This window comes from Pseudomonas sp. P4_B3, from assembly GCF_056402295.1.
The window spans coordinates 57672-115084 of the sequence record NZ_JBFUHR010000010.1; the positions used below are offsets into that span (position 1 = coordinate 57672).

General features: G+C 60.2%; 51 protein-coding genes, 1 tRNA gene and 1 pseudogene (2 of these 53 cut by a window edge). 20 read left to right on the top strand and 33 right to left on the bottom strand.

Annotated elements, in window-relative coordinates; translation table 11 throughout:
* The 12 genes from hutG to hutC all read right to left on the bottom strand — a co-directional run.
* On the bottom strand, positions 1-24 hold the 5' portion of the coding sequence (hutG, locus tag AC1DWG_RS13275; protein WP_477787877.1) for an N-formylglutamate deformylase. The gene continues 780 nt to the left of window position 1, outside the view; 24 of the gene's 804 nt are visible here — the first part of the coding sequence; it begins with the start codon at positions 22-24; its stop codon lies off the left edge, out of view.
* Between the two features lie 10 nt (positions 25-34).
* On the bottom strand, positions 35-1240 hold the full coding sequence (gene hutI, locus AC1DWG_RS13280) for an imidazolonepropionase (RefSeq protein ID WP_477752200.1): 1206 nt from the start codon (positions 1238-1240) through the stop codon (positions 35-37).
* A gap of 17 nt (positions 1241-1257) precedes the next feature.
* Positions 1258-2667, bottom strand: a complete 1410-nt coding sequence (locus AC1DWG_RS13285) for an amino acid permease (protein WP_477752201.1) — start codon at positions 2665-2667, stop codon at positions 1258-1260.
* Between the two features lie 109 nt (positions 2668-2776).
* Positions 2777-4309, bottom strand: coding sequence for a histidine ammonia-lyase (gene hutH / locus AC1DWG_RS13290; protein WP_477752202.1), 1533 nt, complete (start codon positions 4307-4309; stop codon positions 2777-2779).
* A 118-nt stretch (positions 4310-4427) separates the two neighbouring features.
* Entirely contained in the window at positions 4428-5951 is a 1524-nt protein-coding gene (gene hutH / locus AC1DWG_RS13295) for a histidine ammonia-lyase (protein ID WP_477763809.1), read from the bottom strand.
* A 141-nt stretch (positions 5952-6092) separates the two neighbouring features.
* Positions 6093-6923, bottom strand: coding sequence for a quaternary amine ABC transporter ATP-binding protein (locus AC1DWG_RS13300; RefSeq protein ID WP_477787878.1), 831 nt, complete (start codon positions 6921-6923; stop codon positions 6093-6095).
* Positions 6920-7771 (bottom strand): ABC transporter permease, encoded by an 852-nt coding sequence (locus AC1DWG_RS13305; protein ID WP_046039591.1) that lies wholly within the window; start codon positions 7769-7771, stop codon positions 6920-6922. Before AC1DWG_RS13305 ends, AC1DWG_RS13300 begins: the two co-directional genes overlap by 4 nt.
* A 70-nt stretch (positions 7772-7841) precedes the next feature.
* Positions 7842-8810: an ABC transporter substrate-binding protein gene (locus AC1DWG_RS13310; protein ID WP_477752623.1), complete on the bottom strand. Its 969-nt coding sequence runs from the start codon at positions 8808-8810 to the stop codon at positions 7842-7844.
* A 69-nt stretch (positions 8811-8879) separates the two neighbouring features.
* Positions 8880-10352, bottom strand: a complete 1473-nt coding sequence (locus AC1DWG_RS13315; protein ID WP_477752624.1) for a purine-cytosine permease family protein — start codon at positions 10350-10352, stop codon at positions 8880-8882.
* 176 nt (positions 10353-10528) lie between these two features.
* A complete protein-coding gene (gene hutU, locus AC1DWG_RS13320; RefSeq protein WP_223457541.1) occupies positions 10529-12211 on the bottom strand; it encodes a urocanate hydratase in 1683 nt (560 codons plus the stop codon).
* 444 nt (positions 12212-12655) lie between these two features.
* The gene (locus AC1DWG_RS13325) at positions 12656-13225 is read right to left on the bottom strand and encodes a HutD/Ves family protein (RefSeq protein ID WP_477763808.1); all 570 of its coding nucleotides are present in this window, start codon (positions 13223-13225) and stop codon (positions 12656-12658) included.
* 10 nt (positions 13226-13235) lie between these two features.
* Entirely contained in the window at positions 13236-13946 is a 711-nt protein-coding gene (gene hutC, locus AC1DWG_RS13330) for a histidine utilization repressor (protein WP_173677901.1), read from the bottom strand.
* A gap of 146 nt (positions 13947-14092) precedes the next feature.
* Between hutC and AC1DWG_RS13335 the strand changes: the two genes are divergently transcribed.
* On the top strand, positions 14093-15457 hold the full coding sequence (locus AC1DWG_RS13335) for a formimidoylglutamate deiminase (protein ID WP_477787879.1): 1365 nt from the start codon (positions 14093-14095) through the stop codon (positions 15455-15457).
* A 106-nt stretch (positions 15458-15563) separates the two neighbouring features.
* On the opposite strand, the gene AC1DWG_RS13340 is transcribed toward AC1DWG_RS13335, so the two are convergent.
* Complete coding sequence (locus tag AC1DWG_RS13340; RefSeq protein ID WP_477752627.1) at positions 15564-16133, bottom strand: lipocalin family protein; 570 nt, start codon at positions 16131-16133, stop codon at positions 15564-15566.
* A gap of 30 nt (positions 16134-16163) precedes the next feature.
* On the bottom strand, positions 16164-16418 hold the full coding sequence (locus tag AC1DWG_RS13345) for a hypothetical protein (RefSeq protein WP_007975531.1): 255 nt from the start codon (positions 16416-16418) through the stop codon (positions 16164-16166).
* Between the two features lie 294 nt (positions 16419-16712).
* Here AC1DWG_RS13345 and AC1DWG_RS13350 point away from each other — a divergent pair.
* Positions 16713-17735, top strand: a pseudogene (locus tag AC1DWG_RS13350) (HAMP domain-containing protein); the annotation flags it as partial.
* A gap of 93 nt (positions 17736-17828) precedes the next feature.
* Complete coding sequence (locus tag AC1DWG_RS13355; protein ID WP_477763834.1) at positions 17829-18593, top strand: methyl-accepting chemotaxis protein; 765 nt, start codon at positions 17829-17831, stop codon at positions 18591-18593.
* Between the two features lie 116 nt (positions 18594-18709).
* Here the strand turns inward: AC1DWG_RS13355 and AC1DWG_RS13360 are convergent, their stop codons facing one another.
* The 5 genes from AC1DWG_RS13360 to AC1DWG_RS13380 all read right to left on the bottom strand — a co-directional run bounded on the left by AC1DWG_RS13360 (position 18710) and on the right by AC1DWG_RS13380 (position 27784).
* Positions 18710-19312, bottom strand: a complete 603-nt coding sequence (locus AC1DWG_RS13360; protein ID WP_477787880.1) for a DUF924 family protein — start codon at positions 19310-19312, stop codon at positions 18710-18712.
* 3 nt (positions 19313-19315) lie between these two features.
* On the bottom strand, positions 19316-20326 hold the full coding sequence (locus AC1DWG_RS13365; protein ID WP_015093094.1) for a class 1 fructose-bisphosphatase: 1011 nt from the start codon (positions 20324-20326) through the stop codon (positions 19316-19318).
* Between the two features lie 274 nt (positions 20327-20600).
* A complete protein-coding gene (locus tag AC1DWG_RS13370) occupies positions 20601-21974 on the bottom strand; it encodes a DUF3999 domain-containing protein (protein ID WP_477787881.1) in 1374 nt (457 codons plus the stop codon).
* Positions 21971-25162 carry a DUF2339 domain-containing protein gene (locus AC1DWG_RS13375; protein ID WP_477787882.1) on the bottom strand — a complete coding sequence of 1064 codons (3192 nt, stop codon included), beginning with the start codon at positions 25160-25162 and terminating at the stop codon, positions 21971-21973. The genes AC1DWG_RS13370 and AC1DWG_RS13375 overlap by 4 nt, the downstream gene beginning before the upstream one ends.
* Positions 25163-25333: 171 nt before the next feature.
* Entirely contained in the window at positions 25334-27784 is a 2451-nt protein-coding gene (locus AC1DWG_RS13380; RefSeq protein WP_477787883.1) for a glycogen/starch/alpha-glucan phosphorylase, read from the bottom strand.
* A gap of 254 nt (positions 27785-28038) precedes the next feature.
* Between AC1DWG_RS13380 and AC1DWG_RS13385 the strand changes: the two genes are divergently transcribed.
* A complete protein-coding gene (locus AC1DWG_RS13385; protein ID WP_477763802.1) occupies positions 28039-28479 on the top strand; it encodes a YkgJ family cysteine cluster protein in 441 nt (146 codons plus the stop codon).
* 159 nt (positions 28480-28638) lie between these two features.
* On the opposite strand, the gene typA is transcribed toward AC1DWG_RS13385, so the two are convergent.
* Together typA and thiI are read right to left on the bottom strand one after the other, a co-directional pair.
* A complete protein-coding gene (typA, locus tag AC1DWG_RS13390; RefSeq protein ID WP_477752633.1) occupies positions 28639-30459 on the bottom strand; it encodes a translational GTPase TypA in 1821 nt (606 codons plus the stop codon).
* A 139-nt stretch (positions 30460-30598) separates the two neighbouring features.
* A complete protein-coding gene (gene thiI / locus AC1DWG_RS13395) occupies positions 30599-32053 on the bottom strand; it encodes a tRNA uracil 4-sulfurtransferase ThiI (RefSeq protein WP_477752634.1) in 1455 nt (484 codons plus the stop codon).
* Between the two features lie 328 nt (positions 32054-32381).
* Here thiI and glnA point away from each other — a divergent pair, with 328 nt between their 5' ends.
* The 3 genes from glnA to AC1DWG_RS13410 all read left to right on the top strand — a co-directional run bounded on the left by glnA (position 32382) and on the right by AC1DWG_RS13410 (position 35219).
* Positions 32382-33788, top strand: coding sequence for a type I glutamate--ammonia ligase (gene glnA, locus AC1DWG_RS13400; protein ID WP_008002929.1), 1407 nt, complete (start codon positions 32382-32384; stop codon positions 33786-33788).
* A 298-nt stretch (positions 33789-34086) separates the two neighbouring features.
* Entirely contained in the window at positions 34087-34602 is a 516-nt protein-coding gene (locus AC1DWG_RS13405; protein WP_477787932.1) for a DUF4124 domain-containing protein, read from the top strand.
* Positions 34599-35219, top strand: coding sequence for a DUF4124 domain-containing protein (locus AC1DWG_RS13410; protein ID WP_477763800.1), 621 nt, complete (start codon positions 34599-34601; stop codon positions 35217-35219). The genes AC1DWG_RS13405 and AC1DWG_RS13410 overlap by 4 nt, the downstream gene beginning before the upstream one ends.
* A 48-nt stretch (positions 35220-35267) precedes the next feature.
* Here the strand turns inward: AC1DWG_RS13410 and AC1DWG_RS13415 are convergent, their stop codons facing one another.
* The gene (locus AC1DWG_RS13415) at positions 35268-35426 is read right to left on the bottom strand and encodes a hypothetical protein (RefSeq protein WP_477752636.1); all 159 of its coding nucleotides are present in this window, start codon (positions 35424-35426) and stop codon (positions 35268-35270) included.
* 23 nt (positions 35427-35449) lie between these two features.
* Between AC1DWG_RS13415 and glnL the strand changes: the two genes are divergently transcribed.
* Positions 35450-36535 (top strand): nitrogen regulation protein NR(II), encoded by a 1086-nt coding sequence (glnL, locus tag AC1DWG_RS13420; protein WP_057712404.1) that lies wholly within the window; start codon positions 35450-35452, stop codon positions 36533-36535.
* On the top strand, positions 36532-37968 hold the full coding sequence (ntrC, locus tag AC1DWG_RS13425; protein WP_056852210.1) for a nitrogen regulation protein NR(I): 1437 nt from the start codon (positions 36532-36534) through the stop codon (positions 37966-37968). Before glnL ends, ntrC begins: the two co-directional genes overlap by 4 nt.
* Positions 37969-38520: 552 nt before the next feature.
* On the opposite strand, the gene AC1DWG_RS13430 is transcribed toward ntrC, so the two are convergent.
* On the bottom strand, positions 38521-38961 hold the full coding sequence (locus tag AC1DWG_RS13430) for a hypothetical protein (protein WP_477752637.1): 441 nt from the start codon (positions 38959-38961) through the stop codon (positions 38521-38523).
* Between AC1DWG_RS13430 and trmL the strand changes: the two genes are divergently transcribed.
* Entirely contained in the window at positions 38960-39415 is a 456-nt protein-coding gene (gene trmL, locus AC1DWG_RS13435; protein ID WP_090452600.1) for a tRNA (uridine(34)/cytosine(34)/5-carboxymethylaminomethyluridine(34)-2'-O)-methyltransferase TrmL, read from the top strand. The two genes, AC1DWG_RS13430 and trmL, sit on opposite strands and share 2 nt — an antisense overlap.
* A gap of 135 nt (positions 39416-39550) precedes the next feature.
* Here trmL and secB read toward each other — a convergent pair whose 3' ends face one another.
* From secB to AC1DWG_RS13450, 3 genes are read right to left on the bottom strand one after another with little or no spacing between them, the layout of a single operon-like run.
* The gene (gene secB / locus AC1DWG_RS13440; protein WP_477763799.1) at positions 39551-40036 is read right to left on the bottom strand and encodes a protein-export chaperone SecB; all 486 of its coding nucleotides are present in this window, start codon (positions 40034-40036) and stop codon (positions 39551-39553) included.
* A 56-nt stretch (positions 40037-40092) separates the two neighbouring features.
* Entirely contained in the window at positions 40093-40347 is a 255-nt protein-coding gene (grxC, locus tag AC1DWG_RS13445; protein ID WP_477787884.1) for a glutaredoxin 3, read from the bottom strand.
* A 1-nt stretch (position 40348) separates the two neighbouring features.
* Positions 40349-40762, bottom strand: a complete 414-nt coding sequence (locus AC1DWG_RS13450; protein WP_007989216.1) for a rhodanese-like domain-containing protein — start codon at positions 40760-40762, stop codon at positions 40349-40351.
* A gap of 152 nt (positions 40763-40914) precedes the next feature.
* On the opposite strand from AC1DWG_RS13450, the gene gpmI reads away from it, so the two are divergent.
* The 4 genes from gpmI (at position 40915) to AC1DWG_RS13470 (ending at position 46377) form a co-directional block, all read left to right on the top strand.
* Positions 40915-42444 carry a 2,3-bisphosphoglycerate-independent phosphoglycerate mutase gene (gpmI, locus tag AC1DWG_RS13455; protein WP_477787885.1) on the top strand — a complete coding sequence of 510 codons (1530 nt, stop codon included), beginning with the start codon at positions 40915-40917 and terminating at the stop codon, positions 42442-42444.
* Positions 42445-42685: 241 nt separating this feature from the next.
* The gene (locus AC1DWG_RS13460) at positions 42686-43981 is read left to right on the top strand and encodes a murein hydrolase activator EnvC family protein (protein ID WP_477752641.1); all 1296 of its coding nucleotides are present in this window, start codon (positions 42686-42688) and stop codon (positions 43979-43981) included.
* A gap of 298 nt (positions 43982-44279) precedes the next feature.
* On the top strand, positions 44280-45599 hold the full coding sequence (locus tag AC1DWG_RS13465; RefSeq protein WP_477752642.1) for a S41 family peptidase: 1320 nt from the start codon (positions 44280-44282) through the stop codon (positions 45597-45599).
* Between the two features lies 1 nt (position 45600).
* Entirely contained in the window at positions 45601-46377 is a 777-nt protein-coding gene (locus AC1DWG_RS13470) for a divergent polysaccharide deacetylase family protein (RefSeq protein ID WP_477763797.1), read from the top strand.
* Between the two features lie 118 nt (positions 46378-46495).
* Here the strand turns inward: AC1DWG_RS13470 and AC1DWG_RS13475 are convergent, their stop codons facing one another.
* From AC1DWG_RS13475 to AC1DWG_RS13505, 7 genes are all read right to left on the bottom strand, one after another.
* On the bottom strand, positions 46496-47251 hold the full coding sequence (locus AC1DWG_RS13475) for a substrate-binding periplasmic protein (protein WP_477763796.1): 756 nt from the start codon (positions 47249-47251) through the stop codon (positions 46496-46498).
* A 72-nt stretch (positions 47252-47323) separates the two neighbouring features.
* Entirely contained in the window at positions 47324-48094 is a 771-nt protein-coding gene (hisF, locus tag AC1DWG_RS13480) for an imidazole glycerol phosphate synthase subunit HisF (protein ID WP_110659523.1), read from the bottom strand.
* 10 nt (positions 48095-48104) lie between these two features.
* Positions 48105-48842: a 1-(5-phosphoribosyl)-5-[(5-phosphoribosylamino)methylideneamino]imidazole-4-carboxamide isomerase gene (hisA, locus tag AC1DWG_RS13485; protein ID WP_020795736.1), complete on the bottom strand. Its 738-nt coding sequence runs from the start codon at positions 48840-48842 to the stop codon at positions 48105-48107.
* A gap of 42 nt (positions 48843-48884) precedes the next feature.
* Positions 48885-49142 carry a DUF2164 domain-containing protein gene (locus AC1DWG_RS13490; protein WP_093227621.1) on the bottom strand — a complete coding sequence of 86 codons (258 nt, stop codon included), beginning with the start codon at positions 49140-49142 and terminating at the stop codon, positions 48885-48887.
* Complete coding sequence (hisH, locus tag AC1DWG_RS13495) at positions 49143-49781, bottom strand: imidazole glycerol phosphate synthase subunit HisH (protein ID WP_057712412.1); 639 nt, start codon at positions 49779-49781, stop codon at positions 49143-49145.
* Positions 49781-50374: an imidazoleglycerol-phosphate dehydratase HisB gene (gene hisB / locus AC1DWG_RS13500; RefSeq protein WP_003218037.1), complete on the bottom strand. Its 594-nt coding sequence runs from the start codon at positions 50372-50374 to the stop codon at positions 49781-49783. The genes hisH and hisB overlap by 1 nt, the downstream gene beginning before the upstream one ends.
* Before the next feature lie 248 nt (positions 50375-50622).
* The gene (locus AC1DWG_RS13505) at positions 50623-52287 is read right to left on the bottom strand and encodes an OFA family MFS transporter (RefSeq protein ID WP_477787886.1); all 1665 of its coding nucleotides are present in this window, start codon (positions 52285-52287) and stop codon (positions 50623-50625) included.
* 231 nt (positions 52288-52518) lie between these two features.
* Here AC1DWG_RS13505 and panM point away from each other — a divergent pair, with 231 nt between their 5' ends.
* The 6 genes from panM to AC1DWG_RS13535 form a co-directional block, all read left to right on the top strand.
* Positions 52519-52923 (top strand): aspartate 1-decarboxylase autocleavage activator PanM, encoded by a 405-nt coding sequence (gene panM, locus AC1DWG_RS13510; protein WP_008002903.1) that lies wholly within the window; start codon positions 52519-52521, stop codon positions 52921-52923.
* Between the two features lie 78 nt (positions 52924-53001).
* Positions 53002-55233 carry an AsmA family protein gene (locus AC1DWG_RS13515; protein ID WP_477763795.1) on the top strand — a complete coding sequence of 744 codons (2232 nt, stop codon included), beginning with the start codon at positions 53002-53004 and terminating at the stop codon, positions 55231-55233.
* The gene (mutY, locus tag AC1DWG_RS13520) at positions 55230-56297 is read left to right on the top strand and encodes an A/G-specific adenine glycosylase (RefSeq protein WP_477787887.1); all 1068 of its coding nucleotides are present in this window, start codon (positions 55230-55232) and stop codon (positions 56295-56297) included. The genes AC1DWG_RS13515 and mutY overlap by 4 nt, the downstream gene beginning before the upstream one ends.
* Positions 56294-56566, top strand: a complete 273-nt coding sequence (locus AC1DWG_RS13525) for an oxidative damage protection protein (protein ID WP_007989188.1) — start codon at positions 56294-56296, stop codon at positions 56564-56566. The genes mutY and AC1DWG_RS13525 overlap by 4 nt, the downstream gene beginning before the upstream one ends.
* A gap of 103 nt (positions 56567-56669) precedes the next feature.
* Positions 56670-56745, top strand: a tRNA-Phe gene (locus tag AC1DWG_RS13530).
* A 414-nt stretch (positions 56746-57159) separates the two neighbouring features.
* On the top strand, positions 57160-57413 hold the 5' portion of the coding sequence (locus tag AC1DWG_RS13535) for a TSUP family transporter (RefSeq protein ID WP_477752651.1). Its footprint extends 553 nt past the window's final position; the window shows 254 of its 807 coding nt (coding positions 1-254); its start codon is at positions 57160-57162; its stop codon lies beyond the right edge, outside the window.

Here is a 57413-nt window from a genome sequence, read left to right on the forward strand (position 1 = left end):
TTTGAAGTTCAGAACCWTATCCACAACAGATCTCCTACAGACTTGATTCGACGCCGTGGCGCACGACGCGTTTTTCCAGATCGCCGCCCAGCCAGTAACAGAGGTCGGCCGGACGATCAATTTGCCAGGCGACGAAATCCGCGACCTTGCCGGCTTCCAGCGAACCATGGGTTTCAGCCATGCCCAGCGCGGTGGCGGCGTGAATCGTCGCGCCCGCCAAGGCTTCTTCCGGGGTCATGCGGAAACAGGTGCAAGCCATGTTCAGCATCAGGCGCAACGACAGTGCCGGCGAGGTGCCCGGATTGAGGTCGCTGGCGATGGCGATTTTCACGCCGTGCTTGCGCAAGGCATCCATCGGCGGCAATTGGGTTTCGCGCAGGAAGTAATAGGCGCCGGGCAACAGCACCGCAACCGTGCCGGACTTGGCCATGGCAATGGCGTCATCCTCGGTCATGAACTCCAGGTGATCGGCGGACAACGCGTGATAACGCGCCGCCAGGCTCGAGCCGTGCAGCGACGACAATTGCTCGGCATGCAGCTTCACTGGCAAGCCCAGTTCCTGGGCGGTGATGAATACACGCTCCACCTGCGCAGGCGAGAACGCCAGGTATTCACAGAAGGCATCCACCGCGTCGACCAGCCCTTCGGCGGCCAAGGCCGGGAGCATATCGGCGCAGATGTGATCGATGTAGTCGTCGGCGCGATCGGCGTATTCCGGCGGCAAGGCGTGAGCCGCCAGACAGGTGCTGCGCACGCTGACCGGCAGTTCGGCACCGAGGCGACGGGCCACACGCAGCATCTTGCGCTCGTTGGCCAGGTCCAGGCCGTAGCCGGACTTGATTTCGATGCTGGTGACGCCATCGCGCATCAGGCTTTTCAGGCGTTTGGCGGCGCTGGCGAACAGTTCATCTTCGCTGGCGGCGCGGGTAGCGCGCACGGTGCTGGCGATGCCGCCACCGCTGGCGGCGATTTCCGCGTAGCTGACGCCTTGCAGACGCTGCTCGAATTCGCCGCTGCGGTTACCGCCGAACACCGTATGGGTATGGCAGTCAATCAGGCCCGGTGTGACCCAGGCCCCTTGCAAATCGTTGACCACCGAGTACTCGCCCGCCGGCAGGTCAGCGCGCTGGCCGACCCACTCAATGAGCGCACCTGACGTCACGATGGCCGCGTCCTCGATGATCGAGTAGACGCCTTGCGCCATGGTTGCGACGTGGCAGTGTTGCCAGAGAGTTTTCATCCGTGGCCTCCGTTAGGTTATCGATGAGAAAAAGAAGGTTCCTGCTCTACCAGTGCCGCCTGCCCCGCCGCAGGCTTCACCCAGGTCAGGTAGGCAAGCACCAGCAATACAATCCATACCACGCCGACGATCAGAGCCGCCTGGGTGTCCGGGAAATAGCCCAGCACGCCGAAGATAAACAGCATGAAGGCAATCGCCGCCATCGGCGCATAGGGCCAGAACGGTACCGGGAACTTCAACTGTGCGACCTGTTCACTGCTCATGGAACGACGCATGGCCACTTGGGTGAACAAAATCATCAACCAGACCCACACCGTGGCAAAGGTCGCGATGGAGGCTATCAGCAGAAACACGTTTTCCGGAATCAGGTAGTTCAGCAACACGCCCAGCAGCAGCGCGGCGCTCATCACCACTACGGTCATCCATGGCACACCGTTGCGTGACAAACGCGCGAAGCCCTTGGGTGCGTGGCCCTGCTGAGCCAGGCCGTACATCATCCGGCCTGCGCCGAAGATATCGCTGTTGATGGCCGAGATCGCCGCCGAGATCACCACGATATTGAGGATGGTCGCCGCCGAGCTGATGCCCAGATTGTCGAAAATCTGCACGAAAGGACTGCCCTGGCTGCCGATCTGCTGCCATGGAAAGATCGACATCAGCACGAACATGGTCAGCACGTAGAACAGCAGGATGCGCAACGGCACGGCATTGATCGCCCGAGGCAGCACATGCTGCGGGTCTTTGGCTTCACCAGCCGTCACACCGATGATTTCAATCCCGCCGAACGCGAACATCACCACCGCGAACGAGGCGATCAGGCCACCCACGCCATTGGGCATGAAACCGCCATGGCTCCAGAGGTTGCTGATATCTGTCGCTTGGGCGCCGGGGGCCGTGCTGATGCCGAACAGCATGATGCCGAAGCCACCCAGGATCATCGCGACAATGGCCGCGACCTTGAGCAGCGACAGCCAGAACTCCATTTCACCGAAGACTTTGACGTTGCACAGGTTCAAGCCGCCGACCACCGAGACGATGCCCAGCACCCAGATCCAGCGCGCGACTTCCGGAAACCAGAAGCCCATGTAAATACCGAACGCGGTGACATCGGCCATGCCGACGATGACCATTTCGAATGCGTAGGTCCAACCGAGGATGAAGCCCGCCATCGGCCCAAGATAGGTACTGGCGTATTGGCCAAAGGAACCGGCCACCGGGTTGTGCACCGCCATCTCACCGAGGGCGCGCATGACCATGAACACCGCCGCGCCACCGATCAGGTACGCGAGCAATACCGCAGGCCCGGCCATTTGAATGGCCGAGGCAGAACCGTAAAACAGCCCGGTGCCGATCGCCGACCCCAGTGCCATGAAGCGAATATGTCGGGCAGAGAGCCCGCGTTTCAAACCTTTTTCTGGCTGTTGCATTTCTCGTCCCTAATTATTGTTATTCGACGCAAAATCGAATCGCCGGCAAGCCGGCTCCTACAGGTTCATGCGACCCCCCTGTAGGAGCTGGCTTGCCAGCGAGGGGTCCTTAAAGGCTCGGCAAAAGCTTCGTCGTCACCAGTTCGTTCAGGCAACGCGAGGCCAACAGCTCGGTTGCGGCGTTGATATCCGGCGCAAAGAAACGGTCCTTCTCATAGAACGGCACTTCGTTACGCAGAATGGCACGGGCCTTTTCCAGTTTTGGCGAGGTCTTCAGACCATTGCGCAGGTCCAGACCCTGAGCCGCCGCCAGCCATTCTACGGCGAGAATCCCGCGGGTGTTCTCGGCCATTTCCCACAGACGCTTGCCAGCCGCCGGAGCCATCGATACGTGGTCTTCCTGGTTGGCGGAAGTCGGCAGGCTGTCCACCGAATGCGGATGGGACAACGCCTTGTTCTCGCTGGCCAGTGCCGCTGCGGTCACCTGGGCGATCATGAAGCCGGAGTTCACGCCACCGTTGGCCACCAGGAACGGCGGCAATTGCGACATGTGCTTGTCCATCATCAGCGAGATACGGCGTTCGCTCAGGGAGCCGATTTCAGCGATGGCCAATGCCATGTTGTCAGCGGCCATGGCCACCGGCTCGGCGTGGAAGTTACCACCGGATATCACGTCACCTTCAGCGGCGAACACCAACGGGTTGTCCGATACGGCGTTGGCTTCGATGGCCAGCACTTCGGCGGCCTGACGGAACTGGGTCAGGCAGGCGCCCATGACTTGTGGCTGGCAACGCAGGGAGTATGGATCCTGGACCTTTTCGCAGTTTTCGTGGGAGTCGGAGACTTCGCTACGCTCGCCCAGCAGATCACGGTAAGCGGACGCGGCGTCGATCTGGCCTTTCTGGCCACGGGCAGCGTGGATGCGTGCGTCGAACGGCGAGCGCGAACCCAGCACCGCTTCAACGGTCAGGCCGCCCAGCGCCAAGGCACCGGCGAACAGGTCTTCACCTTCGAACAGGCCACGCAGGGCAAAAGCGGTGGAGACTTGAGTGCCGTTGAGCAGCGCCAAACCTTCTTTGGCGGCCAGGGTCAGCGGAGTCAGACCGGCGACTTTCAGCGCTTCGGTGGCTTCCATCCACTCGCCTTTGTAGCGCGCCTTGCCTTCACCCAGCAGCACCAGCGACATGTGCGCCAAAGGCGCCAGGTCACCGGAGGCACCGACCGAACCTTTCAATGGAATATGCGGGTAAACCTCAGCGTTGATCAGGGCGATCAGCGCATCGATCACCACACGACGGATGCCGGAGAAGCCACGGCTCAGGCTGTTGACCTTGAGCACCATGATCAAACGCACCAGGGCGTCGCTGATCGGCTGACCGACACCGGCGGCGTGGGACAGCACCAGCGAGCGCTGCAGGTTTTCCAGGTCTTCGCTGGCGATACGGGTCGACGCCAGCAGGCCGAAACCGGTGTTGATGCCGTAGGCGGTGCGATTCTCGGCGAGGATCTGCTCCACGCAGGCAACACTGGCTTCGATCTGGGCCGAGGCGCTGTTGTCGAGGGTGATTTTTACCGGCTGCTGATAAACATCACGCAGTTGGGCCAGGCTCAGTTGACCGGGAATCAGGTTTAGAGAAGTCATTTTGTGCTCCTTTTGAGAGTTAGCTATTAACTAACCAGACGCTCCGGAGATGTCCGTTGTCCGTCGCTTCCCCCTTTTTGAGGGGGTGGCGCCTTGGCACGCTGGTTTTGTAGGGAAATCAGTTCAAATTCGGTAAGACTTTTTGCAGCAAAACAGGGTCTTTCAAAACGCTGGCAGCGGCGGCAATGTCCGGTGCCAACCAACGATCCTGATCGTAGGCCGGAACACGTTCACGCAGCAGGCGCCAGGCCGCATCGGTGCCTGCGCCGAAGCGTTGTTCCTTGAGGAATTCGAACGCCTGGGCGGCCAGCAAATACTCGATGGCAAGGATTTGCGTGCAGTTTTCCAGCGCACGATGCAGCTTCAGCGCGGCGTTGGTGCCCAGGCTCAGGTGATCTTCCTGCAGGCCCGACGTCACGTAGTTATCCAACACTGCCGGTTGCGCCAGTTGACGGTTTTCCGCGCACAGCGAAGCGGCGACGTATTGCACGATCATCATCCCGGAGTTCACACCCGGGTTGGCCACCAGAAAGGCCGGCAGGCCGCTGACGTGCGGGTTGATCAAACGGTCCAGGCGACGCTCGGCGATGGAGCCGATTTCCGCCATGGCAATCGCCAGCAGGTCCGCCGCCATTGCCACGGACTGGCCATGGGGGTTGGCCTGAGACACCACGCGGTATTTGTCTGCGGTGCCCAGCACCAGCGGGTTGTCGGTGGCGCCGTTGAGTTCGGTTTCGATCTGTTTGGTCGCATGCACCAGTTGATCGCGTGCGGCGCCGTGCACCTGCGGAATCGAGCGGATGCTCAGGGCATCTTGCGTACGAATGCCTTTGCTCTGGGCAATCACTTCGCTGCCGTCGAGCAGTGCGCGCAGGTTGATTCCGACCTGTTGCATACCCGGGTGCGGCTTGAGCGCGATGATCTCGGCGTCGAAAGCGTCGATTTGCCCGCGTTGGGCTTCGAAGCTCATGGCGCCGATCACGTCGGCCCATTCCAGCAGGCGCGTAGCATCGGCAATGGCCAGGCAGCTCAGGCCAGTCATGCACGGTGTGCCGTTGACCAGGCACAAACCGTCCTTGGCACCGAGCTTGACCGGTTGCAGGCCTTCTTCGGCCAGTGCTTGCTGCGCGGAAACGATCTGACCGCGATAGCTGACATTGCCGACGCCCAGCAGCGCGATGCCGATGTGGGCCATGTGGGTCAGGTAGCCCACGGAACCCTGGGACGGCACTTGCGGGGTGATGCCACGGTTGAGCAGTGCCAGCAGCGCTTCGACGACCTGACGGTGCAGGCCGGATTTGCCGTGGCTGTAGTTGACGACGGCGGCGCACATGATCGAGCGGGTCTGCTCGTTGCTCAGCGCTGCACCCACGCCGCAAGCGTGGCTGAGCAAGGTGTTACGCGACAACTGGCTGAGTTGTTCGTCCTGCAGCGAGACATTGCACAGCGCGCCCAGGCCGGTGTTGATGCCATAAGCACGTTCGCCGCTGGTGACGATGCGCTGGACGATGGCCTGCGCGTTTTCGATGCGCGCCCAGATCGGCGCCGACAGCTCAAGCTGTGCGCCATCGCGGGCCACGGCGACCACGTCCTGCCAAGTTACCTGCGCTTGGGTGATAACGATTTTTTCAGCCTGGGACATCTTCAACCTCGTGCTTACAACCTGAATATTGATGCAGCTTTACCGGCCCCTTCGCTGGCAAGCCAGCTCCTACAGGGGTTACGCGCACCTTGTAGGAGCGGGCTTGCCCGCGAAGGGGCCGGCCCAGCCACCACAATTCTTTTAAACCACCGCCGCCCGACGCTGCACAAAGCGGTCGACATACTCATCCGCCGGCGAATGCAGGATCTCCCGTGGCGTGCCGACCTGGATCAGGCGGCCATCCTTGAGGATCGCGATTCGGTTGCCGATGCGCACGGCCTCGTCGAGGTCGTGGGTGATAAAGACGATGGTCTTGTGCAGGGTCTTTTGCAGTTCCAGCAACTGGTCCTGCATCTCCGCGCGGATCAGCGGGTCGAGGGCGCTGAAGGCTTCGTCCATCAGAATGATGTCGGTGTCCGCCGCCAGGGCGCGGGCCAGGCCCACACGCTGACGCATACCGCCGGAGAGCTGGTGCGGATATTTGTTTTCGTAGCCCTTGAGGCCCACGGTGTTGATCCAGTGCAGCGCACGCTCGGCGCACATGGCTTTGCTTTCGCTGCGGATTTTCAGGCCGTAGGCGACGTTGTCCAGCACGCTCTTGTGCGGCAACAGACCGAAGCTCTGGAACACCATGCTGATCTTGCGCCGACGAAATTCGCGCAGGGCTTCCATGTCGTATTGCAGGATGTCCACGCCGTCCACCAGGATCGCGCCGCTGGTCGGGTCGATCAGGCGATTGAAGTGGCGGACCAGGGTCGACTTGCCGGAACCCGACAGGCCCATGATCACGAAGATCTCGCCGCTGCCGATGCTCAGCGACAGGTCGTTCACACCCACCACGCAGCCGGTTTCGGCCAGCACCTGATCCTTGGTCTTGCCCTGGCCGACCATGGCCAGCGCGTCCTTGGCACGGTTGCCGAAAATCTTGAAGACGTTTTTGACTTCGATCTTGCTCACGGTTGCGTTGTTCATTTGCTCACCTCATGCCGTGCGCGACCGTACGCCTGTGTAATGCGGTCGATCACCACAGCCAGAATCACGATCGCCAGACCGGCTTCAAGGCCACGTCCGACGTTGAGGGTCTGAATCCCCACCAGCACATCTTCACCCAGACCACGGGCACCGATCATCGAGGCGATCACCACCATCGACAGGGCCATCATGGTGGTCTGGTTGATCCCGGCCATGATGCTCGGCAGGGCCAGCGGCAGTTGCACGCCGAACAGTTGCTGCCAGCGGTTGGCACCGAAGGCGTTGATCGCTTCCATCACTTCGCCGTCGACCTGGCGAATGCCCAGATCGGTCAGGCGGATCAGCGGCGGCGCGGCGTAGATCACGGTAGCGAAAATCGCCGGGACCTTGCCCAGGCCGAACAGCATCAGCACCGGAATCAGGTACACGAAGCTCGGCATGGTCTGCATGATGTCCAGCAATGGCATCAGTATCGAACGCAGGCGGTTGCTGCGCGCCGAGAGAATGCCCAGCGGAATGCCGATCAACACCGAAATGATCGTCGCCACCATCATCAGTGCCAGGGTCTGCATCAGCTTGTCCCAGAGGCCAACCGCCCCCACCAGGAACAGCAAACCAACGATGACGGCAGTGGTCACGACCTTGCGGGTCGCGTGCCAGGCCACACCAGCCACGATCGCCAGCATCAGCCACCAGGGTGCAGCGCGCAGCAGGCCTTCGAGATTGACGATGGCCCACAACAGGGTGTCGGAGATGTGCCGGAACACGTCACCGTAGTTGGTGACCAGCGAATCGACCCAACCGTTGACCCAGTCGGCGATGGAAAAGGTAAAGCTTTCGGGAAACATAAGAGACTCTCAATCAAGGGGTTGCGATCAAGCATCCGACTGCCGTCGCCGACAGTCGGAGAAGCCCAACCTACAAGGCCGCGTCGATTTTCTTGGCTGCGTCTTCGCTCACCCATGCGTGCCAGACTTCAGGATGTTCCTTCAGGAAGATCTTGGCCAGTTTTGGTGATTCGATCCGCTCTTTGGTCATGCGCCCCAGGTTCTGGTTCAGCAGGTCGATTGGCACGTTGACCTTTTCCAGCACGGCCACCAATTCAGGCGCTTCGTCGTGGAAAGTCTTGGACAGGCCGACCTTGATATCCACGGTCTTGTTCACGCCTGGTTTCTCTTCGAGTTTCACCGCGTCGATCTGGCCCATCAGCGGGGTTGGCGACCAGTAGTAGAACAGGATCGGCTCGCCACGCTTGTAGCTCGACAGCACAGCGGCATCCAGCGCCGGGCCGGTGCCTGGGCGGAAGTTGGTGTAGGTGCTTTCCAGGCCGTAGCTCTTCAGCATTTCGCTGTTGTCCAGCTCACAGGTCCAACCGGCCGGGCAGTTATAGAAACGACCCTTGGATGGCTCTTCGGCATCCTTGAAAATCGCCGAGTACTTGCCCAGGTCGGCAATGTTTTTCAGGTCCGGCGCCTTGGCTTCCAGCTTGCGCTTGGCGTCGCCTTCGATCACGTAGCGCGGCACGTACCAGCCTTCGACGGCACCCACCACTGGCGCGCCGACACCGACGACTTTGCCGGCCTTCTCGGCCTTGTTCCAGACTTCGCTGCGGCCGACCCACTCTTCGGCGAACACTTGAATGTCGTTGCTGCTCAGGGCGTTTTCCATGGTGATGGAGTTGCCTGGCAGGCTGTCGGTCTTGCAGTCGTAGCCTTTCTCCAGCACGACTTGCAACACGTCGGTCAGCAGCATGGCGCTTTCCCAGTTCAGGCCGGCGAACTTCACCGGTTTGCCCGACTCGCACCAACCCGCCGCCTGAGTGGCGCCGGCGCTGGCCAGCAGGCCCATGGAAAGCAATGTGGTCAGCAGGGTCTTGTTCGATTTCATTGTTGTGACGCTCCTAATCATGAGTTGGCTTACGGCAGTCAAGAGGCATCCAGCCCTGTCCACGTCCAATCAGGCCTGCGCCGCAGCGCGACCGGCCCCGCTTTTTTTAGGTTGTACAACGCTGTCCTGCTCGACCGGCAGGATCAATTGATCGGGCACTGTGCCGTGCCATTTTTTTGCGCACAGGTAATACAGGGCTGCGGGAAGCACCAGACCGATGATCCAGGAAATATCCACATCACCCAGGGCCGCCACCAGCGGACCGGTATAGAACTTGGTGGAAATGAACGGCAGTTGCACCAGCACACCGAAGACATAGACGCTGATCCCGAGTGGGTTCCAGCGGCCGTAGCGACCGTTCGGGTCGGCCAGCGCCGGCACGTCATAGCGCTCGCGGGTGATGCAGTAGTAGTCCACCAGGTTGATCGCGCTCCAGGGCGTGAAGAACGCCAGCAAGAACAGGATGAAGGACTTGAACGCACCGAGGAACGAGTGCTGACCGAGCAACGCCATCAGGGTCGCAGCACCGACGATGACCAGCACGAAGACCAGACGTTGCAAGCGCGTTACCTTCAGGTCACCCCGGAAACCGCTGATGATGGTCGCAATGCACATGAAACTGCCGTAGGAGTTCAGCGTGGAGATGGTGACCTTGCCAAAGGCGATGCTGAAGTACAGCAGCGCAGCGGTGGCACCGGTACCGCCAAGACCAACGATGTAGGCCACTTCGTGGCCGGCGTATTGCCCGTTGGCCGAAGCGGCAGCGAACACGCCGAGGACCATCGCCACCTGTGCACCAATAACCGAACCTGCGCCTGCGGCAAAAAAAGTTTTCACCGAGGAAATCTTGCTCGGCAGGTAGCGAGAATAGTCAGCCACATAAGGGCCGAAGGCGATCTGCCAGGACGCCGCGAGCGACACCGCGAGCAAAAAACTGCTCCAGCTGAAGTGGCGGATTTGCAACAGTGCGCCAACGTCAACCTGGCTCATCAGACAGCTGAACAGATAAACAAAGGCAATCACGCCAATGACACTGGCAACACGGCCGATCCAATGGATCACCCGATAACCGAGCACTGTGACCAGCACGATGACACTGGCGAAAAGGAGGATACCGACGGTGTCGCTGACGCCAAACAATTGGCCCAGCGCCTGCCCGGATAACACGGTTCCCGTTGCGGTGAAGCCCAGGTACATCAAGCAGACCAGCACGATTGGGATCGCCGCGCCGTACACGCCGAACTGCACCCGGCTGGAGATCATCTGCGGCAGGCCGAGCTTGGGCCCTTGCGCGGCATGCAGCGCCATCACGCCGCCACCCAGTAGTTGACCGATCAACAGACCGATCAACGACCAGAACACATCGCCGCCCAGCACCACGGCCAGGGCCCCGGTGACAATCGCGGTGATTTGCAGGTTGGCACCCATCCACAGGGTGAACTGGCTCAACAGACGACCGTGTCTTTCCGCTTCCGGGATGTAGTCGATCGAGCGCTTCTCGATCAACGGTTTGTTGCCTGCACGATCGCTGTTAACAGCCATGGTTCAACCTCTGTGGATTGTTGGTCGGTGTTGGTTGTATCTGTGTAGGAGCTGTGTAGGAGCTGTCGAGTGAAACGAAGCTGCGATCTTTTGATCTTCGGCGTCAGTAACGACGCCAAAAGATCGCAGCCTTCGGCAGCTCCTACAGGTTTGCATTGGGCCAAGGCCCGCTTTCTTTATTTGCCGGTAATCATCGGCAGGTTCAGCCCTTGTTCCTTGGCGCAGTCGATGGCGATCTGGTAACCGGCATCGGCGTGACGCATGACACCGGTGGCCGGGTCGTTGTGCAGCACGCGAGCGATACGCTCGGCCGCTTCGTCAGTACCGTCGCAGACAATCACCATGCCCGAGTGCTGAGAGAAGCCCATGCCGACGCCGCCGCCATGGTGCAGGGAAACCCAGGTCGCGCCGCTCGCGGTATTGAGCAGGGCGTTGAGCAGTGGCCAGTCGGACACGGCGTCGGAACCGTCCTGCATGGACTCGGTTTCGCGGTTCGGGCTCGATACCGAACCGGAGTCCAGGTGGTCGCGACCGATCACGATCGGCGCGGACAACTCGCCGCTACGGACCATTTCGTTGAACGCCAGACCCAGCTTGGCGCGCAGGCCCAGGCCAACCCAGCAGATACGTGCCGGCAGACCCTGGAAGCTGATGCGCTCACGGGCCATGTCCAGCCAGTTGTGCAGGTGGGCGTCGTCCGGGATCAGCTCTTTGACCTTGGCGTCGGTCTTGTAGATGTCTTCAGCGTTGCCCGACAGTGCAGCCCAACGGAACGGGCCGATGCCACGGCAGAACAGCGGACGGATGTAGGCTGGTACGAAGCCCGGGAAGTCGAATGCGTTTTCCACGCCTTCTTCTTGCGCCATCTGACGGATGTTGTTGCCGTAGTCGAAAGTCGGTACGCCCATTTTCTGGAAGTCCAACATCGCTTTGACGTGCACGGCCATCGATTGCTTGGCGGCCTTGATCACAGCGGCAGGTTCAGTCTTGGCGCGAGCGCGGTACTGGTCCCAGGTCCAGCCGGCCGGCAGGTAGCCGTTGAGCGGATCGTGGGCGCTGGTCTGGTCGGTAACCATGTCCGGGCGCACGCCGCGCTTGACCAGTTCCGGGAGAATTTCTGCCGCGTTACCCAGCAGGGCAATGGAAATCGCTTTGCCTTCGGCGGTGTATTTGGCGATGCGGGCCAGCGCGTCGTCAAGATCGGTTGCTTGCTCGTCGACATAGCGGCTTTTCAGACGGAAATCGATGCTGACCTGCTGACATTCGATGTTCAGCGAGCAAGCGCCAGCCAGGGTCGCGGCCAGAGGCTGAGCGCCACCCATGCCACCGAGGCCTGCGGTCAGGACCCAACGACCTTTCAGGTCATCGTTATAGTGTTGGCGACCGGCTTCAACGAAGGTTTCGTAGGTGCCCTGGACGATGCCCTGGCTGCCGATGTAGATCCAGCTGCCGGCAGTCATCTGGCCGTACATGGCCAGGCCTTTGGCGTCGAGTTCGTTGAAGTGTTCCCAGCTCGCCCAGTGTGGAACCAGGTTGGAGTTGGCGATCAGTACGCGCGGGGCATTGCTGTGGGTCTTGAACACGCCGACCGGCTTGCCGGATTGCACCAGCAGGGTCTCGTCGTCGTTCAGGTTGGTCAGGCTTTCGACGATCTTGTCGTAGCATTCCCAGTTACGTGCAGCGCGACCGATACCACCGTAAACCACCAGTTCTTTAGGGTTCTCGGCGACTTCCGGGTCGAGGTTGTTCATCAGCATGCGCAGCGGCGCTTCGGTCAGCCAGCTCTTGGCGGTCAGCTTGTTACCACGTGCGGCACGGATTTCAACGTCACGAAACTTAGTAGGTTTAATGTCAGTCACGAAAAAGACTCCTCAGCAATCAATCCAAACCAACCCAGGCAGTGGGCGAGCAAGCCAATGGGCATATCAGTGCACACCGGCGAATCAGTGGACGATGGTTGAGTCCTCGTGACTCATACGCATACGTCTTTACTTGTACATACAAGCATATGCAATCAAGCGGCCAACTTGCCGGATGAGCATTCAAGAAAAAATCTGAAACGGCTGGAGAGCGCCTGGAACAAGGGTTATGGCGAAGATGAAATATTTTCGGGAGGATTTTTGTGGCGAGGGGGTTTTGTTACTTGAGCGTGGTTTTGCGCCACGCTGGGGCGTTCGGTAACAACATGGTGCGCTTTCGGGAACGCTGAAAAGCAAAAGATCGCAGCCTTCGGCAGCTCCTACAGGGTGCAAAGCATCCCATGTAGGAGCTGCCGAAGGCTGCGATCTTTTGAAAATTCAGAATCAGCGTGCGGTCAGCTCAATCACACAGCATGGGCTATTAACGGAGATTTCCAGCAGGCCAGTGTTACCGTCCAGTTGCAGGCAATCATGCCGGCCAAGTTGCGAAGCGTTGTTACCGACCACCACTTCCAGTGCTTCGCCGATGCTGAACACCAACACCGTGCGCGCCGAACTGAAGAACCGCTGCTCGCCACTCAACCACTGCAACCGCGCACCGTAACGCTGCGGCGCGTAAATCAGGTTGAAATCGCGAATCGGACTGCCGAGCAACGTGCAGGAAACCTTGCTTTCACCACTGAAGGCAAACGGGTCCAGCGGTAACAGTGGCCGCGTGTCCTGGCCATCCACCGTCAGGCTCATACCATCGCCCTGCAAAACGGTGATCACTCGCTCGTAACCGGCGAAGGTGGAAAACCCACCCGACTCGCCAATGTCGGCAATCGACAGGCGCCAGCCAAACCCATCCAGGCCAGTGCCGGCATCGCGGGTGATTTCTTCGGTGCTGCCGCCGCCGTTTTTCCACGGCATGCGCGGGTAATCGAGCGCACGTAAAACTTTCAGACTGCTCATTTATGGCTCTCTATTTATGAAACCGACCTTCCAGACGATGACGGGAACCGGGGTGGATCAAGCGAGCGGCGGTCACTGGCTGACGACCGGACCAGGTGCGGCGGCGAATCAGCAGGCAAGGCTCGCCCTTTTCAATCTGTAGCAATTTGCATTCGGACGACTCGGCCAGGATCGCCTCGACCACGTGCTCGCCTTCGGTCAGCGGCGCGACCTGGTTCAGGTAGGCGTAGGGCGTTTGCAGGGTGAAGTCCTGCTTGAGGTAGTCCGGCGCCACCAGCGCATTGACGAAACGGTCTTCGATTTGCACCGGAATATCGTTTTCGAAATGCACGATCAGCGAGTGGAACACCTTCTGCCCTTCGCGCATGTCCAGGGCCAGGGCGCGCTCGGAGCCGGCGGCCTCTTCTTCAAGGGTGATGACCTTGCAGGTGTGGCGATGACCGCGAGAGGCAATTTCATCGGCAATGTTGTGCACTTCAAACAGCGCGGACTGGCTTTTCGGCTCGGCGACGAATGTGCCGACGCCTTGCATGCGCACCAGCAGGCCATCGGCGGTCATCTCGCGCAGGGCGCGGTTGATGGTCATGCGGCTGAAGCCCAACTGGCTGACCAGTTCGCTTTCCGACGGAACGCGGTAGTGCGGCGGCCAGTTTCCACTGTCGATTTGCTGGGTGATCATTTGTTTGACGCGGGCGTACAAGGGCGCCGGACTGTCGCCCATGTTCGCGGCCAACGGAGAGACTGGAGGCGGAGTCGGCACGGTTAATCCTTGGTCATTTGATTGATGTCGCTAGCTTGCCGGAGTTTACCGGGCAGGCAAACGTCTGTATATGTATATACAAATAACACACGATGGGGTGCTGAACCATGTCCGCCTTCTTTGCCGAACGCGCGCTGCTGCCTAGTGGATGGGCCAACAATGTACGTCTTGAGGTCAGCGCCGACGGCGTATTGACCCATATCCAGGCCGATTCCAAGGCAGATGGCGCCGAGCGGCTGAGCGGTCCGCTGCTGCCTGGCATGCCGAACCTGCACTCCCACGCCTTCCAGCGGGCCATGGCCGGGCTGGCGGAAGTGGCGGGCAATCCGAACGACAGTTTCTGGACCTGGCGCGATCTGATGTATCGCCTCGTCGGAAAAATCAGCCCGGAACAACTCGGTGTCATCGCCCGCCAGCTGTATATCGAAATGCTCAAGGCCGGTTACACCTCGGTCGCGGAATTTCACTACGTGCATCACGACATCAATGGTCAGCCTTATGCGGATCCGGCCGAACTGGCTCTGCGCATCAGCCAGGCAGCCAGTTCCGCGGGTATCGGCTTGACCCTGCTGCCGGTGCTCTACAGCCACTCCGGTTTCGGCGGCCAGACCCCGAACGAAGGTCAGCGTCGCTTCATCAACAGCACCGAAAACTACCTCAAGCTGCAATCGCGCCTGCAACCGGTGCTGGCGCAGCAACCGGCGCAGTCGCTCGGCTTGTGTTTCCACTCGCTGCGCGCGGTTACGCCACAGCAGATCAGCGAAGTGCTGGCGGCCAGCGACAAGCAATGCCCGGTGCACATCCACATCGCCGAGCAGCAGAAAGAAGTCGACGACTGCCTGACCTGGAGCGGTCGTCGTCCGTTGCAATGGCTGTACGAAAACATCGACGTCGATCAGCGCTGGTGCCTGGTCCACGCGACCCACGCCAACCCGGAAGAAGTCACGTCGATGGCCAAAAGTCGCGCCATCGCCGGCCTGTGCCTGACCACCGAAGCCAACCTGGGCGACGGGATTTTCCCGGCGGTGGATTTCCTCGCCCAGGGCGGCCGCATGGGCATCGGTTCCGACAGTCATGTGTCATTGAGCGTGGTGGAAGAATTGCGCTGGCTGGAATACGGCCAGCGTCTGCGCGACCAACGGCGTAATCGTTTGTATGGCGCGGATCAGCCAATGGTTGGCCGCACGTTGTTCGATGCGGCGCTGGATGGCGGTGCTCAGGCGCTAGGCCAGCCGATTGGCGCGCTGGAAGTCGGCAAACGCGCCGACTGGCTGGTGCTCGATGGCAACGATCCGTATTTGGCAACGGCCAGCGGCGACGGGATTCTCAACCGCTGGTTGTTTGCCGGCGGTGATCGCCAGGTGCGGGATGTGCTGGTGAACGGCCAGTGGGTGGTGCGTGACGGGCGGCATGCTGACGAGGAAGAAAGCAGCCGCGCCTTCACTCAAGTCCTGCGCGAACTTTTAGGCTGACACAAAACCCTGTAGGAGCGAGCTTGCTCGCGATGGTGTGTCAGTCGACATCGTTGTGTCTGATACTCCATCGCGAGCAAGCTCGCTCCTACAGGGTCATGCGTTGTTAGTTGGACGTCTCGGCCATCTGCTGTTCCGACGCACGCCAGATCAGCCGCGTTGTGTCGTAACCCTGCTGACGCGCCTTGCTCAGCAGTTCCTCACGCACCACACCATTCACGGTCGGCGTGCGCGACAACAGCCACAAATACTTCCGGCTCGGATCCCCGACAATGGCGGTCTTGTAGTCATCGCTGACGTACAGCACCCAGTATTCGCCCTTCGCCGTACCCGGGATCAGCCTGGAGAACCAGGTATCGAACTCGATCCACAGCTTGTCGCCCTTGCCGGGCACCTGTGGATAAGCCGTGCCATTGACCTCTTCCCATTGCCACTGCGCCGTCAGACAGCGGTTCAACACCGCCACGTTACCGTCAGGCTTGAGCGTGTAATGGGCTTCGGATTGCGCGCAGTCGCGCTGGAAGTACATCGGCATGCGCGCCAACTCGTACCAGGTGCCCTGGTAGCGCTTGAGATTGACACTTTTGACAGTCTTGGGGGCCAATGGGTCCGGGCCAGACGTGGCACAGCCAGCCAACAACAGACCGGCAAAAAGGATGATCAATAACCGCTTCATTATTTTTCTCCCGCGGGCAAACGCCCCGGTTTACTTCAGGCCTTGGCCGGAAAACATCAGCACTTTGTCACCGGCGAACTGCACGCTGATAAAGCTGTTCTTGTCGCCCCAGGTGCAACTGGACATGCCGAGCGCACCTGAACAATCGGCAGGTTTGCCCAACAGGGTCTCCACATCGGCCTTGGCCATGCCGGCCGAGAGCTTAGAGTAGTTTTCCTGATTGACTTTGCTGCAGGCAGCCAGCAACACGCAAAACGAAAGCAGGGCGATGGAACGCAGCGACATGGTGAAACTCCGGGGGGCGTAGGGGATTGGCATGGCTGCCAAGCTGAAGCTTAGAAGAGAAAACCCCTGCGAGGTTCCGTGCCCGGCAGGCTATTTATCGGGCCACTCGTCTACCTTTTGCCGAAAATCAGCCACTTTCCTTATTCATCGAGCATTTCGTCGTTTTTCAGAGAATTCGCCTAATCTTTGGCGCCGTTCAGTCGACATAAATGCAACGCAAAGCCACGTCGGTGGCATTTGCTCCCCCATTTTGTAGAACAGCCCCTCTGCGGTAGCTCATCCATGACCAGAAACATGAAGTTCAGCCACAAGATATTGCTGGCTGCCGCCCTCGTGGTGGCCGTCGCATTCGCTTGTTTCATCCTGTTCAACGACTATCGCCAGCGCCAAACCTTGCGCAACAGCACCGAAGCCTCGATGCAGGAACTCGGCAGTCTGACCACCAGCAACATCCAGACCTGGCTGGAAAGCCGCATGCAATTGCTGCAGTCGATGGCCCAACAGATCAACGCCGACGGCAATGCTCCCGCTGGCCTGAAACGAATCATCGACCTGCCCGCCTACACCGGCAACTTCCAGCTGAGCTACTTCGGTGGTGCCGACGGCGTGATGTTCTCGGTCCCGGCGGGCAACCGTGCGGCGGACTACGACCCTCGCGCCCGCGGCTGGTACAAGGCGGCCAATAGCGCACAACAGACCATCGTCACCGAACCGTACATTGCCGCGTCTTCTGGCAAACTGGTGATCACCGTGGCCACCCCGGTGCAGCACCAGGGCCAGATGATCGGCGTCGCAGGCGCCGACATCGACCTGTCCAGCGTCAGCGCGATCATCAATTCGCTGAACTTCGGCGGTCACGGTCATGCGTTCATCGTCGGTGCCGACGGCAAGATCCTGATTCACCCGGACAGCAAGCTGGTGCTCAAGAACCTGACCGAGGCCTATCCGAGCGACACACCCAAAGTCAGCCCGGGCATGAAAGAAGTCGAGATCGACGGCAAGCGCCTGTTCATCTCCTTCACCCACGTCAACGGCGTGCCATCGGCGAACTGGTACGTGGCACTGGTGCTCGATCAGGAAACGGCGTTCTCGATGCTCAGCGAATTCCGCACCTCGGCAATCATCGCCATGGTGATTGCTATAGTGATCATCATTGCGCTGCTGGGCATGCTGATCAGCCTGCTGATGCAGCCGCTGCTGACCATGGGCCGCGCCATGCACGACATCGCCGAAGGCGAAGGTGACCTGACCAAACGCCTGACCATTCACGGCCATGACGAATTCGGCGCGCTGGGGCTGTCGTTCAACCGCTTCGTCGAGCGCATTCACACCTCGATCATCGAAGTGTCCTCGGCCACCGGCCAGGTCAACGAAGTGGCGTTGCGTGTAGTCGCCGCCTCGAACTCGTCGATGTACAACTCCGACCAGCAAGCCTCGCGCACCAGCAGCGTCGCTGCGGCGATCAACCAGCTCGGTGCCGCCGCCCAGGAGATCGCCCAGAACGCCGCCCTCGCCTCGCAACATTCCAGCGATGCCCGCAGCCTGGCCGAAGACGGCCAACAGGTGGTGGATAAAACCATCGCGGCGATGCAGCAGCTGTCGGCCAAGATCAGCGATTCGTGCGGCAACATCGAAACCCTCAATAGCAATACGGTCAACATCGGGCAGATCCTGGAAGTGATTACCAGCATCTCCCAGCAAACCAACTTGCTGGCGCTCAACGCCGCCATTGAAGCGGCCCGCGCTGGCGAGGCCGGTCGCGGTTTTGCCGTGGTGGCCGATGAGGTGCGCAACCTCGCTCACCGCACCCAGGACTCGGCGCAGCAAGTGCAGACGATGATCGAAGAACTGCAGGTCGGCGCCCGGGCAGCGGTGGGCATCATGACTGACAGCCAGCGCCAGAGCGAAAGCAGCGTCGGCATCGCCAACCAGGCGGGCGAACGCCTGGGCAGCGTGACCCAGCGCATCGGTGAGATCGATGGCATGAATCAGTCGGTCGCCACTGCCACTGAAGAACAGACGGCCGTGGTGGAGTCGATCAACGTCGACATCACAGAGATCAACATGCTGAACCAGGAAGGTGTGGAGAACCTGCAGTCGACCTTGCGTGCGTGTGCTGATCTTGAGCAGCAGGCGGCGCGGTTGAAGCAGCTAGTTGGTAGCTTCAGGATCTGAGGCGGTACTGAAGGCCCCATCGCGAGCAGGCTCGCTCCTACAGGAATCTTTGTCGCACTGAAGATCCCTGTAGGAGCGAGCCTGCTCGCGATGACGGCATCAGCAACAACAAAAAACTAAAACCGAGAGCCCGGCCTGGAGAGAAACGCCAACTCCTCAGCCGTAGACTCCCTTCCCAACACCGCATTGCGATGCGGAAAGCGCCCAAACTGCGCAATCACTTTCTGATGCCGCTCGGCATAGTCCAGGTAATCGCTGAACAGCGCCCGATCGATTTCCGGTTGCTGCGCCACCAGTTCGATGTAGCGCGAGACGCCTTCGTTCTGCACCGCGAGGTCTTCGCTATGCTCGAACACCAGGTAGATGAACACCCGCTGAATCGGCTGCAACTGCCGGTCGTAATCCGCGGCAATGCCTTGGGCTACCAGCTTCTGCGCCCGGAGATCGCCTGCAAAGGCTTTGGGAATATCGCGAAAGATCATTCGCGGGATCTGATCGAGCAACAGCACCAGGGCCAGCCAACCTTCGGGATGTTGCATCCACTCGGTCAATCCGCCGGCCAGTGCCTGCTCGGTCCAGTCCCCGAAACGCTCGCGCGCTTCGAGGTCCTGGCTGTCGCGCTTGCCGAACCACAATTTGCCCTTCTGCGCCGCCACTTCCCTCGCTGACTCGGAACTCCCGAACCACCAATAAAGCAACGGCTGCCAAGGCGCAGTCATGGTTTATTCCTTGTGGTAAGCCGTGACGCGGGCAACTTCTTCTTTCGAACCGAGGAACACCGCAACCCGCTGGTGCAGGCCTTCCGGCTGGATGTCGAGGATGCGCTGGTGGCCGTCGGTGGACGCACCGCCCGCTTGTTCCACCAGGAACGACATCGGGTTGGCTTCGTACATCAGGCGCAGTTTGCCTGGCTTGGAAGGCTCGCGGCTGTCGCGTGGGTACATGAACAGACCGCCGCGGGTCAGGATGCGGTGCACGTCGGCCACCATCGCAGCGACCCAGCGCATGTTGTAGTTCTTTTTCAGCGGGCCTTCATCGCCGGCCAGCAATTCGCCGACGTAGCGCTGTACCGGTGCTTCCCAGTGACGCTGGTTGGACGCGTTGATGGCAAATTCCTGGGTGGCTTCAGGAATGGTGATGTTTTCGTGGGTCAGTACGAAGCTGCCCATTTCACGGTCCAGGGTGAAACCTTTCACGCCATCGCCCAAGGTCAGGATCAGCATGGTCTGTGGACCATAGATCGCATAACCGGCGGCCACTTGCTGGGTACCTGGCTGCAGGAAGGCCTTTTCGTTCAAAGGTTCGTTCTGGCTCAGGTATTCGTTCGGGCAACGCAGTACCGAGAAGATGGTTCCGACCGGCGCGTTGATGTCGATGTTCGACGAACCGTCCAGCGGGTCGAATACCAGCAGGTACGCACCTTTCGGGTATTTGCCCGGGATCTGGTAGGCGTTGTCCATTTCTTCGGACGCCATACCGGCCAGGTGACCGCCCCATTCGTTGGCTTCGAGCAGGATTTCGTTGGAGATCACGTCGAGCTTCTTCTGCACTTCGCCCTGGACGTTTTCAGTGCCCATGCTGCCCAAAACGCCACCCAGGGCGCCTTTGGACACGGCGTGGTTGATCTCCTTGCAGGCACGCGCCACCACTTCGATCAGGAAGCGCAGATCGGCAGGAGTGTTGTTGCTGCGGGTCTGCTCAATCAAATAGCGACTCAAGGTAACGCGGGACATGGAAGGCTCCGGAGGAATGGGGGGGCTAAAAACCCGCGCAGTTTAGCGCGAGTCGGGGTGCATTTCCTCCTATCAGACGTGATCGGCTGAAGAGAGTTCATGTGCGGGGATGAGCGTAGTTGGAAATGGGCTGGGTGTGGGCCTGAGAACTGCAGTCATTTCGGCATTTTCAGTGACTGGGCGAACGCTTTCGCGAGCAGGCTCGCTCCTACAGGGGTACGCGTTCAAAATGTGGGAGCGAGCCTGCTCGCGATTGGGTGCGCAGCACCCACTGTCAGGATTTGGCAGTAGGCTTGCGCAGCAAACTGAACGCCATCGCCGCCAGGAACAAGACACTGAGCAACAACACTGCCCACAAGCCGAACTTCTTCCACTGGGTGTCCGTCGTAGCCAGCGTTTTCTCAGTCGATGCATTCGAGACCACCGCCCCGACATCCACCATGGCCCGGCCCAAGGTCGCGAGCTTCGCCGGGCCGTAATCCGGAATCAGCATCGACAGCGGCAAGTTCGCCGCCTTCGCCGTCGTATTCCCCACAACCAGCGTATAAGGCCCCGGCCCGCGCGCCAGGAACACCAGTTGCGTGGCGCGCACGGCAAACTTCAGCGTCGGCGCCTGATCACCCAGGCCGCCGCCGCGTTCGTCCACGGTCAGTTTCAATTGCTGGACGATTTGCCCTGACAACGGCAATTCGTTTTGCACCACATCCTGACCGTTCTGGGTCAGGCGATAGAGCAAACCGCTGCCCAACGACTGCCATGGCAGGCTGCTGTCGCGCCGACCGGCCAGACTCACCGGCGCCAGGCTGTTGGGCTGGCTCAGCTCGACCTGCACTCGCTCGACATTCAGCCCCATCGGCAACTGCCAGGTGTACTCACCCGCCTTCGTGCTGCTGCCGGTCAACGCCTGGGACCAGACCAACGGCAGCGGCAGGCTGCGGGTACTGGCGCTTTGCAGTTGCGCCGAAGTCAGCGTCGGTGCCGAATGCGGAGTGATCCACAGCAACCGCAAGTAGCGCGCCGACTGGCCCGGCAGGCCGATTTCATGCTGCTCGACCCGCTCGTCGGCAAAGGTCAGGCGCGCCACCTGCCCTTCGCCCCAGAACTGCCAATGCTGTAAATCGTCGCTGGCTTCGAGGGTGAAACGCTCGAAGCCGTCGCGCTCGCTGGTCCAGTCGAGAATCAATTGCCGCAACGGCGCCTTGATCGCGGAAGCGTCGAGCAACCAGCCGCGCAACTCCTCCTCACCCGCCTCCAGCTGACTTGAGGGCTGCACCTCGACCAAGGTGCCGTTGGCGCTCGATTGCACCCGTACGCTCGGCGCGGTTTCAGCGGCGTCCACCGAGTTGTACAACGCAAACCATTTCACCTCGGTCAAGGTGCGCGTTTCACTGCTCTGCGCCGACTCCCGGACCAGGGCATAGGCCTGAACATCACCGACGGCGTTGAACACCCGCACATCGCTCAGGTCGGCCTGCCGTGCATTCAGTTGCACGCTCAGGGGCAGTTCAAGGCGATACCAGGGGCCTTCGCCCGTCACCGACAAAGGCACTTGGGTGGTGAAGTCCGCCGGTTTTTCCTGGGCAACCGCCGACAACACCACGCCCATGGCAACAGCGGCCAGCCAACCCAGGTTCAGCTTCTGACTCAAGATGACACTCCTTCGGATTCCGCGAGCGGTTTCCCGGTATCCGGCACAGCGTCGGCGCGCTTGGGCGGCAGCGGGGCGAAATAGCCCACCACCAGCAGCAAGACGCCGACTCCAATAAACGACACGATCCGCGCCAGCCCGCCACGATTGCTCAATTCGACAAAGAACAGCTTGGCCACGACCACGCCGATCAAGGCGGCGCCGATCAGCCAGACTTCGCGGCGGCGACGCAAATGGCCGCCGATCATCAAGCTCAGGGCCATCAGGGTCCAGACGATGGACAGGCCGGCTTGTACACGCATCGACGCCAGCAACAGATCCAGCTCGAACGGCACCCCGCTCCAATGGTGCGCCGTACGCATTACCAATGCAGTAAAGAACATGAACAGCGAGGCACCTGCGACCCCTTGCGTGGCGATGGCGACGTAATCCTCGCGGACCGCCAGTTGTGTCATGGCACTGCGGGACCAGGCATAGACGCCGAACAGCGCGAACAACAGGCCGAGCTCCAGCGGGTTGATCAATGGCACGTAGGGCAGAGGTTCAGCGTTGCCGTCACTGGCGACATTCGCCAGCCAGAACCAGCCGAGCATCAGTAACGCCAGCGGCGCGGCGGCGTATACACGGTATTCCCTCGAATATGTCGACACCGGCCAAGGCCACGCGCGAGGTGCCGCCATCAGCACCAGATACAGACTCGGCAGAATCGCCCAGCCCAACCAGCGCCAGGCGTTGTATTGCTCGGACAACACCAGCAAAGCGTAACGCAGCTCCAGAGCCAGCACCCCCATCAACAGCCAGCAGCCGAGCACATGGGCGACACTCAGCACGCGCGCCGGCAGCATGGGCGCCAGACGCCGCAGGGACATGAAATGCACGACGAACACGGCGGCCCACGCCAGCCAGCCGGCGTTGGCCGCCGGGTGATAACGCGAGTGCCAGGCCGCCAGCAGCACCAGCGCCGCCGCGGGAATCAACACTGTGCAGAGCACGCCCAGTGACGGCCAACTCAGGCGCAGCACCAACGCTGTCCACAGCGCGACACTCACGGCAGCCATGCTCAACAAAAAAGTCGCCTGCATCGGCAACGACGCGAAATGCAGCACCTCGATGACCCAGGCCAACGCCCACCAACCTGCGCCCCACACCAGCAACGCCTGGGACAACCGCAACAGACTCAACCCTTTCAACGCTCCACGCACACGACTCATCTGCAAACGCCAGGCCCCGAACATCGCGGCCAGCCCCAGCACCAGCGGCGCCCAGAACCCGCCATGGGCCAGGGGTCGCAGACCGTCACTGAACTGCGGTCCTGTTACCAGGAACAGCGCGCCACCCAACAGTTGCACAGAGAGCGCGGTGAACACGAACGTGCGCGATGGCAGGCGCAAGCCAACCAACAACGTCAGCCCCCCGGCCAAGGCCCAACTGATCACCGTGCCGTGACTGAAGAAAAACAGCGGTGCCAGCAAATAGAGAAACGCCAGCCCGAGGCAAGCCAGGACTGGCAGGCCTATCAGCTCCCAGGGCCTGATCTGCTCCGGCAAGGCTTTGCGTAACTGGTAGAAGCTGAACAACAACGCGACACCCAACAACAGCGCGCCTAATGGCACACCGCCGAGCAGGCTGCTCTCGCTGCTGTGCAACTCGCTGAGAAACGCCAGCGCCGACCCCAGTTGCAGGAGCAAGGCAAAGGCCCGGGCCAGGGGCCTTTGCTGACGCAGACCGAGCCAGAAGATCCCCGCGCCTTCCACCGCCCACGCCGCCGTCGTCCAGCGCGCATCAAGCCCCAGCGGAATCGCCAGACTGGCGAAGATCACCCCCAAGGCCAGGCAGGTTTCCCCCAGCAACAGCGTGCGCCCGGCCATCAGCCAACGGGCGAGTCCCATGTAAATCATGCCCAGCGTCAAGGCACTGAACGCCGCAGCGAATTCCAGATGCTGCACCAGTGCGAACTGCAAGCCGAAACCCACCAGCGGCGGGCCAAACAGCAGTGTGCCGTCGACGTAGTCACCCTTGCGCGCCGACCACTGCAGCAGCGCTTCGCGATTGCCCTCTGCCGGTGCATCGCTCATCGCCATCAACTTGCGCCGGGCGTACAACAGACCAATGGCCAGGTACATCAGGAAAAACACAATCAGGAACGGCTCGGTGCTCCACAGCAACTCCGGCGAGTAGGAGCGCAGGCCCCAGGCGAAACCGATGCCGAAGGTGCCGGTGAATCCGATGACATTCAACAGCCGCCAGGCCTTGAACCAGGCGATGGCGAGGATGCCGGCGTTGAGCAGGGAAAAATAACTGAACAGCGCGACGTGGCTGCCGGCGCCGGTGGAGGCCAGGATGGGCGCGGCGAAGCCACCCAGTGCGGCAGCGGCGGCCAGCCCCAGGGAGTCCTGGGTAATGGCGAGAATCGCCGAACAGATCGTCACCGCCACCAGCAGGCCAAACGCCGCCGAGGGATCGAGCAACGGATGCAGGCGCATCGCGGCAAACACTGTCAGGTACAACACGGCGATCCCGGTGCCTTGCAGGATCAATGCGTAACTGTTGTTGCGCGCTCGTAACCACCAACCCAATCCGAGCAACCCCAAGGCTGCGGCCGCCACACCGGCGTAGCGCAACTCAACCGGCACCACCACGCCTTCAGTGGCATAGCGCAGCAGAAAGGCCAGGCCGAGGAACAGCAACACCACGCCGACCCGCAAGACTGTATTGCCGCCGAACAGCCAGGCGCGGGCGCGACTGATGGCGCGGTCGATGAGGTTCGGGCCATACGGGGGGATAGTCGATTGTGCATCGCGAGCGGTCGACTCGGGCTTCCAGGCATCGGCGACTTCGCTGGCCGCTGCGGGGGTTGGCTCGAGCTCGGGCGGCAGCTCCCAGATCAATTCCGGGGCTACGGCAGGTGTTTCATCAAGGAGGGCTTCAGGCGATACCAGAGGTTCAAGGGTTTCCGGCGCCTCGACGCCTGATGCTTCAAGCACTGCCAGCCGTTGCTCGACCGCTTGCAGCGCAACCTGTGCCTGTTCCAGCAAGCGCTGCTGCTCGGCTGCCCGAGCGTCCATGCGAGCCATGCGAACGGCCTGGCCGACACCCAATCCGAGTAACGCGCCCAGCAGTGCATCACTGAATGACTCGTCGAGTATCCAGCCGAGCACCAGCCCGATCAGCATGAAAATCCATTGCATGGTCGATATCCCTAAGCGCATTGGCCAATCCGGAAAGATTAGCTCAGCCGTATCCATAAAGATCGCAGCCTTCGGCAGCTCCTACATAATCACGGTACTACGCGATCCTGTAGGAGCTGCCAAAGGCTGCGATCTTTTCCGGCGCGCCAGTATATCCACCTGCCTGAAGACTTACTCCAGCGCCTTCCAGATCTCCGTGGCGTACTCGCGAATGGTCCGGTCCGACGAGAACCAGCCCATCCGCGCCGTGTTCAACACCGCCGAACGCCACCACTGGTTCGAATCGTGCCAATGGGCTTCGACGCGCATCTGTGCATTCCAGTACGAGTCGAAATCGGCGCAGACCAGGAAGCGATCGAAATCTACCAACGAGTCGATCAGGCCGGTGTAACGGGACGGATCATCCGGCGAGAACACGCCGCCGCGAATCGCTTGCAGCACATCGTTCAGACGATGGGAGGCGGCGATATCCGGTGCCGCATTGAACTCATGGTTCTGTTTGCGCGCCTCGACCTGCTGTGCGCTGAGACCAAAGATGAACATGTGCTCGGTGCCGATGCGCTCGCTCATTTCCACGTTGGCGCCGTCCAGGGTGCCGATGGTCAGCGCGCCGTTCAGGCCGAATTTCATGTTGCTGGTGCCTGACGCTTCGAAACCGGCGGTGGAGATCTGCTCGGACAAATCCGCCGCCGGTATGATGCTCTCCGCCAGGCTGACGTTGTAGTTGGGCAGGAACACCACTTTGAGCAAGCCGCGCACGGTCGGGTCGTTGTTCACCACCCGGGCGATGTCGTTGGTCAGTTTGATGATCAGTTTGGCCTGGTGATAACTCGCGGCGGCCTTGCCGGCAAAGATTTTCACCCGTGGCACCCAGTCGATTTCAGGTTCCGCGCGAATCGCCTGGTACAACGCCACGGTGTGCATCAGGTTGAGCAACTGGCGTTTGTATTCGTGGATTCGCTTGACCTGCACGTCGAACATCGCTGCCGGGTTGACCGCGACGCCCAGCCGCTCATGAATCAGGTACGCCAGGGCTTTCTTGCTGTGCAGGCGTTGCTCGGCAAATGCCTTGCGGAATGCATTTTTCTCGGCGAACGGTTCGAGGGCGAGCAAACGCTCTTCCGGGTTGTCCAGCACTTGCGGCCCGAGGGCATCGACCAGCATCGAGGTCAGCTCGGGGTTGGCCTGATACAGCCAGCGGCGGAAGGTGATGCCGTTGGTTTTGTTGTTGATCCGCTCCGGGTAGAGCTTGTGCAGTTCGGAGAACACCGTTTGGCGCATCAGTTGCGTGTGCAACCCGGACACACCGTTGATGCTGTGGGAACCGAGAAACGCCAGGTTGCCCATGCGCACCCGGCGTCCGTTGTCTTCTTCGATCAGCGATACCGCGCGCAACACGTCGAAGTCGTGGATGCCTTTGGCCCGCAGGGAGTCGATGTGCTGGGCGTTGATCAGGTAAATGATCTGCATGTGCCGTGGCAGCATGCGCTCCATCAAACCCACTGGCCAGGTTTCCAGCGCTTCGGGCAGCAGGGTGTGGTTGGTGTAGGAAAGCGTGTCGACCGTCACTTGCCACGCCGCATCCCACGCCACGTCGTAGACGTCCACCAACTGGCGCATCAGTTCGGCGACGGCAATCGAGGGGTGAGTGTCATTGAGCTGGATCGCCGCGTGATCGCCCAGGGTCAGTACCGAGGTGTGCATGTTGCGATGGCGGCGCAGCAAATCCTGCAGGGACGCGGCGACAAAGAAGTATTCCTGACGCAAGCGCAGTTCCTGGCCGGCTTCGGTACTGTCCGCTGGATAGAGCACGCGGGAGATACTCTCGGCCCGGGCTACTTCGGCCACGGCGCCCAGGTGATCGCCGGCGTTGAAACGCTCCAGGTGCAGATCTTCCATGGCCCGGGCGCGCCACAGGCGCAGGGTGTTGACGCTCGCCCCGCGCCAGCCGACCACCGGCGTGTCGTAGGCAATAGCCCGTACGGTTTCCGCCGGGTGCCAGACTTGCCTGGACTTGCCGCTGTCATCGGTCACGGTTTCGACGCTGCCGCCAAAGCCGATCGGATAAACCACTTCAGGCCGCTCGAATTCCCAGGGGTTGCCGAAATCCAGCCAGTGTTCGGTCTGCTCTTGCTGCCAGCCATCGACAATCGCCTGGCGGAACAACCCGTGCTCATAGCGGATGCCGTAGCCATGACCGGCGATACCGAGGGTCGACATGCTTTCCAGGAAACACGCCGCCAGACGCCCGAGGCCGCCGTTGCCCAAGGCCGCATCGGGCTCCAGCAAGCGGATGCGCTCAAGATCGACACCGAGTTCGGTCAGGGCTTCGCGGGCCACGTCGAGCAGGCCGAGGTTGCTCAGGCTGTCGAACAGCAGCCGACCGATGAGAAATTCCAGGGAGAGGTAATAAACGCGCTTCTGACCTTTGCGGTAGATCTGCCGCGTATGGTCCATCCAGTGCTCGACCATGTGGTCCCGCGCGGCCAGGGCAATGGCTTCGAACCAGTCATGGTCGAAGGCGTGATCCGGGTCTTTACCCACTGCATAAGTGAGTTTGGTCAAGACGGCGTCGCGAAATGCGGCCACCTCTGCTTCGCGAACAAGTGGTTCTTGAGTCATCGATAGGACCTCGAGCGAGCTTGGGTTGTCTGAGCCTAGACGGTCTGACAGGCGGTAGAGGCTCTGGTTCGGCAGTTTTTCCTGTAAGTGCGAATCGGGTCGGCAATACATTGTCGTATACCTGATTCAATGCAGGGGCCGTGCCGGATTAGCGGCTTATTGGCCGGCAGTGAAAAAATCTGGCGAAAGGTTGTTCAAAAATCCACCAGTCCCGGTATGATCGCGCGCCCTGATGCACACGCTGGTAACAAACGATGATGAAGCCGAACCTGATCGCTGCCGCAGAGATCGACCGCCTCGATACCTGGGCCAAGTACTCTGCCCCGATGTGCGGCTCGTGCATGTCCAGCTGCTGCACCCTGCCCGTCGAGGTCAAGATCAAGGACCTGATCCGCATCGGCGTGGTTGATGAGTTCGAGCTGGGCGATCCGCCGAAGAACATCGCCAAACGCCTGCAAAAGGAAGGGTTGGTCGAGCGTTTCAACCAGAAGTCAGGAATCTTTACCCTCCAGCGCATGAGCAACAACGATTGCCTGTACCTGGATCGTAAGAGCCGTCTGTGCACTATTTATGAAAAGCGCCCGGATACCTGCCGCAACCACCCGAAAATCGGCCCGCGGCCGGGGTATTGCGCGTACAAGCCCAAGGAAGTGGAGCGCGAGAGCAGCAGCCGCCGGACTTTAGAAAAGTTTTAAGCCCGAAAAGATCGCAGCCTTCGGCAGCTCCTACAGAAATGCGCACGACAGTGCTTTTGTAGGAGCTGCCGAAGGCTGCGATCTTTTTTATGGCTTCAGACAAACAAAAACGCCCCCGGCATTTCGACCGGGGGCGTTTTCGTTAAGCAAGGCTAAATCTTATGCCTTGGCTTTCTTGGCAGCGCGGGTACGCTCGCCTTCGTCCAGGATCTTCTTGCGAAGACGGATGGACTTAGGAGTCACTTCACACAGCTCGTCGTCCTGGATGAATTCCAGAGCCTGTTCCAGGGTGAAGCGAACAGGTGGAACCAGAGCGATGGTTTCGTCTTTACCCGAAGCACGCATGTTGTCGAGCTTCTTGCCTTTGGTTGGGTTGACGCCCATGTCGTTGTCACGGCTGTTCAGACCAACGATCTGACCGTTGTAGATCTCTTGACCGTGTTCAACAAACAGCTTGCCACGCGCCTGGAGAGTTTCCAGGGAGTAGGTCAGAGCCTTGCCGGTTTCTACCGATACCAGAACACCGTTCTGACGGCCGGACATGTCGCCGGACTTCATGGTGTCGTAGCGATCGAAGATCGAGGTCAGGATGCCAGCACCGTTGGTCAGGGTCAGGAACTGGTTACGGAAACCGATCAGACCACGAGCAGGGATGTTGTATTCCAGACGCACACGGCCTTTGCCATCCGGCACCATGTTGGTCAGGTCGCCCTTACGCAGGCCCATCTCTTCCATAACCTTGCCCTGGGATTCCTCAGGGGTGTCGATGGTTACGTTTTCGAACGGTTCCTGCTTCACGCCGTCAACCTGACGGATGATCACTTCAGGACGACCAACGCCCATTTCGAAGCCTTCGCGACGCATGGTTTCGATCAGTACCGAAAGGTGCAGCTCACCACGACCGGAAACCTTGAACTTGTCGGCCGAGTCGCCTTCTTCAACGCGCAGTGCAACGTTGTACAGCAACTCTTTGTCCAGACGTTCCTTGATGTTACGGGAAGTCACGAACTTGCCTTCTTTACCGCAGAAAGGCGAGTCGTTTACCTGGAAGGTCATGGAAACGGTTGGCTCGTCAACGGTCAGAGGCTTCATCGCCTCGACATTGTCCGGCTGGCACAGGGTGTCGGAGATGAACAGCGAGTCCATACCGCTCACGCACACGATGTCGCCGGCGAAAGCTTCTTCAACGTCGATACGGTGCAGGCCGTGGTGACCCATCAGCTTCAGGATACGACCGTTGCGCTTCTTGCCGTCGGCGCCGATAGCCACAACCGGGGTGTTCGGCTTGACGCTACCACGAGCGATACGGCCAACGCCGATAACACCCAGGAAGCTGTTGTAGTCCAGTGCCGAGATTTGCATCTGGAACGGACCATCACGGTCAACCTTCGGTGCTGGTACGTTGTCGACGATCGACTGGTACAGCGGGGTCATGTCTTCAGCCATGTCGGTGTGTTCCAGACCGGCAATACCGTTCAGGGCCGAGGCGTAGACGACTTTGAAGTCCAGCTGTTCTTCGGTGGCACCCAGGTTGTCGAACAGGTCGAAGATCTGGTCCAGAACCCAGTCCGGACGCGCGCCTGGACGGTCAACCTTGTTGATGCACACGATTGGACGCAGGCCGGCTTCGAAAGCCTTCTTGGTCACGAAACGGGTTTGCGGCATAGGGCCGTCTTGAGCGTCAACCAGCAGCAGAACGGAGTCGACCATCGACATTACACGTTCAACTTCACCGCCGAAGTCGGCGTGGCCCGGGGTGTCCACGATGTTGATGTGGTAGCCGTTCCAGTTGATGGCGGTGTTTTTCGCCAGAATGGTAATACCGCGCTCTTTTTCCTGGTCGTTGGAGTCCATCACGCGCTCGTCGTTGAGCTCGTTGCGCTCCAGGGTGCCGGATTGACGCAGGAGTTTGTCTACCAGGGTGGTCTTACCATGGTCAACGTGGGCAATGATGGCGATGTTGCGTAGATTTTCGATCACTTGTGTATCTCGATCAGAGGATTCGGTGTGCTGACAAGTCTTGGCAGCGATTAACAGTAGCGTCCGTGAAAGCCGTTACAGCTTGACGGTGGCATCGGGGGGCCGGTGACGCAGGCCACAGGCAAACAGCCCCGGGCACTTAGCTCGGTCGATAAACGCGCACATTGGCATGCCCCTCACTGAGCAAATGGTGAGCATGCAGGCGACTCATCACGCCTTTGTCGCAATACAGCAGGTACTGGCGAGTAGGGTCCAGTTCCTTGAAACGAGCGTTCACTGCATAAAACGGCATCGTTTGTACCTCGATGCCAGCGAGGTCCAGCGGGTCGTCTTCAGCGGCATCCGGGTGACGGATGTCGATGACGATCTGACCGGCCAGCGCTTCGCTGACTTCTTCAATCTGCAAGTCCTGGCCCAGTTCATCGATCACGCGATCGATCGGCACCAGCTTGGCGTTTTCGAGCGCACGCTCGAGTACCGCCATATCGAATTCTTTCTCTTCATGCTCGACGCGATAGCGCTTGGCTGCTGTCTTCGGATTGACCGAGATGACGCCGCAGTACTCCGGCATGTGCCGGGCGAAATCGGCGGTACCGATTTCGATTGCCGTGTCGATAATGTCCTGCTTGTGGCTGGCGATCAGCGGACGCAACACCAGCTTGTCGGTCACGCAGTCGATCACTGACAGGTTTGGCAACGTCTGGCTCGACACCTGGGAGATCGCCTCACCGGTTACCAGCGCCTCGATGTGCAGTCGATCGGCAATTTGGGAGGAAGCGCGCAACATCATACGCTTCAATACTACGCCCATATGACTGTTATCGACTTTGCCGAGAATTTCGCCCAGCACTTCCTCGAACGGCACACTGACAAATAGCACGCGTTGGGAGCTGCCGTACTTCTTCCAGATGAAATGCGCGACTTCCATGACGCCCAGTTCGTGGGCACGTCCGCCCAGATTGAAGAAGCAGAAGTGCGCCATCAGGCCACGGCGCATGATCTGGTAGGCCGCCACGGTGGAATCGAAGCCGCCGGACATCAGCACCAGCGTCTGCTCCAGGGCGCCCAGCGGATATCCGCCGATGCCGTTGTGCTGGCTGTGGATCACGAACAACCGTTGGTCGCGAACTTCGATGCGGACTTCGATTTCCGGCGCTTTCAAGTCGATCCCGGCGGCGCCGCACTCGCGACGCAGCTTGCTGCCGACGTATTTTTCGACGTCCATCGAGCTGAACGTGTGCTTGCCCGCACGCTTGCAGCGCACCGAGAAAATCTTCCCGGCCAGCGCATCGCCGTAGTGGTGTTTGCACTTTTCGGTGATGTCGTCGAAGTCGCCCAGCGGGTACTCGTCGATCTGCAGAAAGTGCGCGATGCCCGGCATGCAGGTCAGGCGCTCACCCATCTCTTTCAAGGCTTTCGGGTCGGTGACGCGGGTTTCCAGCTCGAGATTGTCCCACACGCCGCTCACCACCACGGCCGGGTCCAGATCGCGGAGCACGGCGCGGATGTTTTTGGCCAACTGGCGGATAAATTTCGTCCGGACAGGTCGACTCTTGATGGTGATCTCGGGGAAGACTTTTACGATTAATTTCATGGAAACAGCGCGCGCAGGGCCTGCCGAAAAAGGGGGGCGCGGATTATAGCGGAAATTGCTCAAGGTTTAACCAGTTAATGTGCAGAAGGTTTCGTGCGCACCAAAACAGGTCATTTATTGAAATGAGCGCCACATTGTAGGGCGGGATTTTCCGCTTTAAGGTACTTTTCCGCCTGACAGGCGTGAAATTGGGGCAAAAAACCCATGCTGGGGCACTGGCATGCAATTTGCTCCCTTGTGAGGCAGGTTGCCTTGGCAGAGTATTCGCGCCGGCATCACCCACATTTAAGGGCATCCATTACTAGCCCGAAGCCACCCGGAGGACACTATGTCGAAGTCGGTTCAACTCATCAAAGATCATGACGTCAAGTGGATTGATCTGCGCTTCACGGACACCAAAGGCACTCAGCACCACGTGACCATGCCGGCTCGCGATGCGCTGGATGACGACTTCTTCGAAGTCGGCAAAATGTTCGACGGTTCCTCCATCGCTGGCTGGAAAGGCATCGAAGCCTCCGACATGATTCTGATGCCGGACGACTCCACCGCTGTTCTGGATCCGTTCACCGAAGAACCGACCCTGATCCTGGTCTGCGACATCATCGAGCCTTCGAGCATGCAAGGCTACGATCGCGACCCACGTGCGATCGCCAAGCGCGCCGAAGAGCACCTGAAAGCCACCGCTATCGGTGACACTGTGTACGCCGGTCCAGAGCCAGAGTTCTTCATCTTCGACCAGGTCAAGTTCAAGTCCGACATTTCCGGCTCCATGTTCAAGATCTACTCTGAACAAGGTTCGTGGATGTCCGACCAGGACATCGAAGGCGGCAACAAAGGCCACCGTCCAGGCGTCAAAGGCGGCTACTTCCCGGTTCCACCGTTCGACCACGACCACGAAATCCGTACCTCCATGTGCAACGCACTGGAAGAAATGGGCCTGACCGTCGAAGTTCACCACCACGAAGTGGCGACTGCCGGCCAGAACGAAATCGGCGTCAAGTTCAACACCCTGGTGAAGAAAGCCGACGAAACCCAAACCCTGAAGTATGTCGTGCACAACGTAGCCGATGCCTACGGCCGTACTGCTACCTTCATGCCTAAGCCGCTGTACGGCGACAACGGCTCGGGTATGCACGTACACATGTCCATCTGGAAAGATGGCAAGAACACCTTCGCAGGCGAAGGCTATGCCGGTCTGTCCGATACCGCTCTGTACTTCATCGGCGGCATCATCAAGCACGGTAAGGCCCTGAACGGCTTCACCAACCCGGCGACCAACTCCTACAAGCGTCTGGTTCCAGGCTTCGAAGCTCCAGTGATGCTGGCCTACTCGGCTCGCAACCGCTCCGCTTCGATCCGTATTCCTTACGTGTCGAGCCCGAAAGCCCGCCGTATCGAAGCACGCTTCCCGGATCCGGCTGCCAACCCGTACCTGTGCTTCGCCGCACTGTTGATGGCTGGCCTGGACGGCATCCAGAACAAAATCCACCCTGGCGATGCCGCTGACAAAAACCTGTACGACCTGCCGCCTGAAGAGGCCAAAGAGATCCCACAAGTTTGCGGCAGCCTGAAAGAAGCCCTGGAAGAGCTGGACAAAGGTCGTGCGTTCCTGACCAAAGGCGGCGTTTTCAGCGACGACTTCATCGACGCTTACATCGCCCTGAAAAGCGAAGAAGAAATCAAGGTACGTACCTTCGTACACCCACTGGAATACGAGCTGTACTACAGCTGCTGATCCGGTAGCGCCTGCGCAAGCGGCGTGACAAAAAGAGGCCTCCTTCGTGGAGGCCTTTTTATTGCCCACGATTTGCCAGCCGATGAACAACCCTGTGGGAGCGGGTTTGCCCGCGAAGACATCAGCACACTCAACATCTGCTTATCAGACAGACCACTTTCGCGAGCAAGCCCACTCCCACAAGGGGTTTTCTGCGCTCAGGAGATCTCGGTGATTCACGCCAAAATGTTAACGGCTTGGGACAAACGCTACGCCTGGCCTATGCTGCAACCCAATGCTTTCGTTTCCGGTCAATTCCATGGGTCGCGGTTTTCTCTTCATCCTGCTGCTGATCGTTCTGCCCGCCACGGCGCAGATCTACAAGTACACGGACGCCAACGGCGCCACCGCGTACAGCAATCAACCGCCTGACGGCGTCAGCGCCCATCCGGTCGACTTGCCGCCCCTCAACAGCGTCGAGCGCCAGCCTCCCGGCGAGGCCGCACCTGCTGCTGAAGCCGCTCGCAATGAACCGCCCCACAAGACCTATGAAGTACTGGAGCTGACCGGCCTGCCCACCACCGAAGCCCTGCGTGCCAACAACGGCACGTTCACCATAACGGTACTGATCAAGCCGCGCCTGCAAGCCCCCCACCTGTTGCAGCTACTGCTGGACGATCAGCCCTACGGCCAGCCAGGCAATGTGCCGATCCTGCAACTGGTGAACATCGATCGCGGCGAACACCGTCTCGCCGTACAAGTGATCGACGGGGAAAACGTTGTGCAGCAGAGCCCTGCGGAGACATTCACTGTACAGCGGGTGCACAAGCCTTGAAGGCGTGGCTACTGATCACCTGCCTGATCGCCCTGCCCGCCTCGGCAGAGGTCTTCATGTATGTCGACGCCCAGGGCAATCGGGTTTTCACCGACCAGCCCAAATCCGGCAACGCCAAGCGTGTACCGCTGACAATGAGCAATCGAATAGCGGCCAACCCCAACAGTGCAGCGCCGTTGCTTGCCCAGAGCAGTCCCGAAGTACAAGCGCTGCTCCACTATGAGGTGCTGCGCATCCTGATCCCGGAACCCGATGCAACCATCCGCAGCAATACCGGCGAAGTCATCGTCAGCGCCACCAACGAACCCGCCCTGCAACCCGGTCACAGCTACCGGTTGCTGCTCGACGGCCAGCCCACCGCCGAACCCGGCCTGAGCCCGGTGTTCCCATTGAGCAACATCGATCGCGGCAGCCATACCCTGTCGGTGGAAATCCTCGACGAACAGGGGCGCATCGTCGAACGCACCGCCAACCAACCTTTCCACATGCAGCGCACGTCTCTCGCCCAGAAGCGCAAGATCAAACCCTGCACTCTCGAAGACTACGGCCAGCGGCCGGAATGCCAGCTCAACAACAAACCCGCCGAAGAAAAAAATCCATTCTTGCGACTGTTCTAACCTCGTTCAGGTTTGCGCACTATATTGGTGCAATTGCTTGCACCGTACTCACATCCCAACCCATTTTGGTTCGAAAGTACCCGCCAAAGCTGGCAAAGCGCCACGCAAACGAGCGTCAAACGCCCGTTTCAGGCGCTGAACGCTTCTTTTCGGAGCCTTGGTTTGGTTTTTGCATTTTGCCCGTACCAGCGCTTTTTTCTTGCGCATGCTCTGCCCTAAAAGAGGTCCCGATGACCATTAGCGACGCACTCCACCGTTTGCTACTCGACAACCTCACCACTGCCACCATCCTGCTCGACGCCGAACTGCGCCTCGAGTACATGAACCCGGCGGCGGAGATGCTGCTGGCCATCAGCGGTCAACGCAGCCATGGGCAGTTCATCAGTGAGTTGTTTACCGAATCGACCGAGGCGCTGAACTCGTTGCGCCAGGCCGTCGAACAAGCTCACCCGTTCACCAAGCGCGAAGCCATGCTCACCGCCCTCACCGGCCAGACCCTGACCGTCGACTACGCGGTAACACCGATTCTGAGCAACGGCGACACGATGCTGCTGCTCGAAGTCCACCCTCGTGACCGCCTGCTGCGGATCACCAAGGAAGAAGCACAGCTATCGAAACAGGAAACCAGCAAGATGCTGGTGCGCGGCCTTGCCCATGAAATCAAGAACCCCTTGGGCGGGATTCGCGGCGCGGCACAATTGCTCGCCCGGGAGCTGCCGGAAGAAAGCCTGCGCGACTACACCAACGTCATCATCGAAGAAGCCGACCGCCTGCGTAACCTGGTGGACCGCATGCTCGGCTCCAACAAGCTTCCATCGCTGGCCATGTGCAACGTCCATGAAGTACTTGAGCGTGTCTGCCATCTGGTGGAGGCCGAAAGCCAGGGCTGCATCACCTTGGTGCGCGATTACGATCCAAGCATCCCCGACGTCCTGATCGACCGCGAGCAAATGATTCAGGCCGTGCTGAACATCGTGCGCAATGCCATGCAGGCCATCAGCAGCCAGAACGAACTGCGCCTGGGTCGCATCAGCCTGCGCACACGCGCCATGCGCCAGTTCACCATCGGCCATGTACGTCATCGCCTGGTGACCAAGATCGAGATCATCGACAACGGCCCGGGCATTCCTGCGGAACTGCAGGAAACCATCTTTTTTCCCATGGTCAGCGGTCGTCCGGACGGTACCGGGCTGGGCCTGGCCATTACCCAGAACATCATCAGCCAGCACCAGGGCCTGATCGAATGTGACAGCCACCCCGGCCACACCACTTTCTCGATCTTTCTGCCACTGGAACAAGGAGCCACATCGACATGAGCCGTAGTGAAACCGTGTGGATCGTCGATGACGACCGTTCTATCCGTTGGGTCCTGGAAAAAGCCCTGCAGCAGGAAGGCATGACCACGCAAAGCTTCGACAGCGCCGATGGTGTGATGAGCCGCCTGGCGCGCCAGCAGCCGGACGTGATCATTTCCGACATCCGCATGCCCGGCGCCAGCGGCCTGGACCTTCTGGCGCGGATTCGCGAGCAGCATCCACGGCTGCCAGTGATCATCATGACCGCTCACTCCGATCTGGACAGCGCTGTCGCGTCCTATCAGGGCGGCGCCTTCGAGTACCTGCCCAAGCCGTTCGACGTCGACGAAGCTGTTTCCCTGGTCAAACGCGCCAACCAGCACGCCCAGGAACAACAAGGCCTGGAAGTCGCCCCGACCCTGACCCGCACCCCGGAAATCATCGGCGAAGCGCCGGCGATGCAGGAAGTATTTCGCGCCATCGGGCGCTTGAGCCACTCCAACATCACCGTACTGATCAACGGCGAATCGGGTACCGGTAAAGAGCTGGTGGCCCACGCCCTGCACCGTCACAGCCCGCGGGCAGCGTCGCCGTTCATCGCGCTGAACATGGCGGCGATCCCCAAAGACCTCATGGAATCCGAACTGTTCGGCCACGAGAAAGGCGCGTTCACCGGCGCGGCCAACCTGCGGCGCGGGCGCTTCGAACAGGCTGACGGCGGCACGCTGTTCCTCGATGAAATCGGCGACATGCCGGCTGACACCCAGACCCGCTTGCTTCGCGTACTGGCTGATGGCGAGTTTTACCGCGTCGGCGGTCATGTGCCGGTGAAGGTCGATGTGCGCATCATCGCTGCGACTCACCAGAATCTGGAAACCCTGGTGCATGCCGGAAAATTCCGTGAGGACTTGTTCCATCGCCTCAACGTGATCCGCATCCACATCCCGCGCCTGTCGGACCGTCGCGAAGACATCCCGACCCTGGCCAAGCACTTCCTCAGCCGCGCAGCCCAGGAGCTGGCCGTCGAGCCAAAGCTGCTGAAAAGCGAAACCGAGGAATACCTGAAGAACCTGCCGTGGCCCGGCAACGTGCGGCAGCTGGAGAACACCTGCCGCTGGATCACGGTGATGGCTTCCGGTCGCGAAGTGCACATCGGCGACCTGCCACCGGAGCTGCTGAGCCTGCCACAGGATTCGGCGCCCGTGACCAACTGGGAGCAGGCCCTGCGCCAGTGGGCTGACCAGGCGCTGGCCCGTGGTCAGTCGAGCCTGCTCGACAGCGCCGTGCCGGCCTTCGAGCGGATCATGATCGAGACCGCCCTCAAGCACACCGCCGGCCGCCGCCGCGATGCCGCCGTGTTGCTGGGCTGGGGGCGCAACACCCTGACGCGCAAGATCAAGGAATTGGGGATGAAGGTGGATGGCGGGGATGATGATGAGGGGGATGAGGGCTAAGTCTGGCTTTCGAGTTTAGTCGCAAGCGAAAAGATCGTCCGAACGCGGCCCGAACCTTCGGCAGCTCCTACAGGCGTACGCAAGACCCTGTAGGAGCTGCCGAAGGCTGCGATCTTTTTTTGCCCGATAACCACGTCCCATGCACCGCCGCAATGCACTGTGAACCGCAATCGCGCACAAAGTCAGCTTCGAATCCCCGCCTGCTTTCGCAATCGAGCCCCTTTCGAAAAAATACGAAGGGCCCGAATTCCGGGGCTTTCAGCCCACCAAAGCAATTTTTTGTTCCGAAGTGTTAAAACCTGGCACGCCCCCTGCAACAACCCTTTCAAGTGAATCAGTTCACCTACCCGGTTTCGGGGACCTTGGTACAGGCAGGCCGGGGATTCCCCTCTTTACACCGGGCTCACACCGCATCCGCGACGAGCCCAGCCGTTTTGGGGCCCTTGATACAGGCAGGTCAGGGGTTCCTTCTTTACACCAGGCTCAAACCGCACTCGCGACGAGCCTCCCGTTTCGGGAACCTTGGTACAGGCAGGCCGGGGATTCCCTCTTTTATTGCTCCCGGAGATGGATCTCCAGCCGCCAGCGGTCATCGACCTCGCTACCGGCCCACTCGCCCTGCAGGGGCCGGGCCGCCACCAGTGTCAGCAACACCCCCCCATCGCTCAAACGTACCCGCCAGTTCACGTCCTTGCCGCCGAGCTTGAGCTGGCCTTTCTGCGCCTTGCCCTCGGCGCCAAACAGCAGCGCGACACTGCCCTCAACCATCTCGCCGTGGGTCTTGGGTTCGTTGTTGAACCACACCACCAGCCCATCGCTCGTCACCTCAACCTGCTGCAACTGGCTGGGGTCTGGCGTGGTCAGCCGACCGATCATCATCCCGACCATCACCCCGACAATCGCCAGCGAGCCCATCACCCGCAGGAATAGTTTCGAACGCACGCCTTCTGGCGGCGTAGAATGCGCGTCATCTTTACCTTCGGAGCCGTGCATGTTTCACGTCATCCTTTTCCAACCAGAAATTCCGCCGAATACCGGCAACGTTATCAGGCTGTGCGCCAACAGTGGCTGCCACCTGCATTTGATCGAACCGCTGGGCTTCGAGATGGACGACAAGCGCCTGCGCCGGGCCGGCCTCGATTACCACGAGTATGCCACCCTGCAACGCCATGCCGACCTTGCCAGCTGCCTGGAAAGCCTCGGCCATCCACGACTGTTCGCTTTCACCACCAAGGGTTCGCGGCCGTTCCACGACGCCAGCTTCGCCCCGGGCGATGCGTTCCTGTTCGGTCCGGAAAGCCGGGGCTTGCCCGCCGAGGTGCTGGACGCCCTGCCCGGCGAGCAACGCCTGCGCCTGCCGATGCGCGAGGGCTGCCGCAGCCTGAACCTGTCCAATACCGTGGCGGTGGCCGTGTACGAAGCCTGGCGTCAGAACGACTTCAAATAACACCATGACCCAATGTAGGACCGAGCCTTCGGCAGCTCCTACAGGGGGATTTCGGATCGCCGTGCAACGGTTTCGTTTACCCCATGAAAAAAGCGCCGTCAAAGGCGCTTTTTTCATGGGCCAAACGAAGCTTCTTTATTGAACGGTCGGAGTCTCGCCAGCAGCCTGCATGCGTTGCAGCTCTTGCGCGTACAGCGCATCGAAGTTCACCGGAGCCAGCATCAGTGCCGGGAACGAACCGCGGGTCACCAGGCTGTCCAGGGTTTCACGAGCGTACGGGAACAGGATGTTCGGGCAGAACGCACCCAGGGTGTGGCTCATCGAAGCGTCATCCAGGTTCTTGATCAGGAAGATCCCGGCCTGTTGCACTTCAGCGATGAACGCCACTTCGTCACCGTTTTTCACGGTAACCGACAGGGTCAGCACGACTTCGTGGAAGTCGGCTTCCAGCGTCTTCTGACGGGTGTTCAGATCCAGACCGACGCTCGGCTCCCACTGCTGGCGGAAGATCGCCGGGCTTTTCGGAGCTTCGAAGGACAGGTCACGCACATAAATGCGCTGCAAGGAGAATTGCGGTGCAGTTTCTTCTTCGGTCGCAGCAGTGTTCTGTTGGTCAGTCATCGCAGATCCTTCTTGATCCAGGGTTCTTTTAGGTTTGCTTGTTTGGGGTATTACCGTCAGGCCCTGAGCAGCGCATCGAGCTTGCCGGCACGCTCCAGGGCGAACAAATCATCACAACCGCCCACGTGGGTGCTGCCGATCCAGATTTGCGGCACGGACGTACGCCCGGCCTTCTGGGCCATCGCAGCGCGCACCTGCGGCTTGCCATCGACCTTGATCTCTTCGAAGGCCACACCTTTGTTCTCGAACAGGTACTTGGCTCGCGAGCAGTAAGGGCAGTAATCGCTGGAATAGACGACGACGCTACTCATATCACTTCACCAGCGGCAGATTGTCGGCTTTCCAGCTGGAGATACCGCCGGACAGCTTGGCGGCGGTGAAGCCGGATTTCATCAGTTCGCGGGCGTGGGTGCCGGCGGTCTGGCCCATGGCGTCGACCAGGATGATGGTCTTGGCCTTGTGCTTTTCCAGTTCGCCAACGCGGGCGGCCAGTTTGTCCTGGGGAATGTTCACCGCACCGACAATGTGACCGGCGGCGAAATCCTTGCTCGGACGAATATCGACCACAACGCCGGCGTCCTTGTTGACCAGGCCGGTCAGTTCGCCGGTGCTCAGGCTACGGCCGCCGCCCTGCATTTGATAGGCAATCAGCAACGCCAGCAATACGACAAAGATACCGACGAGAATGTAGTGGTTAGTGGCGAATTCAATCAGGTGAGCAACCATCGAAGGAGGTTCCAGGGCGTTAAAATGTCGGCCAGTATACACAGCCACTATGGTGGGCCAAACCCCGTCCGGCGGTGACGTGGCCGGAACTTCGCTTTAAACTGCCACTCCCTTTTCCATTACCCCTTTTACCTCAGCCACGAGTGGATTCCATGACTACCACGCCTAAACCTTTGGTCCTGATAATTCTCGACGGCTTCGGTCACAGTGAGAGCCCTGAATCCAACGCCATCTTCGCCGCGAAGAAGCCCGTACTGGACCGCCTGTGGGCCACCGTGCCGAACGGCCTGATCTCGGGCAGCGGCATGGACGTCGGCCTGCCGGATGGCCAGATGGGCAACTCCGAAGTCGGCCACATGAACCTCGGCGCCGGTCGCGTGGTGTATCAGGACTTCACGCGCGTCACCAAATCGATCCGCGACGGCGAGTTCTTCGAGAATCCGACCATCTGCGCGGCCGTGGACAAAGCCGTCGCCGCCGGCAAAGCCGTGCACTTCATGGGCCTGCTGTCCGATGGCGGCGTGCATAGCCACCAGGATCACCTGATCGCCATGGCCGAACTGGCCTTCAAGCGCGGTGCGCAAAACATCTACCTGCACGCCTTCCTCGACGGCCGAGATACTCCGCCAAAAAGCGCGCAGTCGTCGATCGAACTGCTCGACGCGACTTTCCAGGCCCTGGGCAAAGGCCGGATCGCCAGCCTGATTGGCCGCTACTACGCCATGGACCGCGACAACCGTTGGGACCGCGTGTCCCAGGCCTACAACCTGATTGTCGATGGCCAGGGCGAATTCAACGCCGCCACCGCTCAGGAAGGCCTGCAAGCAGCCTACGAGCGTGGCGAGAGCGACGAATTCGTCAAAGCCACCTCCATCGGCGAGCCGGTGAAAGTCGAAGACGGCGATGCCGTGGTGTTCATGAACTTCCGCGCCGACCGCGCCCGCGAACTGACCCGCGTGTTCGTCGAAGACAACTTCTGTGAGTTCGAGCGTGCCCGCCAGCCGAAACTGGCCGGTTTCGTCATGCTGACCCAATACGCCGCCAGTATTCCTGCGCCGTCGGCTTTTGCTGCCGGCAGCCTGGAAAACGTGCTGGGCGACTACCTGGCGAAAAACGGCAAGACCCAGCTGCGCATCGCCGAAACCGAAAAATATGCCCACGTGACCTTCTTTTTCTCCGGCGGCCGCGAAGAACCGTTCCCGGGCGAAGAACGCATCCTGATTCCGTCGCCGAAAGTCGCCACCTATGACTTGCAACCGGAAATGAGCGCACCGGAAGTCACCGACCGCATCGTCGACGCCATCGAAAACCAGCGTTACGACGTGATCGTGGTCAACTACGCCAACGGCGACATGGTCGGCCACAGCGGCGTGTTCGAAGCTGCGGTCAAAGCCGTTGAATGCCTGGACCTGTGCGTGGGTCGCATCGTCGACGCCCTTGAAAAGGTCGGTGGCGAAGCGCTGATCACGGCTGACCACGGTAACGTCGAGCAAATGTCCGATGAGACCACTGGCCAGGCGCACACTGCGCACACCACCGAGCCGGTGCCATTCATCTATATCGGCAAGCGCGACCTGAAGGTCCGCGAAGGCGGTGTGCTGGCGGACGTGGCGCCGACCATGCTGAAGTTGCTGGGCCTTGAGCAACCGGTGGAAATGACCGGGACTTCGATTCTGGTGTAATCCGACCGCTCAAACACCCCAATACCCTGTGGGAGCGAGCCTGCTCGCGATAGCAATCTGACAGCCAACCAACCCGTTGAATGTCAGGACGCCATCGCGAGCAGGCTCGCTCCCACAATGGTTTTGGGGTGTTTTCAGAGGTAACTTCGATCCAGTCATCACACAGTCAGAAATGGGCATTTTTTTTGCCGCCCATGGCGGGCATACTAGGCCGTCCCTTTCCCTGGTGCCGCCCGCCCCTATGCTTCGCGTCCTGATAGCCCTAGCTCTGACTTGCCTGCTCCAACCGGCCTTTGCTGACGAGCGCGCAGACACCCAACAACAGTTGGACGCCACGCGTCAGGACATTGCCGAGTTGAAGAAACTGCTGGGCAAGCTGCAGGAAGAGAAGTCCGGTGTGCAGAAAGAGCTCAAGGGCACCGAAACCGAAATGGGCAAGCTCGAGAAGCAGGTCGAAGCCCTGCAAAAAGAGCTGAAGAAAAGCGAAGCCGAGCTACAGCGCCTCGATGCAGAGAAAAAAAAACTCCAGAGCGCGCGCATTGAACAGCAACGACTGATCGCCATTCAGGCCCGGGCCGCCTACCAGAACGGTCGCCAGGAATACCTCAAGCTGCTGCTCAACCAGCAGAATCCGGAAAGATTCGCCCGCACCCTTACCTATTACGACTACCTGAGCCAGGCTCGCCTGGAGCAGCTGAAGAATTTCAACGAAACCCTGCGCCAACTGTCCAATGTCGAGAAAGATATCACCATGCAGCAGGCGCAATTGCTGGTGCAGCAAAGTAGCCTCGACACCCGGCGTGGCGAACTCGAGAAAGTTCGCCAGGAGCGCCAGCAAGTCCTGGCCAAACTCAATGACGACGTAAAGGCTCGCGATCAGAAACTGGCGGCTCGCGAGCAGGATCAGGCAGACCTGTCTAAAGTCCTTAAAACCATTGAAGAAACTCTTGCCCGCCAGGCCCGTGAGGCAGAAGAAGCGCGGCAAAAAGCGCTGATTGCCCAGCAGGAAGCCGAAAAAAAGCGTTTACGTGAGGCCCAGGCGCAGGCGGATGCCAGCGACGACGCCCCACGCAAACCGGTCAGATCGACACCAGGCGCACTGGTTTCCAGTTCCGGCGAGACCTTTGGCGGCCCGTTTGCATCAACCCGCGGCAAACTTCCCTGGCCTGTCGATGGTCGACTGCTGGCGCGTTTCGGTGAAAGCCGTGGCGACGATGCCCGGACCAAGTGGGACGGCGTGATGATCGGCGCGTCTGCCGGCAGCGCGGTGCATGCCGTACACGGTGGTCGCGTGGTGTTCGCCGACTGGTTGCGTGGCGCCGGGTTGCTGGTGATCCTCGACCACGGCAATGGTTATCTGAGTCTGTACGGTCACAACCAGACGCTGCTCAAGTCTGCGGGTGACGTTGTAAAAGCCGGTGAGCCTATTTCCACTGTCGGTAACAGTGGCGGGCAGGACACACCAGCGCTGTATTTCGCAATTCGTCAGCTGGGTCACCCGAGTGACCCAGCGCAATGGTGCCACGCGCAAGGATAGGCGTTGAGTTACCGTAGGTCGTGGTGACGTTTAATAGCGGTTCGCGCCGCTCCCCGGAAGGCGCAAGACTAGGCATGAGGAGTGAGGTTTGGTTGCTTCAAATGAACGACGAATAACGACGTATTGCGCCTTCCGGGGAACGGCCCTCCGGGTTGGAGCTGTGAGCGCGCGCTGCTGCGTTGTGAGACTTGGCAAGGAAACAACCCTTACCTGCGTCTCACGCCTTGCATCGCACGCTCACAGCTCCAACGCGATCCGCTATTAAACGTCACCACGACCTATTAGGAGTTCGTTCGACATGCTGCATTTGTCCCGCCTTACCTCGCTGGCCCTGACGATCGCCCTGGTGATCGGCGCGCCTCTGGCGTTTGCCGCTCAACCAGCCCCGGCGGTTGCGCCTGCGGGCACTGCTGCGACCACCAAGGCGCCACTGCCGCTGGATGAATTGCGCACCTTTGCCGAGGTGATGGACCGGATCAAAGCCGCTTATGTCGAACCGGTGGACGACAAGACCCTGCTGGAAAACGCCATCAAGGGCATGCTCAGCAATCTCGATCCGCATTCGGCCTACCTCGGCCCTGAAGATTTCGCCGAGTTGCAGGAAAGCACCAGCGGGGAATTCGGTGGCCTGGGTATCGAAGTCGGCGCCGAAGACGGCTTCATCAAGGTGGTTTCGCCCATCGATGACACCCCGGCCTCCAAGGCCGGCATCCAGGCCGGTGACTTCATCGTCAAGATCAACGGTCAGCCGACCCGTGGCCAGAGCATGACCGAAGCCGTGGACAAGATGCGCGGCAAGATCGGCCAGAAAATCACCCTGACCCTGGTACGCGACGGCGGCACACCGTTCGACGTGACCCTGACCCGCGCCGTCATTCAGGTGAAGAGCGTGAAGAGCCAGTTGCTGGAATCGGGCTACGGCTATATCCGCATCACCCAGTTCCAGGTCAAGACCGGCGAAGAGGTTTCCAAGGCCCTGGCCAAGCTGCGCAAGGACAATGGCAAGAAACTCAAGGGCATCATTCTCGACCTGCGCAACAACCCGGGCGGGGTGTTGCAGGCGGCGGTCGAAGTGGTCGACCACTTCATCACCAAAGGCCTGATCGTTTACACCAAGGGCCGTATTGCCAACTCCGAGCTGCGCTTCTCTGCCACCGGCAAGGACGAAAGCGAAGCCGTGCCAATGGTCGTGCTGATCAACGGCGGCAGCGCTTCGGCTTCGGAAATTGTCGCCGGCGCCCTGCAGGACCAGAAACGCGCCGTGCTGATGGGCACCACCAGTTTCGGCAAGGGCTCGGTACAGACGGTTCTGCCGCTCAACAACGAGCGCGCATTGAAGATCACCACGGCGTTGTATTACACACCGAACGGCCGCTCCATCCAGGCCCAGGGCATCGTCCCGGACATCGAAGTGCGCAAGGCCAAGATCACCAGCGAGCAAGACGGCGACTACTTCAAGGAAGCCGACTTGCAGGGCCACCTGGGCAATGGCAACGGCGGCGCCGACAAACCGACCGGTTCCAGCGGCAAAGGCAAGCCGATGCCGCAGGACGACGATTATCAGTTGGCCCAGGCCCTGAGCCTGCTCAAAGGGCTGAGCATCACATCCGGCCGTTGAGATGCTTCTGCGGTTGCTGATCGGGCTGTTGTGTTGTCTGGCGGGTGTTGCTAACGCAGAACCCGCCGGATCGACACCCCACAAAGCCTACCTGAGTCTGATCATCGATGACCTGGGGCAGAACCTGCCCCGGGATCGCCGCGTGCTGGCCCTGCCCGGCCCGGTGACCACGGCAATCATGCCCGACACACCCCACGCCACCGAATTCGCCCGCGAAGCCCATCGCGCCGGCAAGATCGTCATTCTGCACATGCCTATGGATCCGGCCACCGGACCGTTCGCCTGGCATCCCGAGCTGCCCGTCGAGGAGCTGGAAAAACGCCTGAACGCCGCGTTCAAAATGGTCCCGTACACCAGCGGCATCAACAACCACATGGGCAGCCGCATGACCGCACAACCAGCGGCCATGGCGTGGTTGATGGCCGATTTGCAACGCCGGCATAAATTCTTCGTCGACAGCCGCACCAGCGCCCAGACCGTGGCCGCTGCCCAAGCGCAGAAGATCGGTCTGGCGAGTGTTTCGCGGGATGTGTTTCTGGACGATGAGCGCACTGAAGCAGTGATCTTCACTCAGCTACAGACGGCTATCAGCCTGGCACGCAAGCAAGGTTCGGCGGTGATGATCGGGCATCCGTATCCGCAGACCCTGGCGGTGCTGGAACGCGAATTACCCAAGCTCAAGGCTCAGGGGATCGAGTGGATTGATATTCGGCAGATGATCAGTGTGCGCGGCAATCGGGCGACGGCGGCGCATGGCAAGGATGGGGTGTACCGCTAAGTCTGTTACTGACCAAATCACTGTAGGAGCCGGCTTGCCGGCGAAGCGGTCTTGAATACTGCATTGCCTTTGCGGCCGCCATCGCTGGCAAGCCAGCTCCTACAGGGGGGGTGTGCAGTTAGAGATACTGCGCCATGATCTCATCCACCCGACCTTCCTTGCGCATCTGGTCCAGCGCCGCCTGGAGCTTGGCCACCGTCTCGTCCGGCACATTCTTGTTCAGTGCCAGGTACAGTTCGGCACTGTTGAAACGCAGTACGGTTTTCAACCCGTTAACCCCTTCCTGGCGCGCCAGATAGCGTCCGGCCGGGTCACCGGTGGCCCACAGGTCAATCTGGCCGTTGACCAGTTTTTTCGCGTTGTCCTGATCACGCAGCACAACGATCGGGTTGAGGCCTTGCTTGGCCAGGGTCTCGGCAATGGCGTCGCCCTTGTAGGCGCCGATCTTGTACTTGCGCGCGTCATTCAAGGTTTCGAGGGTGATCTTGCTGTCAGCCTTGGCCAGCATGATCCAGTCGTCCGGGCCAATCGGACCGACCCATTTGAACAGCTTCTCGCGATCCGGTAACCGCGCCATGACGAATACGCCGTAACCGGGTTTTTCCAGGGTGAGTTTGTAGATTCGCTCCCAAGGGAAACGTAGCGTCAGGCTGTAGGTAATGTCGGCGCGCTTGAAGATCTCGCGGACGATATCGGTGGCGATGCCATTGATGTTCTCGTCCTGAGCGAAGTTCTTGCCGTTCTTCGCCATGTTGTATGGCGGGAAGTTTTCCGTCAGCAACACCAGGTCGGTATCGGAATGGTCTGCAGCATGTGCCCCGTTAATGAGCAACAGAGAAGCGCTGGCGAGAACGAGTAGAAAGCGTTTAAGCATGTCTGGCTACCGAAATCCATGGCGTACCCAAGAGTGCCTTGGGCCCGCCATGATGTCCACTAGCCTGTATGTTTAGCGCATCACTATTCCGCGATGGGCCATATAGGCCTTGGCTTCCTGCACGGTGTATTCGCCGAAGTGGAAAATACTTGCCGCCAGTACCGCACTGGCGTGGCCTTCGATAATGCCGTCGGCCAGGTGCTGCAGGTTGCCGACACCGCCGGAGGCAATCACCGGAATGCCCAGCGCATCGCTGATGGCGCGGGTGACGCCCAGGTCGAAGCCGTTTTTCATGCCGTCCTGGTCCATGCTGGTCAGAAGGATCTCACCGGCACCCAGGCCTTCCATTTTCTTCGCCCACTCAACGGCGTCGAGACCGGTTGGCTTGCGACCGCCATGGGTGAAGATTTCCCAGCGCGGAGTTTCGCCCGGAGCGGAAACCTTCTTCGCATCGATGGCTACCACTATGCATTGCGAACCGAAATGCTGTGCGGCTTCGCCAACGAATTCCGGGTTGAATACCGCGGCGGTGTTGATCGAAACCTTGTCTGCGCCAGCATTGAGCAGGTTGCGGATGTCCTGCACGGTACGCACGCCACCGCCCACGGTCAGTGGGATGAACACCTGGCTGGCCATGCGTTCGACGGTGTGCAGCGTGGTGTCGCGGCCGTCGACGCTGGCGGTGATGTCGAGAAAGGTAATCTCGTCGGCGCCCTGCTCGTCGTAGCGACGAGCAATTTCCACCGGGTCACCGGCGTCGCGGATGTTTTCGAACTTCACACCCTTGACCACCCGGCCGTTGTCCACGTCCAGGCAAGGGATGATGCGTTTGGCCAGGGCCATGGTCGTTTCCTCAGCCTTTGTACGAATCGCAGAAAGCTTGCGCTTCAGCGACATCGAGGGTGCCTTCGTAGATCGCACGGCCGGTAATGGCGCCGATGATGCCTGGCGCTTTGGCGTCGAGCAGGGTCTTGATGTCACCCAGGTTGTGGATGCCGCCCGAAGCGATCACCGGGATCTTTGTTGCGGCAGCCAGTGCGGCGGTAAACGGTACGTTGCAGCCCTGCATCATGCCGTCTTTGGCAATGTCGGTATAAACGATGGCGGACACGCCGTCGGCTTCGAACTGCTTGGCCAGGTCGATCACCTGGATGGTGCTGATTTCAGCCCAACCGTCGGTAGCAACGAAACCGTCCTTGGCGTCCAGGCCGACGATCACCTTGCCCGGGAACGCGCGGCAGGCTTCTGCAACGAAGGCCGGATCTTTCACGGCCTTGGTGCCGATGATCACGTAGCTCACGCCGGCTTTCACGTAGTGCTCGATGGTTTCCAGGGAACGGATACCGCCGCCGATCTGGATCGGCAGGTTCGGGTAGCGCCTGGCAATGGCCGTCACCACTTCGCCGTTGACCGGCTGGCCTTCGAATGCGCCGTTCAGGTCGACCAGATGCAGACGGCGGCAACCGCCCTCCACCCACTTGGCAGCCATGCTCACCGGGTCATCGGAGAACACCGTGGAATCTTCCATGCGGCCCTGGCGCAGACGAACACAGGCACCGTCTTTAAGATCGATAGCGGGAATAATCAGCATCTGGCAAACCTTCAAATTTGAATGTTCAGCTTGGCTCGGAAATCAGTTTTTCTCGAGCGCCCACAGGTCGCTTTCGATGCTTTCGAACCTCTCTTTGAGGTGCGCCTGCACATCGAAAATCGCCCTGTTGTAATAATGCGGAGCAATTTCACGGGTAAACAGCTCAAGAATCTCAGCCGCCTCGAACGAGCCGAGGTCGAGTTCGAAGCGGTCTTCCATGAAACGCTTGATCTTGCGATTGGCCTCGCTCTCCTGCTCGGGAGTGAGGGTTAGAATCGGCGGCTTTTTCTTGATTGCCATTTACCAGCGACCGTCCCACGCAGCGAAGTTCTGCAGCAACTGCAGGCCATGGGTATGGCTTTTCTCCGGGTGGAACTGCACGGCGAAACGCGAACCTTCGGCCAGCGCTGCGGCGAAATCGACACCGTAGTGACCGCCTCCCACCACCTGCCGCGCGTTGGCGGCAGCGATGTAGTAGCTATGCACGAAGTAGAACCGCGCCAGGTCCGGAATGTCGTGCCACAGCGGGTGACTGACCTTCTGCTTCACTTCGTTCCAGCCCATGTGCGGGACTTTCAGGTGTTCGCCGTCTTCATGCAGGTCTTTGCCGAAGAACTTCACCGCCCCCGGAAACAGGCCGATGCAGTCGACGCCGTCGTTCTCTTCGCTGGTGTCGAGCAAGGCTTGCATGCCCACGCAGATGCCGAGGAACGGACGGTCCTGGCTGACTTCACGTACCAGCGAATCGAAGCCGAGGCGACGGATCTCCGCCATGCAGTCGCGAATCGCGCCAACGCCGGGGAAAACCACCCGGTCGGCTTCGCGAATCACGTTCGCATCGCTGGTGATCAGCACCTTGCCGGCACCGACGTGCTCGAGGGCCTTGGCCACCGAGTGCAGGTTGCCCATGCCGTAATCGATAACCGCGACTGTCTGCATTACAGGACGCCCTTGGTCGATGGCATTTGCCCGGCCATGCGGTCATCGAGCTCGACGGCCATGCGCAGGGCGCGGCCGAAAGCCTTGAACACGGTTTCGATCTGGTGGTGGGTGTTGGTGCCACGCAGGTTGTCGATGTGCAGGCTGACCAAAGCATGGTTGACGAAGCCCTGGAAGAATTCCTGGAACAGGTCAACGTCGAAGCCACCGACGGTGGCGCGGGTGTACGGAACATGCATCTGCAGGCCTGGACGGCCGGAGAAGTCGATCACCACGCGCGACAGCGCTTCATCGAGCGGCACGTAGGCGTGGCCGTAGCGACGGATGCCTTTTTTGTCGCCGATGGCTTTGGCAAACGCCTGGCCGAGGGTGATACCGACGTCTTCCACCGTATGGTGGTCATCGATATGCAGGTCGCCCTTGCTGACAATATCCAGGTCGATCAGCCCGTGACGGGCGATCTGGTCCAGCATGTGCTCAAGAAAAGGAACACCGATATCGAATCGGGCCTTTCCGGTGCCATCGAGGTTGATCGAGGCTTTGATCTGGGTTTCCAGAGTGTCGCGCTCGACAGACGCCTTACGTTCGGCCATCACCAGCTCCGCAAAATCATTGGGCGAAAAAGGCAGCCATTATAGGCGTGCGGGCGCCAAACAGAAACACGCGAGGTGATATCCCTGACGGAGTGAACGCCGCGTCGTCAGGATGTACATGTCCGCACAAGCAAAAGATCGCAGCCTTCGGCAGCTCCTACGGTCGGTGTAGGAGCTGCCGAAGGCTGCGATCTTTTCGCATTGAAACAAAATGTGCCTGACACAACCCCTGTCAGGCACAGAAGCTCTTAATGGAACAGCACTGCCGTCTTCTGCAAGGTCACCCAAACACCCCACGCCAACGGAATGCCCACCACCAGCCACGCCGCAACCGCCAGCGGCTTGGTGCCCGGCGCGGCTTTCCACTCCAGCACGGTGCTGCTGTCGGCACCTTTGTCATGGCCCAGCGCCTGTTCGGCGGCCAGTTCGGCGTCGGTCATGAAGTACTTGTCCGCCACCGGACGCACCAGCAGGTTGCACAGGAAACCCAGCACCAGCAGGCCGGCGAGGATGTACAGGGTGATGTCGTAAGCGGCGGCGCGCTCGACGCCGATGCTCAGCTGATACTCACGCAGGTAGTTCACCAGCACCGGACCCAACACGCCCGCCGCCGCCCATGCGGTCAACAGGCGACCGTGGATCGCACCGACCATTTGCGTACCGAACAGGTCCGCCAGATACGCCGGAACCGTCGCGAAACCACCGCCATACATCGACAGGATGATGCAGAACGCCGCCACGAACAGCGCGACGTTGCCCAGGTGGCCGAGGTTCGGAATCAGTGCGTACAGGGCAAAACCCAGGGCAAAGAACACGAAGTAGGTGTTTTTGCGGCCCAGGTAATCCGAGAACGAAGCCCAGAAGAAACGCCCGCCGATGTTGAACAGACTCAGCAAACCGGTGAAACCGGCAGCAATGGCGGCAATCGAAGCCAGTTGTGAAGCATCGAGTTGACCGAATGCCAGGTCATTGCCCAGCAACTTGCCACCGAACACTTCCTGCAACAGCGGCGATGCCATGCCGAGGATGCCGATACCGGCCGATACGTTCAGGCACAGCACCAACCACACCAGACGGAACTGCGGCGTCTTCCAGGCCACATTCACGTGAACATGACGATGAGTGATCATTGCGTTCGAGGCTTTTTTCGCCGGGGCAGTCCAGCCTTCAGGCTTCCAGCCGGTTGGTGGGACGCGGTAGGACAATGCGCCACCGATCATGAACACGAAGTAGATCGCGGCCATCACCAGGAAGCTCTGCCACACGCCGACGCTGGTTGGCGAAGCGAAATGCCCCATCAACGCCGCTGCCAGTGGAGCACCGACCATTGCGCCGCCGCCGAAGCCCATGATCGCCATGCCGGTCGCCATGCCGCGCTTGTCCGGGAACCATTTGATCAGGGTCGACACCGGCGAAATGTAGCCCAGGCCCAGGCCGATACCGCCAATGACCCCGGAGCCGATCCACATCAGCCAGATCTGGTGGGTGTATACCCCCAGCGCCGAAATCAGCAGGCCGCCACACCAGCACAGTGCCGATACGACACCGGCCTTGCGCGGTCCGGCGTGTTCCAGCCAGCCACCCCAGATGGCGGCCGAGCATCCCAGGAAGATGAAGAACAGGGTGTAGATCCAGCCGAGCATCGAGATCGGCCAGTCACACTGGGACGAAAAGACTTGTGCGATAAAACTCATGTCGGGTGCGCAGGCCACTGAAGCGGTGATGCCCAGCGCCTTGGACAGCGGCAACCAGAACACCGAAAAGCCGTAGGCCATGCCGATGCAAAGGTGGATGGCCAACGCGGCCGGTGGCACCAGCCAACGGTTGAAACCGGGCTTGGCGATGATCCGTTCCTTGGACAGGAACGCAGGCTGGTCGGCGCTGAAGCCGTCCGCCGTGATGCTCGTGGTCATTGTGTATCCCCAATTATCAGTAGGGTTCGCCAGCCACGGTTCACTCCCGGCCTTGATGCACGCAGGCATGACCGTTTTTTTTGGTGGAGCACCTTGTTGTGCGACAACAGGTCGCAGAAGGACGGACGAACGGGCAAAGGTTACCATCTGCAAGTGACAGAAAATCCAAACTGACATCACCTTTTGTACGTCATCTGATCTCCATCGTTTCATGACCTCACAGGAATCACCATGCCGATCATTGTCGAGCCGCTAAACCAAGCCACTGCCCAGGATCGGCAGGATCTGCAGAAGATCTACTGCGACGCCCCGGACTGGCTGTTCGCCCCTTTTTCAGGGGCCGCGCAGTTGATCGAAGACTGTTTGCGCGACGGCACACTGATCGCCGGACGCTTCAACGATCGCCTGCTGGGCGCGGCCCGCCTGCAAAGGCACCAAGACGCCTGGCACTTGTCCCAAATATGTGTGCGAAAAATTACCCGTCGCCGTGGTGTTGCCGAGCGACTGGTCGCCGAAGCCCAGAAAATGGCCGCGCAATCGGGCATGACCCTGCGCTTGCTCGCGCCTGCCGGGCATCTGGAGGCACAGGCACTGGCCGCCAAGCTGAAACTGCCGCTGGATGTATTGCCGGCGTGATCACTGACCGGTCGTCTGTTCGGGGGCGCTATACTCCTCGGCTAAATTTTGAATTCGACTAATTACAAGGACTCGCCCATGAAAGCGTTCGGCAAAATCCTGGGTCTGGTACTTCTGGGGCTGTTGCTGATCATTGTGGCGCTGGGCTTTGCCCTGACCCACCTCTTCGATCCCAACGACTACAAAGACGAGATTCGCCAGATTGCCCGCGACAAGGCCCACATCGAGCTGACGCTCAATGGCGATATCGGCTGGAGCCTGTTCCCGTGGCTGGGCCTGGAGCTGCACGACGCCAGTGTGGCGACCCTGATCAAGCCTGCCGAGCCGTTTGCCGACTTGCAGATGCTCGGACTGTCGGTGCGCGTACTGCCGCTGCTGCGCCGTGAAGTGCAGATGAGCGACGTGCGCGTCGAGGGCCTGAACCTGCGCCTGAACCGCGACAAGGACGGTCACGGCAATTGGCAAGACGTCGGCAAGCTGCCGGCACCGGCCAATACCGACGCGACCAGCACCCCGCCGGCCGCTGGCGAACCTGCGCCCGAAGCCAGCGTCGCGGCGGAAAAACCGCCGCAACCGATTCGCCTGGACATCGACAGCCTGACCGTGAACAACGCACGGGTTGAATACACCGACGAACGAACCGGCAAGAGCTTCAGCGCCGAAAGCATTCAGTTGAGCACCGGTGCGGTTCACGACTCCGTCAACATTCCGCTCAAGCTCACGGCTTTCCTGTCAGCCAACCAGCCGGCATTGCGTGTGCGTACCGAGCTCAATGGTGAGGTGCGCATCGCACGCGCACTGCAGCGCTATCAACTCGAAGACATGAAGTTGTCCGGTGAAGTGACCGGCGACCCATTGCAGGGCAAGACCATGACGTTCTCCGCCCAGGGCCAGCTGGTGCTGGACAAGGCCGCCAACGTTGCCGAATGGACTGGTATCAAGATCTCCGCCAACCAACTGCGGGCACTGGGTGAACTGAAGGTCAACGACCTCGACAAGACCCCACAAGTCAGCGGCGGCATCTCGATTGCCCAGTTCGACCTGGCGAAATTCGTCGACAGTATCGGCCAGAAGCTCCCGGCCATGGCCGAAGGCAGCCTGAGCAAAGTCGAGCTGGTCAGCCGATTGGCAGCGACACCGACCAGCCTGGCGCTCGACGACCTCAACCTGAAAGTCGACGACAGCACCTTCAGCGGCCGTATCGCCGTCGAAGACTTCGCCAAGCAATCGTTGCGCGCAGCACTCAAGGCCGACACCTTCAACGTCGACCGTTACCTGCCACCGAAATCCGCCGAGGCCAATAGCGCGACACAAGTGCGTCAAGCCGAAGTCGCCAGCACCGAAGCCAATGCCATGGCCGGCGCGGGCAGCACTCCATTGCCACCCGCGCCGACCAAGGACGCGTGGAGCAACGAACGCCTGTTGCCCGTGGAACGCTTGAGCAAGCTCGATGTGGACGCCGACCTGACCTTCGGCCAGTTGACCCTGCAAAAACTGCCGATCAATAACGCTGCGCTCAAGGCCACCGGCCAGGGCGGCCTGCTGACACTGGCCAACCTGCGCGGCGACCTGTACGAGGGCAACTTCGAAACCACCGGCACGCTCGATGTACGCCAGCCAGTGCCGGCGCTGAACCTGCAGACGAAAATCAGCCGGGTACCGGCAGAAAAAATCCTCGAAAGCCAGGGCAAGAACCCGCCGGTCAAAGGCCTGGTCACGCTCAACAGCAGCCTGACCGGCAGCGGCAACAGCCAGAAAGCGTTGATCGAAACCCTCAACGGCAACGCCAGTTTCGTCATCAACAATGGCGTGCTGCTCAACGCCAACCTTGAGCAACAGCTGTGCAAAGGCATTGCCACGCTCAACCGCAAATCCCTCAGCGGCGAGCCGCGGGGCAAGGACACACCGTTCCAGGAGCTCAAGGGCAACCTGACCTTGCGTAACGGCGTGGCCAGCAACCCCGACCTGAAAGTGCGCATCCCGGGCATGACCGTCAACGGTGACGGTGACATCGATCTGCGAGTGCTGGGCATGGACTACCGCGTCGGCATCATCGTCGAAGGCGATACCAGCGCCATGCCGGACCCGGCCTGTCAGGTCGGCGACAAGTTTGTCGGCATCGAGTGGCCACTGCGCTGCCGCGGCCCGCTGGAGCTGGGCGCCAAGGCTTGCCGTTTGGATAACGACCGCATGAGCCAGGTCGCGGCCAAACTGGCTGGCGACAGGATCAGCGAAAAAATCGACGAGAAATGGGGCGACAAGGTCAACCCGAAACTCAAAGACGCGCTCAAGGAGCTGTTCAAGCGATGAGAGCCGAGCAGTTTTCAACGGCGGTGCTGGACTGGTTCGACCGCCACGGCCGTCACGATTTGCCCTGGCAGCAGGACATCAACCCGTATCGGGTATGGGTCTCGGAAATCATGTTGCAGCAGACCCAGGTCAGCACCGTGCTGAACTACTTCGACCGTTTCATGGCCTCGTTGCCAACGGTCGAAGCCCTGGCGGCGGCACCGGAAGACGAAGTGCTGCACCTGTGGACGGGCCTGGGTTACTACACCCGCGCGCGCAATTTGCAGAAGACCGCGAAGATCGTCGTCGAGCAGTTCGGCGGCGAATTTCCCCGGGATGTGGAAAAACTCACGGATCTGCCGGGGATCGGCCTGTCCACCGCTGGCGCCATTGCCAGCATCAGCATGGGCCTGCGCGCGCCGATCCTCGACGGCAACGTCAAACGCGTGCTGGCGCGATTTACCGCACAAGAGGGCTACCCCGGCGAGCCGAAGGTCGCCAAACAGCTCTGGGCCAACGCTGAGCGCTTTACGCCGCAGACCCGCGTCAACGCCTACACCCAGGCAATGATGGACCTGGGTGCCACGCTCTGCACCCGCAGCAAACCGAGCTGCCTGCTGTGCCCGCTGGAAAAGGGCTGTGAGGCGCACATGCTCGGCCTGGAAACCCGCTACCCGATCCCCAAGCCGCGCAAAGCCATCCCGCAGAAACGCACATTGATGCCGATGCTCGCCAACGGCGAGGGCGCGATCCTGCTTTACCGTCGCCCGTCCACGGGCCTCTGGGGCGGTCTGTGGAGCCTGCCGGAACTCGACGGCCTCGACGACCTGCCGCATCTGGCATCGCAGCACTCGCTGGAACTGGGCACCCAACAGGCATTGCCGAGCCTGGTGCACACCTTCAGCCATTTTCAGTTATCCATCGAACCCTGGCTGGTTCAGGTCCAGGAGTCCGGCCATCACGTGGCCGAGGCTGACTGGCTCTGGTATAACCTCGCCACCCCGCCGCGCCTGGGCCTTGCCGCCCCGGTCAAAACCTTGCTCGAACGCGCGGCCGCCGTATTGAACGCAGGAGAGTCGTCATGACCCGCACCATCATGTGCCGCAAGTACAAAGAAGAATTGCCAGGCCTGGAACGCGCTCCGTTCCCGGGCGCCAAAGGCCAGGACATTTTTGACCACGTCTCGCAAAAGGCCTGGGCCGACTGGCAGAAACACCAGACCCTGCTGATCAACGAAAAACGCCTGAACATGATGAACGCCGAAGACCGCAAATATCTTCAGGGCGAGATGGACAAGTACTTCTCCGGTGAGGATTACGCCAAGGCCGAAGGCTACGTGCCGCCGTCGGAATAACCCCGATTTATCGGGGGTCGGAACGTAAGCGACGGTAATAATTAAATTTTTTTTGAAAACTTGCTTGACGACCCCCTGAAAAACCCGTTTAATGCGCCCCGTTGCCCAGATAGCTCAGTCGGTAGAGCAGGGGATTGAAAATCCCCGTGTCGGCGGTTCGATTCCGTCTCTGGGCACCAAATACCGAAAACCCTGAATCGCAAGATTCAGGGTTTTTTTATGCCTGCGATTTGACGAAGCACTGCTCCAGTCACCATCGAAGCGACAATTCCCACCTCCTCTCGCCACGCCAGCAAGTGCCCGTAATGGCTGCCGGGGCTGAGTCCACAAAAAATTTCAGACATTGGAAATCGGCCCTTCCTGGCAGTCTCTTGGTTTGTCGGAGCGTTCCGTATGCTTTAACGGAATTGGATGACATACGCTGATCGTCGGTTTGCACAGAATGGGCATTTTTGGCCTGTCGAAATTTTCGTCTCCTATCGTTATTTCAGAAGACCCGTTGAGGCTGCAGGGCTGACGTTTGCCACACGCCCTGACTGTTGAGTGGCCAGTCACACGGATGACTTGCCAATAATTGTAAAAGAGGGATTGGGATGTCTTGGGATGTAATTAGCCTATTGGCGCTCGTGGCGTTCTGCGCCGGTTTTTTTGATGCCATTGCAGGTGGGGGCGGGCTGATAACATTGCCTGCACTTTTTCTGGCTGGGATGGACCCCATCAGTGCGATTGCCACGAACAAGTTCCAGGCCGCTTCGGCAACTGTTTCGGCAACTGTAACCTTTGCTCGCAAAGGAATGATCGAGTGGCGCGAAGGCCGTTTCCTGGTTGTCTGCGGGTTTATTGGCGG

Excerpts from the sequence above, each read along its gene's own strand:
- panM (WP_008002903.1), top strand. The coding sequence starts at position 52,519 with ATGCCGATCATTGTCGAGCCGCTAAACCAAGCCACTGCCCAGGATCGG.
- AC1DWG_RS13405 (WP_477787932.1), top strand. The coding sequence starts at position 34,087 with ATGGGTCGCGGTTTTCTCTTCATCCTGCTGCTGATCGTTCTGCCCGCC.
- secB (WP_477763799.1), bottom strand. The coding sequence starts at position 40,036 with ATGACTGACCAACAGAACACTGCTGCGACCGAAGAAGAAACTGCACCG.
- AC1DWG_RS13365 (WP_015093094.1), bottom strand. The coding sequence starts at position 20,326 with ATGTCCCGCGTTACCTTGAGTCGCTATTTGATTGAGCAGACCCGCAGC.
- AC1DWG_RS13465 (WP_477752642.1), top strand. The coding sequence starts at position 44,280 with ATGCTGCATTTGTCCCGCCTTACCTCGCTGGCCCTGACGATCGCCCTG.
- AC1DWG_RS13315 (WP_477752624.1), bottom strand. The coding sequence starts at position 10,352 with ATGGCTGTTAACAGCGATCGTGCAGGCAACAAACCGTTGATCGAGAAG.
- AC1DWG_RS13360 (WP_477787880.1), bottom strand. The coding sequence starts at position 19,312 with ATGACTGCGCCTTGGCAGCCGTTGCTTTATTGGTGGTTCGGGAGTTCC.
- AC1DWG_RS13450 (WP_007989216.1), bottom strand. The coding sequence starts at position 40,762 with ATGGTTGCTCACCTGATTGAATTCGCCACTAACCACTACATTCTCGTC.
- mutY (WP_477787887.1), top strand. The coding sequence starts at position 55,230 with ATGAGAGCCGAGCAGTTTTCAACGGCGGTGCTGGACTGGTTCGACCGC.
- AC1DWG_RS13515 (WP_477763795.1), top strand. The coding sequence starts at position 53,002 with ATGAAAGCGTTCGGCAAAATCCTGGGTCTGGTACTTCTGGGGCTGTTG.
- hutC (WP_173677901.1), bottom strand. The coding sequence starts at position 13,946 with ATGGGCGACAGTCCGGCGCCCTTGTACGCCCGCGTCAAACAAATGATC.
- AC1DWG_RS13335 (WP_477787879.1), top strand. The coding sequence starts at position 14,093 with ATGTCCGCCTTCTTTGCCGAACGCGCGCTGCTGCCTAGTGGATGGGCC.
- hutH (WP_477763809.1), bottom strand. The coding sequence starts at position 5,951 with ATGTCCCAGGCTGAAAAAATCGTTATCACCCAAGCGCAGGTAACTTGG.
- AC1DWG_RS13470 (WP_477763797.1), top strand. The coding sequence starts at position 45,601 with ATGCTTCTGCGGTTGCTGATCGGGCTGTTGTGTTGTCTGGCGGGTGTT.
- hisF (WP_110659523.1), bottom strand. The coding sequence starts at position 48,094 with ATGGCCCTGGCCAAACGCATCATCCCTTGCCTGGACGTGGACAACGGC.
- AC1DWG_RS13385 (WP_477763802.1), top strand. The coding sequence starts at position 28,039 with ATGATGAAGCCGAACCTGATCGCTGCCGCAGAGATCGACCGCCTCGAT.
- gpmI (WP_477787885.1), top strand. The coding sequence starts at position 40,915 with ATGACTACCACGCCTAAACCTTTGGTCCTGATAATTCTCGACGGCTTC.
- grxC (WP_477787884.1), bottom strand. The coding sequence starts at position 40,347 with ATGAGTAGCGTCGTCGTCTATTCCAGCGATTACTGCCCTTACTGCTCG.
- hutI (WP_477752200.1), bottom strand. The coding sequence starts at position 1,240 with ATGAAAACTCTCTGGCAACACTGCCACGTCGCAACCATGGCGCAAGGC.
- glnL (WP_057712404.1), top strand. The coding sequence starts at position 35,450 with ATGACCATTAGCGACGCACTCCACCGTTTGCTACTCGACAACCTCACC.
- thiI (WP_477752634.1), bottom strand. The coding sequence starts at position 32,053 with ATGAAATTAATCGTAAAAGTCTTCCCCGAGATCACCATCAAGAGTCGA.
- ntrC (WP_056852210.1), top strand. The coding sequence starts at position 36,532 with ATGAGCCGTAGTGAAACCGTGTGGATCGTCGATGACGACCGTTCTATC.
- AC1DWG_RS13355 (WP_477763834.1), top strand. The coding sequence starts at position 17,829 with ATGTACAACTCCGACCAGCAAGCCTCGCGCACCAGCAGCGTCGCTGCG.
- AC1DWG_RS13310 (WP_477752623.1), bottom strand. The coding sequence starts at position 8,810 with ATGAAATCGAACAAGACCCTGCTGACCACATTGCTTTCCATGGGCCTG.
- AC1DWG_RS13490 (WP_093227621.1), bottom strand. The coding sequence starts at position 49,142 with ATGGCAATCAAGAAAAAGCCGCCGATTCTAACCCTCACTCCCGAGCAG.
- hisH (WP_057712412.1), bottom strand. The coding sequence starts at position 49,781 with ATGCAGACAGTCGCGGTTATCGATTACGGCATGGGCAACCTGCACTCG.
- AC1DWG_RS13525 (WP_007989188.1), top strand. The coding sequence starts at position 56,294 with ATGACCCGCACCATCATGTGCCGCAAGTACAAAGAAGAATTGCCAGGC.
- AC1DWG_RS13475 (WP_477763796.1), bottom strand. The coding sequence starts at position 47,251 with ATGCTTAAACGCTTTCTACTCGTTCTCGCCAGCGCTTCTCTGTTGCTC.
- AC1DWG_RS13505 (WP_477787886.1), bottom strand. The coding sequence starts at position 52,287 with ATGACCACGAGCATCACGGCGGACGGCTTCAGCGCCGACCAGCCTGCG.
- hisB (WP_003218037.1), bottom strand. The coding sequence starts at position 50,374 with ATGGCCGAACGTAAGGCGTCTGTCGAGCGCGACACTCTGGAAACCCAG.
- AC1DWG_RS13305 (WP_046039591.1), bottom strand. The coding sequence starts at position 7,771 with ATGTTTCCCGAAAGCTTTACCTTTTCCATCGCCGACTGGGTCAACGGT.
- AC1DWG_RS13345 (WP_007975531.1), bottom strand. The coding sequence starts at position 16,418 with ATGTCGCTGCGTTCCATCGCCCTGCTTTCGTTTTGCGTGTTGCTGGCT.
- hutH (WP_477752202.1), bottom strand. The coding sequence starts at position 4,309 with ATGACTTCTCTAAACCTGATTCCCGGTCAACTGAGCCTGGCCCAACTG.
- AC1DWG_RS13340 (WP_477752627.1), bottom strand. The coding sequence starts at position 16,133 with ATGAAGCGGTTATTGATCATCCTTTTTGCCGGTCTGTTGTTGGCTGGC.
- AC1DWG_RS13430 (WP_477752637.1), bottom strand. The coding sequence starts at position 38,961 with ATGCACGGCTCCGAAGGTAAAGATGACGCGCATTCTACGCCGCCAGAA.
- AC1DWG_RS13415 (WP_477752636.1), bottom strand. The coding sequence starts at position 35,426 with ATGCGCAAGAAAAAAGCGCTGGTACGGGCAAAATGCAAAAACCAAACC.
- AC1DWG_RS13375 (WP_477787882.1), bottom strand. The coding sequence starts at position 25,162 with ATGCAATGGATTTTCATGCTGATCGGGCTGGTGCTCGGCTGGATACTC.
- AC1DWG_RS13325 (WP_477763808.1), bottom strand. The coding sequence starts at position 13,225 with ATGAGCAGTCTGAAAGTTTTACGTGCGCTCGATTACCCGCGCATGCCG.
- AC1DWG_RS13460 (WP_477752641.1), top strand. The coding sequence starts at position 42,686 with ATGCTTCGCGTCCTGATAGCCCTAGCTCTGACTTGCCTGCTCCAACCG.
- AC1DWG_RS13285 (WP_477752201.1), bottom strand. The coding sequence starts at position 2,667 with ATGCAACAGCCAGAAAAAGGTTTGAAACGCGGGCTCTCTGCCCGACAT.
- hisA (WP_020795736.1), bottom strand. The coding sequence starts at position 48,842 with ATGCTGATTATTCCCGCTATCGATCTTAAAGACGGTGCCTGTGTTCGT.
- glnA (WP_008002929.1), top strand. The coding sequence starts at position 32,382 with ATGTCGAAGTCGGTTCAACTCATCAAAGATCATGACGTCAAGTGGATT.
- AC1DWG_RS13300 (WP_477787878.1), bottom strand. The coding sequence starts at position 6,923 with ATGAACAACGCAACCGTGAGCAAGATCGAAGTCAAAAACGTCTTCAAG.
- trmL (WP_090452600.1), top strand. The coding sequence starts at position 38,960 with ATGTTTCACGTCATCCTTTTCCAACCAGAAATTCCGCCGAATACCGGC.
- AC1DWG_RS13380 (WP_477787883.1), bottom strand. The coding sequence starts at position 27,784 with ATGACTCAAGAACCACTTGTTCGCGAAGCAGAGGTGGCCGCATTTCGC.